The sequence below is a fragment of the Agromyces sp. NPDC029043 genome (assembly GCF_055564615.1).
Genome location: NZ_JBVHVX010000004.1, coordinates 1 through 57,325, shown reverse-complemented (window position 1 = coordinate 57,325; position 57,325 = coordinate 1). Strand labels below are relative to the sequence as shown.

Here is a 57,325-nt window from a genome sequence, read left to right as displayed (position 1 = left end):
CACTCGTGCACGGGCTCGGCGAGCGTGGCGCCGCCGAGCCACGGCCGCCCGTCGCTGAAGATGGCGTCGTCGTCGAGCGCGTCGAAGCGCTCTTCGGCCTGTCGCACGAGGTCGGCGCGGTGCGTCGGGATCGTCACGGCGCCAGACTACGCGGACCGTCGGACGAGGAGCACGGCCGCCGACTCGCCGGGGAGCACGAGCATCCCGCCCGACGGGACGACGTCGGCGAGCGCCGGTCCCGTGGTCAGCAGCACCTCGGCGTCGCCGTCGGGTTCGACCTCCCACGGCACGAGGCCGAGGTTGGCGAGCACGACGACCCGCTCGGGCGCCGCGGGATCGCCCCGCTCCATCCGGAACCGCTTGGCCGCGTCGTCGGCCCACGCCGCCGTGTGCGCGAACGCCGGATCGGTGAGCTCGGGCCGCGCGCGACGCAGGGCGAGCAGCCGGCGGTGCAGGTCGAGCAGGCGCGCGTGCGCGCCATCGGCCTCGGTCGCCTCGGCCCAGTCGAGCTTCGACCGGCGGAAGGTCTCGGGGTCCTGCGGATCGGGCACCACCGAGCGGTCCCAGCCCATGCGCGCGAACTCCTCGATGCGACCCTCGGCGGTCGCGCGGCCGAGCTCGGGCTCGGGATGCGACGTGAAGAACTGCCACGGCGTCGATGCGCCCCACTCCTCGCCCATGAACAGCATCGGCGTGAACGGGGTCGTGAGGTTCAGCACCGCGGCGACGGCGAGGCGCCGCTCGCCCAGCGCCGGCGAGATGCGGTCGCCCGCGGCGCGATTGCCGACCTGGTCGTGGTCCTGCGTGAAGGTGACGAGCCGCCACGTCGGCACCGCCGGGTCGACGGGGAACCCGTGGTCGCGGCCGCGGAACGAGGAGAAGGTGCCGTCGTGGAAGAACCCGCCCGTCGTCGTCTTCACGAGCGCGTCGAGCGACGCGAAGTCGGCGTAGTAGCCCTCGGTCTCGCCCGTGAGCGCGACGTGCATCGCGTGGTGGTGGTCGTCGCTCCACTGCGCGGTGAGACCGTAGCCGCCGGCCTCGCGCGGCATGATGAGCGTCGGGTCGTTCAGGTCGGACTCGGCGATGAGCGTGAGCGGCCGGCCGAGGTGGGCCGAGAGCGCGTCGGCGTGCTCGGCGAGCTCGCGCAGGATGTGCCGTTCCGAGCGGTCGCGCAGGGCGTGCACTGCGTCGAGCCGCAGGCCGTCGACGTGGAAGTCGCGCAGCCACGTCATCGCGTTGTCGACGATGAAGCGGCGCACCTCGGGCTCGTCGAGGTTCACCGAATCGCCCCACGTGTTGCGCTCGGCGGTGCGCAGGTACGGTCCGAACCGCGGCAGGTAGTTGCCGCTCGGCCCGAGGTGGTTGTAGACGACGTCCTGGATGACCGCGAGGCCGCGCGCGTGGCACGCATCGACGAACCGCTGGTAGGCGGCCGGGCCGCCGTACGCCTCGTGCACGGCGTACCAGAGCACGCCGTCGTATCCCCAGTTGTGCGTGCCGTTGACGGCGTTGACGGGCAGCAGCTCGACGAAGTCGACGCCGAGGCCGACGAGGTGGTCCAGGCGCTCGATCGCGGAATCGAGGGTGCCGTCGGGCGTGAACGTGCCGACGTGCAGCTCGTAGACCACGCCGCCCGCGAGCTGGCGGCCGGTCCACGTCGAGTCGGCCCAGCCGTGCGCGGCGAGGTCGAACGCCGCGCTCGCCTCGTGCACGCCGCGCGGCTGGCGCAGCGACCGCGGGTCGGGCAGGGCGCGCTCGTCGTCGTCGAGCACGAACCCGTACTCGTCGCCGGGCGCGAGCTCGACGTCGGCACGCCACCGGCCGCCGTCGACCCGCTCCATCGCGACATCCGGATGCCCCGGCCGCCGCAACGCGACGCGTTCGGGGATCGGCGCCCATACCTCGACGGTCATCGGGTCTCCTCGGGTCGGGCGGGGGCGAGCAGGGCCACGGGGTAGGTCGCGAGCAGGTCGGCGAGGCGGATGGCGCCGCCGTCGTACCGACGCCCGGTGAGCGCGTCGACGAGCGGAGTGCGGCGCACGAGCACGACGGTGTCGCCCCAGGCCTCGGGGCGCCCGGACGCCTCGGGCTCGGCGCCCGTGATGGCCGCGAGGCCGACCGGCAGGCGGGTCGCGACCGTGACGGCGCCGCCGCGGTCGAAGGCGAGCGCGTGCCGGTCGGCGCCGCCCGCGACCTCGAGCGGGGTGTACCGCGTGAACAGCTCGGGGCGATCGCGACGCAGGCGGAGCGCGCGCGAGGTGACGAGCAGCTTGGCCGCCGCGGTCGCGTCGACGGGCGGCAGCTCGCCGCGCTCGAACGCGGCGTCGACCTCGCCGAGCATCCGCCGCCGCAGGTCGAAGTCGACCGGGCGTCGGTTGTCGGGGTCGACGAGGCTCGTCTCCCACAGTTCGCTGCCCTGGTACACGTCGGGCACGCCGGGCATGGTCAGCTGCAGCAGCTTCGCCGACAGGGAGTTGGACCAGCCCGCCGGCGCGAGCCACGCGACGAACGCGTCGAGGCGCTCCCGCACGGCGGCCACGTCGTACGCGCGATCGATCACCTCGTGCATGCGACGTTCGAACGCCTCGTCGGGTGCGGTCCAGTGCGTCGAGACCGATGCCTCGCGCGCGGCCTTGTCGGCGTACGCGTGCGCCCGCTCGCGCTCGAGGGGCCACGCGCCGACGATCGCCTGCCAGAGCAGCGCGTCGAACGGTCCGTCGCCCGTGGAGCCCGCGGTCGCGCGGAGGCCCTCGAGCTCGATCGACCAGCGCTCGGGGACCTCGGCGAGCGCGTCGATGCGGGCGCGGACGTCTTCGCCGCGCTTGGTGTCGTGCGTCGAGAGGGTCGTCATGGAGTGCGGCCAGGCCGCCTGCCGTCGCAGCTGGCGGGCGTGGAACGCATCGACCCCGATCGCGAACTCCGAGGGATCGCCGCCGACCTCGGTGAGGGAGCCCAGCCGGGTGTAGCGGTAGAACGCGGTGTCCTCGACGCCCTTGGCCATGACCATGCCGCTCGTCTGCTGGAAGCGGATCGCGACCGGATGCTCCGGGTCGGCGAGCACGGGCACCAGCGCGTCGACGGCGGAAGCGAGGTCGGGCCGGTGCTCGCGCGCGAGCCGGGCGGCCTCGTCGAGGTGGTCGCGGCCGGCGGGCAGGTAGGAGCGGTACACGGGGAAGCACGCGAGCAACTCGGCGATCGCGTCGGCCGCGTCGCGGGGTCGCGGTTCGGGCAGCATCCGCTCGAGCCGCAGCACCTCGCTGCGCAGGATGCCGTCGGCGATCCCGCGCTTGGTGCCGTGGATGAGCTCGTGCCAGTCGGTCGGCCCGGCGATACCCGTCTCGGCGCGCAGCCTCGCGTCGAGCGCGTCGAGCGCGGCCTCGCCCGCCGGGTCGACGAGCACGCGGTCGACGTCGGCGAGCGCGTCGTATCCGGTCGTGCCGTCGGTGCGCCAGTGCGGCGGGAGCGCCTCCTCGCCCTCGAGGATCTTCTCGACGAGCACGTACGCGTCGCCCGTGGCATCCGCCAGCCGGTCGAGATAGTCGCCGGGCGCGGCGAGCCCGTCGGGGTGGTCGACGCGGAGCCCGTCGGCGAGGCCGTCGCGTACCCAGCGCACGATCTCGGCGTGGGTCGCGTCGAACACCTCGGGCCGCTCGACGCGGACGCCCGCGAGCTCGTTGACCGCGAAGAAGCGGCGGTAGTTCAGCTCGGCGTCGGCGCGGGTCCAGTGGACGAGCTCGTAGTGCTGGCGATCGTGCACGGCGACGACATCGGCGCCGTCGTCGGCCGTGCCCGGGGCGAGCGGGAACCGGTGCTCGAAGTAGCGCAGCTCGTCGTGCTCGACCCGCAGGTCGCCCGCGCCGGCGGCCTCCTCGATCGTGCCGCCGAGCACCGGGATCCGCACCCGGCCCCCGGCGAGCGCTGGGTCCACGTCGAAGGCGGCGGCGTGCGGCGACTCGGAGCCGAGCTGCAGCAGGCTCCACCACCAGGCGTTCTGCGCGGCGTCGGCCACGCCGACGTGGTTCGGCACGATGTCGACCAGGATGCCGCGACCGCGCGAGTGCGCGGCATCCGACACGGCCTCGAGGCCCGCCTCGCCGCCGCGTGCCTCGTCGACCCGGTCGTGCGCGACCACGTCGTAGCCGTGGTCGGATCCGGCCCGGGCGGGCAGGATCGGCGACAGGTACACCCAGTCGGCACCGAGCGCGTCGAGGTAGTCGACGACCGCGGCCGAGTCGTGCAGGTCGAACGAGGGCCGCACCTGCAGCCGGTACGTCGAGCGCGGCTCGCGGCGCGGCGCCCGGCTCACTGGCCGGCCTCGACCTTCGGCGGGGGCGCCTCCTCCTTCGCGGCGGCCACCATGGCCGACAGCGAGGCCGCCACCGAGTGGTCGACCTCCTCGGGGGTCGGGTCGTGCGCGCAGAGCACGACCATCGAGCGCTGCTCGAGCTCGATCCGTCCGCCCGGCTGCAGGGGGTCGCTATCGGCGCGCTTGCCGGCGGTGTCGATGAGCACCTCCCACTCGGGCGAGAACTCGTGCATGGGCAGGCTGAACTCCACGGCCTCGTCGTGCGCGTTGAACAGCACGATGAAGTGCCGGTCGACGATGCGCTCGCCGCGCCGGTCGCGCTCGCGGATGCCCTCGCCGTTCAGGAACACGCCGATCGCCTTGCCGAACCCCGCGTCCCAGTCCTCGGGCTCCATGGTCGACCCGTCGGGACGCAGCCACACGATGTCGGGCACGCGGTCGCCCTCGCCGCGACGCACCGGGCGGCCGTCGAAGAAGCGGCTGCGGCGGAACGTCGGATGCTCGGCGCGCAGCTTCGCGACGGCGGCCGTGAACTCGATCAGGGGCTGGTCGGCGTGCTCCCAGTCGATCCAGCTCAGCTCGTTGTCCTGCGCGTAGACGTTGTTGTTGCCCTGCTGCGTCCGGCCGAGCTCGTCACCGTGCGAGAGCATCGGCACGCCCTGCGACAGCAGCAGCGTGGTGATGAAGTTGCGCTGCTGCCTCGCGCGGATCGTGAGGATCGCCGGGTCGTCGGTCGGTCCTTCCACGCCGAGGTTGTACGAGCGGTTGTGCGATTCGCCGTCGCGGTTGCCCTCGCCGTTGGCATCGTTGTGCTTCTCGTTGTACGAGACGAGGTCGCGCAGCGTGAATCCGTCGTGGGCGGTGACGAAGTTGATGGATGCCACCGGGCGGCGCCCGGAGTGCTCGTAGAGGTCGGCCGAGCCGGTGAACCGCGAGGCGAACTCGCCGAGCGTGGCCGGCTGGCCACGCCAGAAGTCGCGGACGGTATCGCGGTACTTGCCGTTCCACTCCGTCCACTGCGGGGGGAAGTTGCCGACCTGGTAGCCGCCGGGCCCGACATCCCACGGCTCGGCGATGAGCTTGACCTGCGAGACCACCGGGTCCTGCTGCACGAGCTCGAAGAAGGTCGACAGCTTGTCGACCTCGTAGAACTCGCGCGCCAGGGTCGAGGCGAGGTCGAACCGGAACCCGTCGACGTGCATCTCGAGCACCCAGTAGCGCAGGGAGTCCATGATGAGCTGCAGCGAGTGCGGGTGGCCGACGTTCAGCGAGTTGCCCGTGCCGGTGTAGTCCATGTAGTACTGCTTGTCGTCGTCGACGAGCCGGTAGTAGGCGGCGTTGTCGATGCCGCGCATCGAGAGCGTGGGCCCGAGGTGGTTGCCCTCGGCGGTGTGGTTGTAGACCACGTCGAGGATCACCTCGATGCCGGCCGCGTGCAGCGACTTGACCATGGCCTTGAACTCCTGCACCTGCTCGCCGCGCTGCCCCATCGAGGCGTAGGCGTTGTGCGGTGCGAAGAACGCGATGGTGTTGTAGCCCCAGTAGTTCGACAGGCCCTTCTCCTGCAGGGTGCCGTCGTTGACGAACTGGTGCACCGGCATGAGTTCGATCGCGGTGACGCCGAGCTTCACGAGGTGATCGATGACGGCCGGATGCCCGACGGCCGCGTACGTGCCCCGGATCTCGTCGGGCACGCCGGGCAGCGTCTGCGTGAGCCCCTTCACGTGGGCCTCGTACACGAAGGTCGACGCGTACGGGGTGCGCAGGCGCCGGTCGCCGCTCCAGTCGAAGAACGGGTTCGTGACCACGCCGAGCATCATGCTCTTCGCGGAGTCCTCGTCGTTGCGCTTTTCGGGCTTGCCGAACTGGTAGCCGAACAGGGACTGGTTCCACTTCAGCTCGCCGTCGACCGCCTTGGCGTACGGGTCGAGCAGGAGCTTCCTCGGGTTGCAGCGCAGTCCCCGTGCAGGGTCGTTCGGGCCGTGCACGCGGTATCCGTACCGCTGGCCGGGCTGCACCTGCGGCAGGTAGGCGTGCCAGATGTACGCGTCGACGTCGATCAGCTCGACGCGCGTCTCACGGCGCCGGTTGTCGAACAGGCACAGCTCGACGCGTTCGGCGACCTCGCTGAAGAGCGCGAAGTTCGTGCCGTTGCCGTCGAACGTCGCGCCGAGCGGATAGGTCGAGCCGGGCCATGTGTGCAATTCGTCCCCCAACGGTGAGCCTCAGGCAATCGTAGGGTGCGGATGCACGACGGCGAGGCCGGTTGACAGCCACCTCCCCCGGCATGCGAACGGCCGGAGCGGGATGGCTCCGCGCTCCGGCCGTCCGGGTGTCACCGACGGAATCGCCGAAGGGATTACTCCTCGCCCTCGGCGCAGACCGAGTTGACCTCGGTCGCGGCCTCCATCACCGCCGTCTGCTGCTCGGCCATGGCCTCGGGATCCTGCTCGACGACGGTCTCCTCGGGGTCGTCCTCGGACGGGCCCTCGGTGAGTTCACCCGCGTACTCCGAGACGCTCTCGATCTCGGCCTTGAACTCCTCGACGGCGGCGGCGAGCTCCTCGTTGTCGCCCGCCTCCTCGACGGCCGCGTCGATGCGCGACTTCACGTCATCCATGTACGTCTGGATCTCGTCGGTGGACGTCGCCGAGGCGAGCGTGTTCTGGACGCCGTTCGAGATGTCGCGAATCTCGCTCGCGACCGTGGCGCAGGTGTCTTCGGCCGGCGCGGCGGTGTCGCCGCCGCCTCCTCCGGCCGCGCACCCCGACAAGGTGAGCGCACCGGCGAACACCAGTGCGGCGGGAATGGCGATACGTCGCATAACGTCAACTCCTCTGTTCTTGTGAAACAGATGGGAGCCTACTCCGGAGCGCCGACACGGGAAACGCCCCTTGACGCGCGTCGTCCCTCCGGCGTCCGAGTCGCGAGGGTCTCAGGCCGGTCCGAGCGCCTCCGGCAGCCGGCGCCAGTACTCCGCCAGCGTCGCGGCTCCGCGCTCGAGCACGTCGAGACGCACGTGCTCGTCGGCGGCGTGCCAGCGGTCGCTCGGCAGCCCGGTCCCGAAGAAGACCACCGGCGCGCCGGTCGCGCGCGCGAGCAATTCGACCGGGCCGCCGCCTCCGTTGCCCATGCGGCCGACGTGGGTGTGGTCGAAGCCCACGCGCATGGCGTCGGCCAGCGCGTCGAGCGCCGGGTGATCGGGGGTGCGGTACGGCGGTTGGGCGGTGGTCATGTCGAACTCGAGCTCGTGGCGGATGCCGGGGAGCATGCGTTCGATCCACTCGCGGAAGCGAGCGCTCGCCTCCTCGGGACGCTGGCGTCCGGCGATCCTGATGCTGAACTCGGCGGTCGCCCGGGCGGGGATCACGGCCCGGGGAAGGTCGCCCGTGTCGCCACCGCTCACGCTGATGACCTCGATGGCCGGACGTGCCCAGAGGCGTTCGGGGATGGGCGCGTCGGGGTCGCCGGCGTCGCGGTCGGTCCCGGTGGCGTCGACCCACCGGTCGGCGTCGATCGCCACGTCGTAGCGGGCGGCAGTCGCTGGATCGGCGGCGGGATCGCTCGTGGCCGCGATGCCGTCGACGGCCAGCCCTCCGCGCTCGTCGTACACGGCGGCGATGACCCGCGCGAGATCGTGGATCGGGTTGGGGGACGTGCCCGATACCGTGCCGCTGTGCACGTCGCGGTCGGGGCCGAAGACGGTGAGCGTCGCACCGACCATGCCACGAGCGCTGACGCACACGGCCGGGCGATCGGCCTCGAGCAGCATCGTGTCGCTGAAGACCACCAGGTCGGCCCGCACGTCGCGGGTGCGGTCCTCCAGCAGGTCCGCGAGGTGCGGGGAGCCGAGCTCCTCCTCGCCCTCCACGAGGAACCGGATGTTCACGGCCGGCTCGCCGCGACCGGAGAGGTGCGCCGCGAGGCCCATCAGGTGCGCGCACACCTGGCCCTTCGCGTCGGACGCCCCGCGGCCGTAGAGGCATCCGTCCCTGATGACGGGCTCGAACGGCGAGGTCTGCGTCCACTGCTCCTCCCGTTCGGCGCGGACGTCGTGATGGCTGTAGACGAGCACGGTGGGCAGCGTCTCGCTGACCTGCCACTCCGCGAACACCGCGAACGAGTCGCCCTGGGGCCACGTCTCGACGCGCGGGAAGCCGAGCCGACGGCACCGATCGGCGAGGTACTCCGCCGACCACCGCATCGCGCGGGTGCGCTCCGGATCGCCGGCCACCGACGGGATGCGCACCCAGTCGGCGAGGAGGTCCGGCATGGTCCCGGGCTCCGTCATGCGCTCGCGCTCTCCTCATCAGCGTGACCCTCGCTGCCCTCGGGACCCTCGCCTGCCGCGAAGCGCTCGTGGTAGCGCCGCCGGGCCTCCTGCAGGAGTGTCTCGTCGAGGACGGCAAGCCAGTCGACGTCGACCAGCAACGGTTCGCAGTCCGGACCCCGCGCCGTCACGTCGCCGGCGACCAACCATGCCCGGCGGTCCGGGTTCCGGCGCCCGAGGTGCTCGTACTGGCAGAGCTGCCGCGCGATCCAGTCGCCGGCCGGTCGGGTCCACCAGGATTCCGGGTTCAACGGATTGGCCGACAGCCCTGGGAGCTCGAGTCCGCTCTCGACGTCGATCGAGGTCTCCTGCCGATCATGCTCGGGACCCTCGGAGTAGCGCACGTAGAGTCGGCGCGTCCGCAGCTCGTCCTCGAGGTCGTCGATCGAACGGATGCGTCGCATGCTCTGATCGCCTCCTCCGCCGACCGGACTCGTCGATCGTCACGCTAGGGCGCGCGGTGCGCGGCGCCCAAGGGACTTGTGCCGCTGCGGAGCCGCGCGTATAACGCCGACTCCCCCGCCGCATCCGACGCTCGCTCTCTGGAAGCCCCTTGCGCCCCGAAGGGGGACTTGACGAACCAGCGGAGTATTTCCCCGAAACGCAGCCGCTTCGCCTCGGAAGGGAGGATCATGGGAGTACGGGTCCCGTCACCGGAGCGCCGCCTCGGCGCCCCGCCACTCGCCCCGGGAGGGGACGGCATCGTGGGCGTACTCATCATCGGCACCGGCACGCGGATCGAACTCGACGACATCGTCCTGCATCACGCGTTCGCGGTGATCGTCGCCAAGCTCCGGCGCAAGGAGCCGGTGCTGCTCAACTGGGGCCCGGCCGATGACGGCCACGAGTACATGCTCGTCAATCCGTCCACCGACATCGCGGCGACCTACGACCACGACGACCGCACCCCCCTCGACAAGGGCCTGCTCGAACGGCTGATGATGGCGGCCAACAGCACCGCCGGCCTCTGCCTGACCACGATCGCCGAGCAGTACTCCATGCGCCATCCGGTCGGTACGACGACCCACGCCCAGCCATCGGCGTGAATCTCACCGGGCCGCCACCAGCACCTGCGGTGCCGACTGCTTCATGCGCGTGACGAGCCACGCCAGCTGCACCGCGGTCTCGTGGTCGCAGTCCTCGACGACGCCCAGCAGCTCGGAGTCGCGAAGGGCCTGCGCGGCCTGCTTCACCATGACCCATGTGACGTCCACCAGCGTGGCGAGGAGGTAGAGGTCCTGCAGGTCGCGCAGCATCCCGAGGGGACCGGTCCGGGGGTCGCCCACGCCGTCGTGGTGGAGCCGCTCGGGCTCGTGGCCCGCACCCGCCGTGCCGTAGCGCTCGACGACGGGCGCGAGCTTCGCCCGGTGCGCGTCGCACTGCGACGCATGCGTCAGGCACAGGAAGTGGATGTCGGGCTCCGCGCCGTGGGCGTCGGCGATCCGGCGGTACGCCTCGGCGAGCGTGCGCTCGGACCTATCGAGGAGAGAAAGGTACACGGGCAGCTTCATCGTTCCCCCTTCGCCAGGGTCACCTGCACGGCGGCGGTCTTGTACACGGGCTGCTTCGAGACGGCATCCCACTCGGTGATCGTCAGCTCGTTCGCGGCGGTCGGATGCCGCTCCTCGTCGCCCGGCGACGTGTCCCAGTACCCGTAGTGGAACGGCGCGAACACCGTGCCCGGCCGGATCCGCGTGACGCGCAGCGGTGCGACGATGCGGCCGCGGCGGGAGCGCACCTCGACGATATCGCCGTCGACGAGGCCTCGCTCCGAGGCATCCGCCGCCGCCATCTCGAGCCAGACGGATGGCGCCGCCGCGTCGAGCTCGGGCGAACGCCCGGTCTTCGTCCGGGTATGGAAGTGATGGACGGCGCGACCCGTCGTGAACGCCAGCGGGTACTCGCGGTCGGGCGACTCGTGCGGGCCGGTGTACGGTGCGGACTTGAGGATGGCGCGACCGTCGGCGCCGAGGGCCGCGAAGGCGTCGGGTCCGACATCCGCCCCGGTCAGCAGGTCGTGCCCGTAGTTCTCGCACTCGTCGCGATGCGTCGGGAACCGCCCGTCGGCGTACAGCCGCGCGGTGCTCGTCGTCTCGCCCTCGCGGCGGGGCCACTGGACGCCGTGCGCGCGCCGGAGGTCGTCGTACGAGATGCCCGTGTAGTCGCACGGGCGTCCGCGCGAGCACTCCTGCCACGCGCGGTACGCGTCCTCGGGCTGCGTCCACTCGAGGAGCGGTCGCCCGTCGGTGCGGCGGAAGTCCATGCGACGGGCGTAGTCGAGGAAGATGTCGAGGTCGGGGCGTGCCTCGCCCGGAGGGTCGACCGCCCGCTCGGTGAGGTGCACCGTGCGCGTCGTGTTCGTGAACGTTCCGGTCTTCTCACCCCACGCCGCCGCGGGCAGCACGACGTCGGCGAGCGCGGCGGTCTCGGTGAGGTAGAGGTCCTGCACGACGACGAACGCCTCGGGCTTCGACAGGATGCCGCGGATGCGACCGAGTTCGGGCAGGGATACGGCGGGATTGGTCGCCGAGATCCAGAGGAAGCGGATCGAGCCCTCCTCGACCCAGCGGAAGAGCTGCATGGCGTGGGTCGGCGGCGCCCAGTGCGGGATGACCGTCGAATCGACGCCCCACAGGTCGGCGAGCTGCTGGACGTGCGCCGGGTTCTCCCAGTTCCGGAACCCCGGCAGGTCGCCGTCGGCGCCGCACTCGCGGTTGTTCTGCGCGGTGGGCTGGCCGTTCATCTGGAGGATGCCGGCGCCCGGGCGACCGATCATGCCCCGGAGCAGGTGCAGGTTGTTCACCTGGCACGACGAGGCCGTCGCCTGCGCGGACTGGTAGAACCCCTGGAGCACCGTCGAGAGCACGCGATCGGTGGTGCCGAAGATCCTCGCGGCCTCGCGGATGTCGGCGGCCTCGACCCCGCACACGTCGGCGGCTCGCTCGGGCGCCCACTCCGCGACCTGGCCGCGCAGCTCCTCGAGGCCGACGGTGTGCTCGGCCAGCCACGCGTCATCCGCCCACCCGCTCTCGAGGACCTCGCGGACCAGCGCCAGCATCAGCGCGAGGTTCGTTCCCGGCTTCACCGCGAGGTGCACCGTCGCGCGCTGCGCCACGGGCGTGCGTCGGGGGTCGACGACGACGAGCACGGGAGGCTCCGGTCCGTCGAGGCGGTCGAGCACCCGCGCCCACGCGACGGTCTGGGTGGCCGCCACGTTGTGGCCGTACAGGAACAGCGCCTCGCACTCGTCGATGTCCTCGTAGCAGCCCGGCTGGCCGTCGGCGCCGAACGACTCCTTGAGCGCGAACGCCGCGGTGGCCGTGCACAGCCGCGTGTTGCCGTCCATGTGCGGCGTGCCGATGCCCGCCTTGCCGATGATCGCGAGCGCGTAGTACTCCTCGAGCAGCAGCTGGCCGCTCGTGTAGAAGCCGTGGCTGAGCGGGCCCACCTCGTCGAGCAGCGCCCGGCTGCGCTCGACGATCAGCCCCATGGCCTCGTTCCAGCTCACGGGCACGAGCACGCCGTCGCGCCGCACGAGTGGCGTGGTGAGCCGGTCGCGGTTCGCGACGCCCTGCCAGCTCGCGTAGAGGCCCTTCGGCCCGAGTCGTCCGCGGTTGATCGGGTCGTCGGCGTGGCCGCGCACGCCCACCATCCGCCCGTCCTTCACGGCGATGTCGCACCCGCAGCCGTTGCTGCAGAGGACGCACGCCGAACGCACCCAGCGGTCGACGTCGCCCTCGGCGACCCCGTCGGCGAGCAACTGGTCGACCCGGTCGGGCCAGGCTTGGCCGCGCCCGAAGGGGGTTCGCTCTCCCCAGACATCGTCGATCCGGGAACGCCGACCAGGCGACCCGGCGGTCGTGCCGTGCTCGATCATGCGACGACTGTCGATCACGGCGGCGGCTCGGGCAACCCCCTTGCGAGCAGCGCCGTCGAGCGCCTCAGCGGGCGAGCGATGCGGTTCGTGAGCGGAGACGGCGGGATTTGAACCCGCGGTCCCCTTACGGGGACTCCACCTTAGCAGGGTGGTGCACTCGACCGGACTATGCGACGTCTCCTCGCGGACACCCGAAGGCGAACGCGACTGCCATCATAACCGGCATCCGGTCGAAAGACGATTCGAGCGAGCGGATGCGGCGCGGGCGCGCTTACTGGTCGGCCAGCGATCGACCGGCCGAGCAGCGCGTCTCGGCCGCCGTCTGGCCGCTGACGTCACTCGGGAGGGCCTGCTGCGTCGGCGCGGGGGCCTCGCTCGCGGGAGTCTCGGTCGTGGGCGCCTCCTCGGCCGGCGCCTCTTCGACCGGAGCCGCGGGCTCCGCGGGCACGGCGTTGGGGTCGGTGGCCGAGGCGAAGGTTGAGTCCTGCTGCGCGGCGGCGTCGAAGGCGACCGGCACGTCGTCCTGGAGGGCGAGGTTGACGATCTCGGCCGAGTCGGTCGGCATGACTGCGGCGTACCCGTCGACGTAGCCCGTCGGGTACTGGATGAACGCGATCTTGGCGAGGTCGGTGTCCTTGAGCGCCTTCGCGATCGAGACCATGCGAACCGGGTCCATGAGGCTGTCGGAGAGCTGCATGTTGGCGAGCGCAGCCTTGGCGATGCCGTAGAGCTTGACCGGGTCGGAGTAGGTGCCGTCGCTCTGGAGCTTGCGCGCCAGCGCGGAGAGGAAGACCTGCTGGTTCGAGATGCGACCGAGGTCGGACCCGTCGCCCACGCCGTGGCGCGTACGGAGGAACTGCAGGGCCGCGACACCCGAGAGCGAGTGCGTTCCGGCATCGAGGAAGGTGCCGGTGTACTCATCCTCGATGGGCTCGGCGACGCAGACCTCGACGCCGCCCACGGCCTCGGAGAGGCCCGCGACGCCCATGAACTGGACGATGCCCGCGAAGGGGATGGTCACGCCGGTGAGCTCCTCGACGGTCTTCACCACGCACGGCATGCCGCCGTGCGAGAGCACCGAGTTGATCTTCGCGTCGTAGAGCTCGGACAGTTCCTCGCCCGGGTTCTGCGGGTCGTCGCACGCGGGCACGTCGACGAGCATGTCGCGGGGGAAGCTGATGACCGACGCGTGCGAGTGATCCTCGGCGATATGCATGAGCATCGTGACGTCGTTGAGGACGGCGGTCTCCTCGGTGGGATCGCCGAACCCGTCGCCCTGCCCCTGGCGGCTGTCGCTGCCGACGATGAGCAGGTTGACCCCGCCCTCGATCGCGCCGACGTCGGGCACTCCGGACAGGACCTCCTCATTGCCGAGCGTGACGCTCGGCTTCGCCGTGGCGGCGAGGTCGAACCCGGCGTACGCCGCGACCGCGGTGCCCGAGACGAGCACGACCGCGACGGCCGAGGCGACGGCCTTCGTCACGGTCGACCAGATGCCATGGCGGCGCAGCCGGCCGTGGCGGGCGAGTGCAGGAGGGGCGTCGGAACGCGCGGGGGGCGTCGATCGGCTCACTCAGGCGGCTCCTCTCTCGTCGTCGGTCGCCTTCGGATGCGGAGGGCGTGGGATTCGAACCCACGAGGCATTGCTGCCCACTGGTTTTCAAGACCAGCTCCATCGGCCGCTCGGACAGCCCTCCTCGCCCGGCACGCGGGCGCTCCGCGGTGTTCCGCGGCGCGTCATCGGGCGGGCAGGCCCCGATTCTAGCCGAAGCACATCCCAGACAGACTTCCACGCGCAGGCTGAAAAGGTCCTGCTAGCGCCGGTCGCGTCGGCCGATGACGGCGGCGCGGATCCGGCCTCACCCCCCGTTCGCGGTGGCGCAGCGGACCTCCCGGGCCGTCTGCCCGGTGACGTCGCCGGGCAGCGCCTCGGCGTCCGGCGTGGGCGGGGCCGTGGCGGATGGCGCGGGCGTCGCACCGTCGGCCGGCGGCAGCGCGGCATCCGTCTGCACCGGCACCTCGCCGGTCTCGGCGGGCGGCGCGCCACCGGCGGCCGCGTTCGGGTCGACCGTGCCGAAGGAGGCGTTGCCCGTCGCCGACGGGTCGAAGCCGACCGGCACGTCACGCTGCAGTGCCGACGCGAGGACCGCGGCGGACTCGGAGGGAACCACCGCGGACATGTCGGAGGTGTACACGGTCGGGAACTGGACGAACGCGATCTTGTCGAGGTCGATGGCCTGCATCGCCCACGCGACCGAGACGAGCCGGCCCGGATCCTGCAGCGCCTGCGAGAGCGTCATGTTCGCGAGGACGGCCTTCGCGATCGAGTACAACCGGACCGGGTCGGCGAGCGTGCCGCTCGACTGGAGCTTGCGGGCGAGCGAGGCCAGGAAGGTCTGCTGGCTCGAGATGCGGCCGAGGTCGCTCCCGTCGCCCACGCCGTGCCGCGTGCGGAGGAACGCGAGGGCCTGGTAGCCCGACAGCGAGTGCGTGCCGGCCTCGAGCTGCAGGCCCGACCAGGGGTCGTCGATGGGGTCGACCAGACACACCTCGACGCCGCCGACGGCTTCGGAGAGCGCGGCGACGCCGTCGAACTCGACGATGCCGCCGACGGGGATCGTGATGCCGAGCAGCCGCTCGACCGTGGCCGCCACGCAGTTGAGGCCGCCGTCCTTGAGGATCGAGTTCATCTTCACCCCGTACTGCTCGGAGAAGCCGGGCCCGTCCGGGTTCGCCGGATCGGGGCACGCCGGGACGTCGACGAGCATGTCGCGCGGGAAGCTCACGACCTCGACGTGCGAGTGGTCCTGCGAGATGTGCACGAGCATCGTCACGTCGTTCAGCACGCCCGAGTCGATGTCGGGGTCGCCGAACGCTCCGCTCTGCGGGCGCTTGTCGCTGCCGACGAGCAGGAAGTTGAGCCCGCCCTCCATCGCGCCGATGTCGGGCACGTCCTCGAGGATCTCCTCGCTCTCGAGCTGCACGGCGGGCTTGATCTCGCGCACGACGTCGACCACGGCGAACGCGCCGATCGCGCCGGCGCTCACGGCCACGATGGCGACGCTCGCGCCCACGACCTTCGCGATCGTGCGGCCCGCGCCGTGGCGCGCGAGGCGACCGTGGCGTGCGGGCGGGAGCGCCGCCTCGGTCATCACGGGCGCGGGGATGGGGCCGGTGGACGGCGCCGGCGGCACGAGCAGCAGCGGCTCGGCGAGCGGCCCCTCGGTCGAGGCGTCCAGCGCGGGCGCGTCGTCGAGCGCGTGATCGTGCGACGCGTCATCGCCGACCGGCGGCGCGTCGTCCCTCGGCTCGGAACCCGACTCGTTCACGCCCTCCCCCGGGGCGATCCTACTCGCGGAACCCCGGATCACGCCCGAGATCGGCGAGAACCGCGTTGCCGGCGCGCCTCAGGGGAGCGAGTCGAGCACGGCCGCGAGCCCGGCCTCGTGGATCGTGCCGGTGCGCTCGGCGGCCGCGGCGATGACCTCGGCGGGCGCCTGCCCCATGGCGATGGCGCGCCCCGCGGCCTTCGCCCAGTGGAACATCTCGATGTCGTTGCGCCCGTCGCCGACGGCGATCACGCGATGCAGCGGCACGTCCATCCAACCGCGCACGCGCTCGAGCGCAGTGGCCTTGTTGACGCCGTCGGGCGCGATGTCGAGCCACGCGGTCCAGCCGATCGCGTAGCTGACATGGTGCAGGCCCATGCGCTCGACCATCGCGAAGAACTCGTCGAGGTCGTGGTCGACGGAGGTCGCGACGACACGAGTGGCCGGCTGCCCGAGGAGCTCCTCGAACTCGACCTGGCGGGCCCGCTCGAGGTTCCAGTCGGTCATGCCCTCGGTGAACAGGCGGTACCCGTCGCCGAGCTCCACGAGGAAGCGGCCCTCGGGCAGCACCTCGCGGATGCGCTCGAGCACGGCGGTGGGGTCGAACGTCTCGACGTGCGCGCGCACCCACCCCTCGGGCGATTCGGGGTCGCGGCGCATGGTGATCGCGCCGTTCGCGGTGACGACGTAGTCGGGCTGCAGTTCGAGGTGCTCGAGCACCGGCTTCGTGGTCGACCACGAGCGCCCGGTCGCGAGCGTCACGAGGTGGCCGCGGGCGACGGCGGAGGCCACGGCGTCGGCCACGCGCGGGTCGATCGTCTCGTCCTCGTGCATGATCGTGCCGTCGACGTCGAGTGCGACGAACCAGCGCTCGCTCATCGCTCGACGGGGCGGAGCACCTCGAGGCCGCCGAGGTACCCGCGCAGGGCCTCGGGCACGACGACCGAGCCGTCCTCCTGCTGGTGCGTCTCGAGGATCGCGACGATCCACCGGGTGGTGGCGAGCGTGCCGTTGAGCGTCGCGACGGGCGCGGTCTTCCCGCTCTCGGTGCGGTGGCGGATGTCGAGGCGGCGTGCCTGGAACGTCGTGCAGTTCGAGGTCGAGGTGAGCTCGCGGTACGCCTGCTGCGTCGGGACCCAGGCCTCGACGTCGAACTTGCGCGCCGCGCTGGAGCCGAGGTCGCCCGCGGCGACGTCGATCACGCGGTACGCGAGGCCGAGCGCCTGCAGCATCTCCTCCTGCCAGCCGAGGAGCCGCTCGTGCTCGACCTCGGCATCGGCCGGGTCGACGTAGGAGAACATCTCGAGCTTGTCGAACTGGTGCACGCGGATGATGCCGCGCGTGTCCTTGCCGTGGCTGCCCGCCTCGCGGCGGTAGCACGTCGACCAGCCGGCGTAGCGGATCGGGCCGGCCGACAGGTCGAGGATCTCGTCGGCGTGGTACCCGGCGAGCGCGACCTCGCTCGTACCCGTGAGGTAGAGGTCGTCGGCCGGCAGGTGGTAGACCTCCTCGGCGTGCGCACCGAGGAACCCAGTGCCCTGCATGACCTCGGGGCGCACGAGCGTGGGCGTGATGAGCGGCGTGAAGCCGTTCGCGATCGCCTTGTCGAGGCCCATGTTCATGAGGCCGAGCTGCAGGCGTGCCCCGACGCCCTTGAGGAAGTGGAAGCGCGCCCCCGACACCTTCGCGCCGCGTGGCATGTCGATGGCATCGAGCAGCTCGCCGATCTCGAGGTGGTCGCGCGGCTCGAACCCGAACGCCGGGATCTCGCCGACCTCGCGGAGGATGTCGAAGTCCTCTTCACCGCCGGTGGGCACGCCCTCGATGACGACGTTGCCGAGGCGCTGCACGGCGGCGGTGAACGCCTCCTCGGCGGTCGTGGCCTCGGCGTTGGCCTGCTTCACCTTCGCCGCGAGGTCCTGCGCCTGCGCGACGAGGGCCGCCTTCTCCTCCTTCGGCGCCGTCGCGACCTGCTTGCCGAACGCGTTCTGCTCGGCGCGGAGCGACTCGAACGCGGCGATCGCGGCGCGGCGCGCGGTGTCGGCGGCGACGGCGTCGTCGACGAGCGAGGCGGACTCGCCACGCGCCTCCTGCGAGCGCTTGACCAGGTCGGGGCTCTCGCGGAGCAGCACGGGGTCGATCACCCGTGCAAGTGTAGTCGCGGCATCCGCCCTCGCCTTCGGCCCCTCGCCCACGGCGCCGCTGTGCCGCAACCCCGGGGTGGGCCGCGCCGTCATGCCCTAGATTCGACGCATGAGTGCGGGCAGCGAAGAGCGAACGGATGCCGCGGGCGGGGCCAAGCGGGCGGCGGTGATCTTCAACCCGGTGAAGCAGGGCGTCGACGAGCTGCGCGCCGTCGTCACCGAGGTCGAATCCCAGCAGGGATTCGGCACGACGCTGTGGATCGAGACGACCGAGGAGGACCCCGGCACCGGCCAAGCCCGCAAAGCCGTCGAGGAGGGCGTCGACCTGATCATCGCCGCCGGCGGCGACGGCACCGTGCGCGCGGTCGCCGAGGGCCTGGAGGATGCGGAGATCCCCGTCGGCCTGATCCCGCTCGGCACGGGCAACCTGTTCGCGCGCAACCTCGAGATCCCCGTCAACGACATCCCGGCGGCCGTGTCGCTCGCCTTCACCGGCGAGGACCGCCCGGTCGATGTGCTGCGTGCCCGCGTGCGCCGGCCCGACGGCACGATCGAGACCGAGGTGTCGCTCGTCATGAGCGGCATCGGGTTCGACGCGGCCATGATCGCGAACACCGATCCCGACCTGAAGAAGCGCGTCGGATGGCTCGCCTACGTCGACGCCGGGATCCGCGCCATCCCGAACTCCGCCCCCTTCCGCGTCGCCCACCGCATGGACGACGGTCGCACCCACCGGTCGCGCGTCGCGAGCGTGCTCATCGCGAACCTCGGCTACCTGCCCGGCAACATCGAGCTCATCCCCGAGGCATCGATCGACGACGGCCAGCTCGACGTCGTGCGGCTGCAGCCGCGCAACTTCTGGGGCTGGCTCATGGTGTGGCGCAAGGTCGCCTGGGAGAACCGCGTGCTCCGCAAGAGCGCGCTCGGGCGGCAGCTCATCGACCTGACCGGCGGGAACAAGCGCCGCGAGGTGGTCTACTCGAGCGGGCGCACCATCGACATCGTGATCGACGGCGGCCCCGAGGAGTTCGAGATCGACGGCGAGGAGCGCGGGCAGATCACCGCCGCCCGGTTCACCATCGACCCGAAGGCGCTGGTGGTGCGGGTCGCGGAACCGCCGAAGCCGAAGCAGGCCGACGAGGCCGTCGCCGACGAGCCCAAGGAGGCCGTCGAGCAGTAGGGCGGCTCAGCGGGCCCCGGGCGAACCGCCCGCGGCGCGGGGCCGGGCCGACCCGCGCGCCCGCACGATCGCCGCGTACCGGGCCCCGATCACGATCGGCAGCCCGAGCAGCGCGGCCACGAGCAGCGTCGCGGCCGCGGGCCCGACCAGGTACGGCAGGATGAACATCAGGGCGAGCGAACGTTGGTCGCGCGACGTGTCGATCGTCACGCCCTCGATGGTCGTGGCCTCCACGTTCCACGAGATCACGCGCCAGAGGACCACGCCCGCGACCACGGCGAGCACCGCGAGCACGATCACCGATCGGTCGAGCACCGCGCGGATCACGGCGCCTCCCCGGCCTCCGTCGCCTGCGGCGACCGCAGCCGGCGCGCCCGGCGCACGCCGTCGGCGATCGTGAGCGCGACGATCCCGAGCAGTCCCGCCGAGAGCAGGCTCGGCGCGGCGAACTGGGCGAGCGACCGCACCACGATCTCGGACTCGCCGCTCGGCATGCCGAAGGGGTCCTCGACCGAGACGACCGACCACACCAGACCGGCGCCGAGGAGCGTCGCGGCGCCCGCGACGGCCCAGGCGATCCAGAAGGCGACCCTGAGGATCTGCGCCGCCTCGGCCTCAGCCTCGGTCTCGGTCCCGGGCTCGGTCCCGGGCTCGGCGCCCGCATCGGTGTCGGGGCCGAGGCCGGGCTCGGCGTCGGGGCGGGGGTCCCCGCTCGGATCCGGGACGAGCCCGAGCTCGACCGCCGCCTCCCCCTCGGGAGCGGGGTCGACCGGCACCGGTGCCGCGGCCGGCGGGTCGGCGGGCACCGCGTCCCCGGCCTCGGGCGTCGGGCGAGCCGATCCGGGCTCGGCCGGCGCCGCGACATCCGGGTCGCCCCCCGACCAGCCGCGCTGGAACCGCGCGTCATACCGTGGATCGAACTCCGGCCCCGTCGCCGAACCCGACATCTCGCTCAGTCCTCCCCGGGTTCCCCGCTCAGGATGCCGCGCAGCCAGTCACGCGCCTCGATGAAGATCTCGTCGTCGTACTTGGAGTGGTACTCGACCTCGCGCCGGTCGGCGCGCGGGTACGAGCCGAGGAAGATCACCTTGGGGCTGAACCGCCTGAGGCCGAGCAGGGCGTCGGCGACGCGTTCGTCCTCGACGTGCCCGTCGAGGTCGATGACGAACCGGTAGCGGCCCATCTCATCGCCGATCGGGCGCGACTGCAGCAGCGACATGTTCACGCCGCGCGTGGAGAACTGCTCGAGCATCGCCAGCAGCGACCCGGGCTCGTCGTCGGGCAGCTCGACGATGAGGCTCGTCTTGTCGGCGCCGGTGCGCGGCGTGATCGTCCGCGACCGGCTCACGAGCACGAACCGCGTCATCGCGCGCGGGTTGTCCCCGATCTGCTCGGCGAGCACGTCGACGTCGAGGTGGTCGACGATGCCGGGCGGGGCCACCGCGGCATCCGCCAGCCCGTTCTCGAAGAGGGATGCCGCCGCCTGCACGTTGCTCGTCGCGGGGAGGTGCGCGTGGTCGGGCAGGCTGCGCTCGAGCCAGGCCCGCGACTGCGCGTACGCGACGGGATGCGCGTTGACGACGCGCACCTCGTCGAGCCGCGTGCCGGGGCGCGCGACGAGCACGAAGTTCACGGGCACGAGGTACTCGCCCACGATGCGGAGGCCGGGCACCGTGGCGAGCGCGTCCTGCGTGGCCGAGACGCCGCCGTCGACGGAGTTCTCGATCGCGATCATCGCTGCGGTCGAGCGGCCGGCGACGACGTCGGCGAGCGCCTCCCCGACGTTGTTGACGCTGCGCCAGTGCATGCCGGCCGCCTCGGGCACCTGCTTCAGCGCGGCCTCGGTGAACGTGCCCGCCGGCCCGAGGTACGAGTAGGTCTCGTCGGGTCGTGGCGCAGCGGCATCCGTCATGCCGACCAGCCTACGGCGCTGCATTTCTCAGGAGATATTCGGCGCGTCGAGGCAGGGTGCGGCGTGGCGTCCTGAGAAACGTGGCGTCAGCGGCGAACACTCCTGAGAAAGGGATGGTGCCAGCATGAGTGCGACGACGACGGATGCCGCGGCGACCCGGCCGCCGCTGCCCACCGACGAGGAACGCCGCATCGCCCTGCGGCGCATGAAGCGGCTCGCGACGAGCCTGCTGCTCGTGGCCGCCGCGGTGTTCGCGGTCGCATTCCCGCTGCAGGACTCCGTGCCGTGGATGGGGTTCGTGCGCGCCGCGGCCGAGGGCGCGATGGTGGGGGCCATCGCCGACTGGTTCGCGGTGACGGCGCTGTTCCGCCGTCCGCTCGGACTGCCCATCCCCCACACGGCGATCATCCCGCGCCGGAAGGACGAGATCGGGGCCGCGCTCGGCGCCTTCGTCGAGGACGAGTTCCTCTCCGACGCCGTCGTGGCGGGCAAGCTCCGGTCGATGGGCGTCGCCCGGCGGCTCGGCGAGTGGCTGCGCGAACCCGCGCACGCCGAGCGCGTGACGGCCGAGGCATCCGTCGCCGGCCGCAGCGTGCTCGCCCTGCTGGCCGACGACGACGTGGCGAACGTGATCGAGCAGCTCGCCCGCAGGCACCTGCTCGAACCGGAGTGGGGACCCGCCATCGGCCGCATCGGCGCGCGACTCGTGGCCGCCGACCAGCAGCGCTCCGCGGTCGACGCGGTGCTCGAGCGCGCCGAGGCGTGGCTGATCACGCACCCCGAGGCGTTCGGCGCCATGGTGTCGAGCCGACTGCCGAAGTGGATGCCCGGCTTCGTCGGCGGCCTCGTCGACGACAAGGCCTACCGCGAGGTGCTCGCGTTCGCGCGGTCGGTCCGCGACGATCCCGACCATCCGCTGCGCCACGCGATCGACCACTGGCTCGCCGACCTCGCCGACGACCTGCAGTACGACCCCGTCATGATCGCGCGCGTCGAGCGCCTGAAGGCCGACCTCGTCGACAGCCCGCGACTGCGCGAGTTCGCCGGCGAGGTGTGGGGGTCGGTGAAGGTCTCGCTCGCCGCGTCGCTCGAGGACCCGGGCAGCGAGCTGCGCGCCGGCGTGCGGTCGGCGCTCATGGAGGTGGGCGCGCGGCTCGCGACGGACCCCGAGCTCGCCGGCAAGGTCGATGTGTGGGTGACGGATGCCGCGGCCTACGTCGTCGGCAAGTACCGCCACGAGATCGCGGGGGTCATCACCGAGACCGTCGAGCGGTGGGACCCGACCGAGACCACGGAGAAGATCGAGCTGCAGGTGGGCCGCGACCTGCAGTACATCCGAATCAACGGCACCGTCGTGGGAGCGCTGGCCGGGCTCGCGATCCACGCGATCGCGACGGCGGTGCAGTCGCTGGCGTGACATCCGGATGCCTCGGCAAGGGGTGTCGCACGGCGAGGCGGCGGGGCAGACTGGGGGCATGCACGAGCGAGCGGGCACCCCGGCGACCGAATCCGACCTGATCGACGTGGAGGCCCTGCTCAGGGCGTACTACGACCTGCATCCCGATGTCTCGATCCCCGAGCAACGCGTGGTGTTCGGCACGTCGGGCCACCGCGGGTCGAGCCTCAACACGGCGTTCAACGAGGACCACATCCTCGCGATCACGCAGGCCGTCGTCGACTACCGGAACAGCCAGGGCATCACCGGTCCGCTGTTCATCGGCGCCGACACGCACGCGCTCAGCGGTCCGGCGCAGACGACGGCGCTCGACGTGCTCGTCGCGAACGGTGTGCGCGTGCTCTCCGACGAGTACGACGACTACGTGCCGACGCCGGCGCTCAGCCACGCCATCCTGAAGTGGAACAACGACCCGGCGACGCGCGCCGAGGGCGATGCCGACGGCATCGTCATCACGCCGAGCCACAACCCGCCGCAGGACGGCGGCATCAAGTACAACCCGCCGCACGGCGGGCCGGCCGACTCCGACGCGACGAGCTGGATCGCGAAGCGCGCGAACGAGCTCATCGAGGGCGGCCTGCACGACGTCAACCAGGCCGAGCCCAGCGCGGTCGAGACCTACGACTTCCGCGGCTCCTACGTCGAGGATCTGGCGCAGATCATCGACTTCGACGCCATCAAGCGCAGCGGCATCCGCATCGGCGCCGACCCGCTCGGCGGCGCATCGGTCGGCTACTGGGGCGCCATCCGCGACCGGTACGGGATCGACCTCGAGGTCGTGAACGAGAAGGTAGACACGCGCTGGGCGTTCATGACCCTCGACTGGGACGGAAAGATCCGGATGGATCCGTCGAGCCCGAATGCGATGGCGTCGGTGCTCGCCAACCGCGACCGGTTCGACATCCTCACCGGCAACGACGCCGACGCCGACCGGCACGGCATCGTGACGCCCGACGGGGGCCTCATGAACCCCAACCACTACCTCGCGGTCGCGATCGAGTACCTGTACACGCACCGGCCCGGCTGGCCGGCCGACGCGGCGATCGGCAAGACGCTCGTGTCGAGCTCGATGATCGACCGCGTCGCCGAGTCGCTCGGCCGGAAGCTCGTCGAGGTGCCCGTCGGGTTCAAGTGGTTCGTGCCGGGCCTCATCGACGGCTCGGTGGCCTTCGGCGGCGAGGAGAGCGCCGGAGCGTCGTTCCTGCGCAAGGACGGCACGGTGTGGACCACCGACAAGGACGGCATCCTGCTGTGCCTGCTCGCGTCCGAGATCCGCGCGGTGACCGGCAAGAGCCCGTCGCAGCTGTACGCCGAGCTCGTCGAGCGGTTCGGCGACCCCGCCTACGAGCGCACGGATGCCGCGGCATCCGCCGCCCAGAAGGCGGCCCTCGGCAAGCTCGACGGCGACGCCATCTCGGCCACCGAACTGGCGGGCGAGCCGATCGTCGCGAAGCTGTCGTCGGCGCCCGGCAACGGCGCGGCGGTCGGCGGCGTGAAGGTCGCGACCGAGCACGCGTGGTTCGCGGCGCGCCCGAGCGGCACGGAAGACGTGTACAAGATCTACGCCGAGTCGTTCAAGGGGCCCGAGCACCTCGCCGAGGTGCAGGCCGAGGCGAAGCGGATCGTCGACTCGGCGCTCGCCTCGGGCTAGTCAGCTCACGCGCTCGAGGCCGAGCGTGTCGTCGAGGGCGTCGAACGCGACCTCCGGGCCCGGGCGTCCCGACTGGGCCGCCGCGAGCGCATCGAGCCGTTCGCGCGGCCCGCCGTCGAGGCGGAGCGCGTGCTGCAGGGCCCCCGCGAGTTCGTCCGCCGTGGCCGCGTTGGGGTCGAGCGCGAGGCCGAACCCGCTCCGCTCCACCGCCGCGGCGCCGGCGAACTGATCCGTGGAGAACGGCAGTACCACGAGCGGGACCCCGCACCCGAGCGCCTCGGTCACCGAGTTGTTGCCGCCGTGCGTCACGGCGACCGCCGCGGCCCGGAGCAGTCGCACCTGCGGCAGGTACGGGCGCACGAGCCAGTCGGATGGGAGGTCGCCGAGCTCACGCGGGTCGGCTGAGCCGGTCGCGACGGCCGCCCTCAGGCCGAGCGACCTGAGCGCGTCGGACACTCGCCGCAGCACGTCGGAACGCACCGAGAGGAAGCTGCCGAAGCTCACGTAGGCGAATGGGCCGGCGGTCCCCAGCCATTCGGCGACGTCGTCGGACTCGGGCTCCTCGCGGAGCGCCGAGCCGAGGAAGCGGTGCGGCGGGAGCAGCGCCCGCCGCGCGTCGTCGACGAGCTCCGCCGGCGAGTTGTAAAGCACGAGCGCCCCGTGCTCCGCGAACGCGTCCGCGGTCGGCGGAAACGAGGGATCGAGCTCGTGCGCGGCCCGGTTCCACTCCTCCGCGAAGCGGTCGGAGACCCGCTCGCACAGCGGCCGCAACGCTGCGAGCCCCGCGGGGTCGGGACGGAACGCCGCCGGCCACTCGGGCGGGTACCCGTACACCTCGTTCCCCACCGGGAGCGCACTCGGATGTCCCAGCACGACGTCGCCGTACGGAACGCCGGCCGTCTCGAGGCCGAGGCGCGCACTGAACGCGAGGTGGTCGACCAGCACCTGGTCGGGGTTCACCTCGTCGACGACCCCCTGGGTGGCCCGCGCCGTCGCGACCGGCTCCCACATCAGGTCGGTGAGCCGCTCGATCGCCTGGTAGCGCAACGTCGCGACCGCGCCCTCGCGGGTGGCGGCGAAGAAGCCGCGCAGGGAGGCGCCCTCGTCGACGGGCTGCTGGTCGGCTCGGATGACACCCGGATTGGAGCCGCGACCGAGGCGCAACTCGCGTCGCTCGAGGCCGAACGTGTCCGTGATGCCCGCGGTGGCCGGCCCCGACGCCACCACCACGCGCTCGCCGCGATCGCGCCATGCCGTCGCGAGCGTGGCCAGCGGCAGCAGGTGCGACGCGTAGTCGGGGCTGATGACGAGAAGCGTCATGACGCCGCCGTCCGGTCGCCGACGTCGAGCAGCGCCGCCTCGTCGCGCGCGACGCCGCGGTAGACGTCGGCGAGCGTGCGCGCCATCCGCTGGATCGTGAACTGCTCGCGAACCGTTGCGCGCGACCGGTCGGCCCGCTCGTCGTCCCCCTCAGCGGCGGCGGCGGACACGGCGGCCTCGAGCGCCCCGGCCAGCCGCGCGGGATCCCACGTGGCCGTGAGCAGGCCCGTGTCGCCATCCGCGACGTAAGTGGCCGGTCCCCCGCCGTCGGGCGCCACCACGAACAGTCCCACGGCCATCGCCTCGAGCAGGGCGAGGCCGAACTCCTCCTTGAGGCTCGCGCACGCGTACACGCCGCGCGGCGCGGCGAGCCCCGGCACGCCGAATCGGACGGCGGCCAGCCAGCGCGCGGTCACGTCGTTCGGCCGGTGGCCCGCCAGGATCAGGCCGGCGGCCGCCCGCCCAGCCGACGGGACGATCGCGTCGATGAGGTCGAGCTGCTCGCGTTCGTCGGCGGACGGCCGCTCGAGGTCGCCGCCGATGACGAGCAGGTTCACCCGATCGGCGAGCGGCCCGGTCGCCCACGCGTCCACGAGCGCCGCCGTGCCCTTGACCCGGTGCACGCGGCCGGCGGTCACGATGAGGGGCAGTCCGCGGCGCTCGTGCGGGAGCGCCTCGAGCACACGACGGAGCTCGGCCAGGGCCGGCGGCGGCGCGGCTCCTCGTGCGTGCGCCGACGCCTCGTCGAGCGCCGCCTCGGCCGTGACGAGGTCGACGCCCTCGGGCACGATCGTGTGCCGCTCGGCATGCGCCTCGAGGTCGATGCCGACGAGGCGGTGGAGCTCGTCCCGGAGATGCGGGCGCGGGAACAGGACGGTGTGGGCGGCGTTCGCTGCGAGCCGCTGCACCAGCCTGGCGCGGAACCAGAAGTGCTCGACGGAATCGATGTCGCCGAAGCGGTCACGGGTCAGCCGTCCGGACCGGTCGAGCGAGTCGATGACGCCGTGCGGGTCCGGCGCGAGGCTGAAGACGACGGGAATGCCCAGCTCTCGCGCCACCTCGGACGCCGCCAGGCTGCCGACCTCGGCCATCCGCAGGTGCAGCAGGTCGACGCCACCGGCGGCGCGCACCGCGCGACGGATGCCGCGACGCACCGACACCCGCCACGGCCACGCGTGCGCTGCCGGCACCGGTCCCGATGGCATCGGGATGCGCGCGTAGACGTGCCCGGACGCGGTCGATTCCGCCTCGAGGGAGAGCGCGTCGGCCACCGCGTCCGCGGCCGACCCACGGGAGAGCGTGACGACCCGGCCGACTCGCCCGGCCTGCTCCTCGGTGAGCGCGTCGCCGAGGCGCACCAGGAGGGTGGCGATCCCGCCGTTGTCGCCCGCGCCGGCGGCGCTGAGCTCGGGGTCGATGTCGGCGTGCAGGAACAGCTGGGCGACGGTGCATCCCTCGGTGCGACGCCGGATGGGACGGTCCGCCGCCGAGCGGTCGATGAGCGCGAGCCGGGCGACCTCGGCCAGCGGCCCCTCGCCACCGGCGAGCCGGTGGAGGACCTCGCTCGCCGTGTCGCCGGTCGGACGGTCGCCGAGCGCCGCCGCGGCAGCGGCGCGCACGACGTCGGGCTCCCGTGGGTCCGCGGCGAGTCGCGCCAGGGGCGCATCGGCGAGCCGGGCGTGCACGAGGCCGAGCGTCTCGACGAGGCGCGCTCGCGCCTCGGGCTCGGCGATGCCGAGCAGCGCACCCTCGATCCCGACGACGATGGGCTCGTGGACGGCATCGGCCCACTGCTCGAGCGTCCGCTGCGCGAGCATGCCCGGGAAGCCCCCGGTCGCAACCATCCCGAGCAGCCGGCCGATGCCGTCGAACCGGGGCAGGCCCGAGCCGAGCGCCCAGGCGGCGTGCTCGCGCACGAAGGGCCGCTCGTCGGAGAGCAGCCGGGAGAGCTCCCGACCGGCCTCACGGTCGAGCACGCCGCCGAGCGCGTGCACGGCGGCGATGACGACGAGCTGATCGTCGCCGCGCACGGCGTCGACGAGCACCCGATTGGTGCGGACGCCGGGCTCGCGACCGGCCTCGAACGCGAGGTCGTCCGACAGGCGCATGGCGTCGATCAGCGATGGCGCTCGGCGTACGACGTCGAGCGCGGTCTGGACTCCCATGTCGGACCCCCGGTTCCCCCTGGAGCCGCCGACGTCGGAAGGATCGGCCTCGGCTCGCGCTCAGGCTACTGGGGCGAAGGTGGGGTGTTCCTCCCGACTCGATCAGAGTTGGCTGGGAAGCGGCGCCACGACGCCTGGGGTCAGCTCAGGGAGAAATACGAGACCGTGCCGCCACCCGTGGCGAGGGCCTGGTCGACGTCCCAGTAGTCGGCGTCCTTGGTGTGTCCGCCGACCCAGACCTTGGTGCCGTGGTCGGTGTGCTCCACCCGCGTGACGATCGCGGTGTGGTCGCGGTCGCCCGAGGCGTCCCAGTCGAACTGCGCGATGTCGCCCACCTTGACCTGGTCGCGCTGCGCGTCCGAGAGTGGCGTGGCCCGCGCCGGCTGCGTCAGCAGGTAGTCGCGCAGTGCGGTCGAGCTCGACCATGAGGGCGACATCTGCCGCGTTCCGGCGTCGTAGTACCACGCGCCGTCCATCGCCCAACCGCGCGCGATGAGCGACTGGCTGGCGAAGTTCGCGCAGTCGACGCCGCTCAGCACCGGGTACTGGGCCGAGTTGTACGACGCCCAGTACGTGAGCACGTAGGCGACCTGCGCCTCGATGCCGGGGTCGGCCGTGTAGGTGATCGTGAGCGGGTCCGGCGTCACGGCCGCGCCGGCGGCCGTCGCCGGGCCCTCGGTCGAGGTCGAGGTCGCGGGGGCGGATGGCGCGGCCGGCGTCTCGATGTCGATGGGCGTGCCCGCGGCATCCGTGAGCTGGACCGCGACCTCGCCGCGGACCGCGTCGTCGACCGCGGGGACGGCGAAGGTGATCGCGTCGGGCGTCGCCGCGACGATCTGCGCGGGCGCGCCGGCGACGCTCACCTGGGCGACCGCGTCGAGGTTGCGGCCCTCGACGGTGACCTCGGTCCCGCCCGTGAAGGGGGCCTCCTCGGTGGAGAGGCCGCCGGTCACCACGGGTCGCGACGTGTCGACCTCGGACTCGAGCTCGTCGGCGGCGGCGTCGCCCGCGGCAGCCGCGTCGATCGCGGATTCCCGGGCCTGCTCGGCGGCGGTCGCGGAGGCAGCGTCGCGATCGGCGCCGGAGACGACCACGCCCGTGACGAGGGCACCGCCGACGAGCGTCGCGGCGATCCCGAGCACGAGCGAGCGGCGAAGGCCGCTCGAGGGTCGTCGATTGCCGAGCCGGTCGGCGCGGTGGCGGGGATGCGCCGGGGCAGGCGCCGCATCGCGGTCGGCGGTCGGCTCGGCACTCGCTTCGGCGAGTTCCGGCGCGCGCGGCGCCGTCGAGCGGCGACGGCCGGGCACCTCGGGAGCGACGTCGGGCAGGTCGAGTCCGGCGATCACTGCGGCGACGGACTCGGCGCGGCGACGGGTCGCAGCCGCGTCGTCGTCCACGGGGTCCGCGGCGGGCGACGCAGCCGGCAGCGCGAGATCGAACTCGCGTGCGGCGTCGGGGTGGGGTGCGCGGAAGGTCGAGCGGCGGGAATCGGGCAGGGGGACGTTCTTGGAAGTTTCAGGCACGAGGGAATCGGGGGTTTTCCGTGTCGGCATTCAGGGGGACATGACAGCCCATCACGCTCGCTTGTGAGGATCCCTCGCGAGTACTGGGAGGAACGTGAATGCCGACCGCGACTCGGTTTCAGACCGGGTCGCCGCCGCTCAGGGCTGTGCGACCGGGCGACGGCTCGCGCGCCCGACCGAGATGCCGGCGAGCAGGAGCGGCACCAGCACGAGGATCGCGACCACGTTCACGCCCGCGAACCCGGCGAACCCGAGCACCAGCCCCGAGAAGGCGGCGGAGGTCGCGGCCGCCACGTTCATCGCGGCATCCGTCGCACCCTGCAACGGCACGCGGATCGCCGCCGGCACGCTCGTGGTGAGCAGCGTCGACCCGCCGATGAGCCCGGCCGACCATCCCAGTCCGAGCAGGCCGAGGGCCACGGGGATCAGCGCCATCGAGTCGCCCGCGACGATGCCGAGTACCGTCGCCACGAGCAGGATGCCCCCGCCCATCGCGATCACCCGCGTCGAGCCGATGCGGTCGACGAGCCACCCCATGATGGGGCTCGCGCCGAACATGCCGAGGATGTGGATGCTGATGACGACGCCGACCAGCGCGATCGGCAGGCCGTGGTGCGTCATGTGCACCGGCGTCATGACCATGACGCCGACCATGACGGTGTGGGAGCACACGATCGCGAGGATCGCCAGCCTCGAGCGCGCCTCGCCGAACGCGGTGCGCAGCGCCGCCCACGACCCGACCGCGGCGTCGGAGCCGCTCGCCCCCGCGTCGGCCTCGAGATGGCCGGCGCGGGGCAGCCTGAGTGCGAACGCCGCGATCAGCCCCGAGATCGCGAACACCGTGCCCGACAGCACGAACGGGCCCACGAGCGCCGGAAGCCCCACCGCGCGGCCCAGCTCGTCGCCCGTGGACGACAGCAGGGGTCCGGCCACCGAACCGATCGTCGTCGCCCACAGCACGAGCGACATCGATCGCGCCTCGAAGCCGGGCGTGGCGACCTCGGTGGCCGCGAAGCGCGCCTGGAGGCCGGCCGCCGTCGCGACGCCGAACGCCGCGAGCCCGACGAACACGACGACGACGAAGCCGGTCGCCGCCGCCGTCACCACGAGGACGGCGCCGACGGCCGAGCAGGCGTAGCCCGTCGCGAGCGCGACGTGCCGCCCCGAGCGGACCGCGAGACGCGCCAGCGGCACGGCGGCGATCGCGGCGCCCAGCACGCTCGACGACTGCGACAGGCCGCCCAGCGCCTCGGCCCCGGTCAGCTCCGTCACGAGGATCGCGGCGAGCGCCATGCCGGTGGCCACGCCGACCCCCGCCAGCAACTGGTTGAGGATCAGCAGGCCGAGCTGCAGGCCGTTCCCGCCGCGCCGCGCGGGCGGACGCGCCATCGACTCGGGGGTCGTCGCACCGTCTGCCACTGCGGCAGCCTACGCCCGCGACGGCCGGCCCGCAGCTACTGGTAGGCCGGGGCGGGCGGGAGCCCGAAGAACTCCTCGAGGGTCGTCACACCCGTCTCGCGCATCTCCTCGGCGAGGTCGACGCCGACGTACCGGAAGTGCCACGGCTCGAACTGGTAGCCCGTCACCGCCTGCTTGTCGGCCGGGTAGCGCAGGATGAACCCGAAGCGGTGCGCGTTGTCGCGGAGCCACTGCCCCTCGGGCAGGTCGGCGAAGCACACCTCGATCGAGCACACGCCCGACTCGGCGCCGATGTCGATCGAAAGCCCGGTCTGGTGCTCGCTGAACCCCGGGCGCGCCGTGAGCTCGTCGTCGCCGACGTAGACGTTCTGCTGCGCGGTGTACGAGCGGTAGGCGCTGTTCGAGGCGAGCGAGAGCCCGGCCTCGGCCTTCGCCGCGGCGAAGAGCGCAACGACGGCGTTCGACGCCTCCTGTCGCAGGAGCGGTTCCCACGTGTGCGCGACCGGCACCGACACGAGGTCGCTCGGCTCGAAGTCCATCGGCCGCAGCGGGCGGAGCTTGTCGACGACGACCCAGATGCTCATGGGGTCGTCGATCGAGCGCGCCGCCTTGTCGAACGTGGCGACGGGCGTGGGCGTCGGCGTCGCGGCGGGCGAGGGTCGTGCGACCGTCGGCGAGGGCGTGGGCGTCGACGAGACCGAGGCGGATGCCGCGGGGCTGTCGTCGGGGGCGCCGGCGGCGACGAACAGCGTCGCGGCCGTGATCGACCCGCCGACGACGACCGCGAGCGCGATCGCACCGGCGATGAGGCGGTTCCTGCGGACGCGAGCGGAGACCGGTGCGCGAGGCGGCATCAGCCGGCCAGGCGCCAGTAGTACACCGACGCTCCGGGGTGCTCCTGCGTGATGGCGACATCGACGTCGCGGTAGTCGCTGTCGAGCGTGTGCCCGGCGAAGTAGACCTTGACGCCCGTGCTCGACCGCTCGATGCGCGTGACGACGCCGGTGTGGTCGCGGTCGCCAGAGTTGTCCCAGTCGAACTGCACGAGATCGCCGAGCTGCACCTGGTCGCGCTGGGCATCCTCGAGGGGGGTCGCCAGGTCGGGGCGGCTCGCGAGCCAGTTCCGCATCGCGGTCGAGCTGCGCCAGGACGCCGACGACGAGTACGGGTCGCCGCCGTGGTACCACTGGCTCGACTGCTCCCAGCCGCGCACCACCAGCGATTGGCTGGCGAAGTTCACGCAGCCGTTGCGCTCGAGCACGCCCCACTCCTCGTCGTTGTAGTCCGACCAGTATTGGAGCACATAGTCGACCTGTGCGGCGACTCGGGGGTCGGTGGCGACGTCGACCGTGGCGTCGGCTCCGGCGTCGGTCGCAGGCTCGTCGGCGTCGTCGGCCGGTTCCTCCTCGTCGGGCGTCGCCGGGGCGGTCTCCGCGCCGCGCTGCTGGTCGGGCGTCACCGTGCCGACCGATGCCTGCGGCGGCAGCGGCGGGATCCCGGCGCACCCGCTCGCGCCGACCGCGATGGCGGCGGCGAGTCCGGCGAGGAGGAGAGGTCGGGGCACGTGAGGAACGGTAATCGTCGCTCCTCCGAGGACGCCGGGAGCGGACCCTCCGTTTCATCCGCATCCGCCGCACGGATCCTGCGGGGCGCTCGGGAGTCGGCGCATGCCCATGCGCGATACAGACGACATTGTGAGAGCGCTCTCTTGACATCTTCGAGCCGATGTCCCTACCATCGGAAACCGCATCGTGAGAGCGCTCTCACTCCTTCTTCAGCGCGCTCGCACGAGCGCCCTGCAAACCCATCCACGCACACAAGGGAGTGACCGTGAATCTCTCACGACGCACCAAGGCGTTCGCGGCCGTCGCCGGCGCCGCATCCTTCGCCCTCATCGCCACCGGCTGCGCCGCGGGCGACCAGACCGCCGACGCCGACGGCCCGGTGGAGCTGACCATCGCCACGTTCAACGACTTCGGCTACACCGACGAGCTCCTCCAGGAGTACATGGACGAGCACCCCGAGGTCACGATCGTCCACAACCGCGCCGCCGAGTCGGGCGACGCGCGCGCCAACTTCTTCCAGAAGCTCGGCAAGGGCGGCCTGGCCGACATCGAGGCCGTCGAGATCGACTGGTTCGCCGAGGCCATGCAGTACTCCGACCTGCTCGCCGAGGCGCCCGACAGCGTCAAGGGCCGGTGGCTCGACTGGAAGGAGGCCGCCGCGACCGACGCCGACGGCCGCCTCGTCGGCTTCGGCACCGACATCGGCCCCCAGGGCATCTGCTACCGCTCCGACCTCTTCCAGGCCGCCGGCCTCCCGACCGACCGCGGCGAGGTCGCCGCGCTGTTCGATGGCGACTGGGAGCACTTCCTCGACGTCGCCGACCAGTACCGTGCAGCCACCGGCAAGCCGATGATCGACTCGGCCAACTCGGTGCTCCAGGGCATCGTGAACCAGATCGAGTACACGTACACGGAGGAGGACGGCACCGTCATCGCCACCGAGAACCCCGAGATCGAGGAGGCGTACAACCTCGTCGTCGAGCGCGCCATCCCGAACTCGGCGTACTCCGGCCAGTGGTCCGACGACTGGTTCGCCTCGATGGCCAACGGCGAGTTCGCCGCGATGCTGTGCCCGGGCTGGATGCTCGGCGTCATCTCGGGCAACGCCGCCGAGGTCACCGGCTGGGACATCGCCGACGTGTTCCCCAACGGCGGCGGCAACTGGGGCGGCTCGTACCTCACCGTGCCGGCCGACGGCGAGAACGTCGAGGCCGCACTCGAGCTCGCCGACTGGCTCACCAGCCCCGAGACGCAGATGAAGGCCTTCGCCAACGCGGGCACCTTCCCCAGCCAGGTCGACGCCCTCGAGGGCGACGAGCTCGCGAGCGCGACGAACGACTACTTCAACGCCGCGCCGACCGGTGAGATCCTCTCGAGCCGTGCCGAAGCCGTGTCGGTGGCCCCGTACAAGGACGCCGACTACTTCAAGTACCACGACGCGCTCCAGAACGCGGTCAACCGCGTCTTCGACGGCGCCGAGGACCAGCAGACCTCGTGGAACACGTGGGTCTCCGAGGTCGAGGCCTTCTAGCCCGGAAGGGTGTGGGGGGGGGGGGGGGGGGGGGCAACACCCCCCCCCCCCCCCCCCCCCCCACCCCCACCCCGCAGCATCCACCTCGCCCCTGAGACGGAGCCATCGTGACCACGACGCAAACCCGCCCCCCAGCGCCGGCGCCCCCGGCCGCGCCGATCGAGCCCGCGCAGCGCCCGGTACGGGTGATCTCGTTCCGCCGGCACCTGAGCCGCTGGGACCTGAAGGTCTCGCCGTACCTCTACATCTCGCCGTTCTTCATCATGTTCGCGGTCGTGGGCCTCTTCCCCATCGCGTACACGGCCGTGATCTCGTTCATGGAGTGGGATTTGGTCCGCAACTCCGGGGAGTTCGTCGGCTTCGACCAGTACGTCTGGATCCTCCAGAACCCGCAGTTCTGGACCGCCCTGCGCAACACCTTCAGCATCTTCCTGCTCTCGAGCGTGCCGCAGCTGGTCGCCGCGGTGTTCATCGCCGCGATGCTCGACCGCAACATCCGAGCCAGGACCTTCTGGCGCATGAGCGTGCTGGTGCCGTTCGTCATGGCGCCGGTCGCCGTCGCCCTCATCTTCAGCAACATGTTCGGCGACAACCACGGCCTCGTGAACACCGTGCTGACCGACCTCGGCCTGCCGGCCGTGCCGTGGCACAAGGACCCGTTCTGGAGCCACGTCGCGATCGCCACGATGGTGAACTTCCGCTGGACCGGCTACAACACCCTGATCCTGCTCGCCGCCATGCAGGCCATCCCCCGCGACTACTACGAGGCCGCCACCGTCGACGGAGCGGGACCCTTCCGGCAGTTCACGTCGATCACGCTCCCCTCGCTCAAGGCGACCCTCATCTTCGTGATCATCACCTCGACGATCGGCGGGCTCCAGATCTTCGACGAGCCGCGCATGTTCGACCACACCGGCGAGGGCGGACCGGCCCAGCAGTGGCTCACGATCACGCTGTTCCTCTACAACATCGGCTGGGGCGAGTGGAACTTCGGCCGCGCGGCGGCGCTGGCCTGGATCCTGTTCCTGATCATCCTCGTCATCGGCCTCATCAACCTGCTCGTCACGAGACGCCTCGTGCGCGACGAAGGGCGGCGATAGCCATGACCGCGACCATCACCACCCCCGGCACCGCAACGCCCGCGCGGACGACCCGCATCCGCGGCAACCGCGCCGGCCTCTGGGTCTACGCCGGCCTCGCCGTCGTGCTGATCGCCTCGCTCTTCCCCTTCTACTGGTCGTTCCTCATCGGGTCGGGCGACTCGACGACGATCAACGACCAGGACTTCTCGTGGTGGCCCGGCGGGAACTTCCTCGCCAACGCGGCGACCGTCGTGAACGACCCGGCCGTGAACTTCTGGCCGGCCCTGTGGAACTCCATCGTGAGCTCGGCGCTGATCGCGGCATCCGTCGTCGTCACCTCGACGCTCGCCGGGTGGGCGTTCGCCAAGCTCCGCTTCCCGGGCTCGAAGGCGCTGCTCGTGTTCGTCGTCGCGACCATGGCCGTGCCGATGCAGCTCGGCGTCGTCCCGCTGTACATCCTGTTCTCCGACCTCGGGTGGACGGGGCAGATCGGGGCGATCATCGTGCCGGCCGTCACGAGCGCCTTCGGCGTGTTCTGGATGACGCAGTACCTGCGGCAGTCGGTGCCCGACGAGCTCATCGAGGCCGCCCGCGTCGACGGCGCATCGATGATCCGCACGTTCTGGACCGTCGGCCTCGTCGCCGCCCGCCCGGCCGCCGCGATGCTCGGCCTGTTCACCTTCGTCACGGCCTGGAACAACTTCTTCTGGCCGTTCATCGTGCTCGACCGCAGCGACCCCACGCTGCCCGTCGCGCTCTCGCTCCTGCAGTCCAACCACTTCGTGGACTACTCGATCGTGCTCGCGGGCGTGCTGCTGTCGACCATTCCCCTCCTCCTGCTGTTCGTCGTCGCCGGCAAGCAGCTCGTCTCAGGAATCATGCAAGGAGCCGTCAAGGGATGACCGTCACCCACCCCGCACCCGCCGCCGCCACGACCACCGCCGCCGTCCGCCGGTTCCCCGAGGGCTTCCTCCTCGGGGCCGCCGCGGCCGCCTACCAGATCGAGGGCGCGGCCCACGAGGGCGGCCGCACCGACTCCATCTGGGACGCCTTCAGCCGCGTGCCGGGCGCAGTGATCAACGCCGACAACGGGGATGTCGCGTGCGACCACTACCACCGCTACCGCGATGACGTCGCCCTCATGCGCCGGCTCGGCCTCGACACCTACCGCTTCTCGACGTCGTGGGCGCGTGTGCGACCCGACGGCGGAGCCGTGAACCCCGAGGGCATCGACTTCTACTCGCGCCTGGTCGACGAGCTGCTCGAAGCCGGCATCCTCCCGTGGCTCACGCTCTACCACTGGGACCTCCCGCAGGCGCTCGAGGAGCAGGGCGGCTGGACGAACCGCGACACCGCGTACCGGTTCCGCGACTACGCGCTCACGATGCACGATGCGCTCGGCGACCGCGTGAAGGTCTGGACGACGCTGAACGAACCGTGGTGCTCGTCGTTCCTCTCGTACACGGCCGGGGCGCACGCGCCCGGGCGGCAGGATGTCGCGGCCGGCCTCCAGGCGGCGCACCACCTCATGCTCGGCCACGGGCTCGCCGTGCAGGCACTGCGCGAGCGCGACGCGTCGCTCGAGCTCGGCATCACGCTGAACCTCACGAACGCCACGCCCGTGGATCCGACGAGCGCCGACGACCTCGACGCCGCGCGCCGGATCGACGGCCAGTTCAACCGGGTCTTCCTCGACCCGATCTTCCGCGGTCACTACGCGGGCGACCTCCTGGCGGACGTCGGGCACCTGGGCCTCCGCGACGTGATCCGGCCCGGCGACCTCGAGGTCATCTCCACGCCGATCGACGCGCTCGGGGTGAACTACTACCACGGTGAGTACGTCAGTGCCGAGCCGCCCACGACGCCGCATGGCGGCGAGGCGCCGACCGATCGCCCGACCCGCTCGCCGTTCCCGGCCGCCGACGGCGTGCACTTCCATTCCCGTGGCCTCCCCCAGACCGTCATGGGCTGGGAGGTCGAACCCGACGGGCTGCGCGAACTGCTCGGCCGCGTGCACCGCGAGTACGCCGGGCCCGCGGGCGTGCGACTCTTCGTCACCGAGAACGGCGCCGCCTACGACGACGAGGTCTCGCCCGACGGCGCGATCCACGACGTCGAGCGCACGGAATTCCTGCTCTCGCACCTCGGTGCCGTCCTCGACGCGATCGACGAGGGCACGCCCGTGCACGGGTACTTCTACTGGTCGATCCTCGACAACTTCGAGTGGGCGTGGGGCTACGACAAGCGGTTCGGCCTCGTCCGCGTCGACTACGACACGCAGGAGCGCACCATCAAGGACAGCGGGCTGGCGTACCAGCGGATCACCCGCGACCGCACCCTGCCCGCGGCATCCGCTCGCTGAACCCGCCGAGCCGACCCGCCGCCGCCCCGGACCGCCGCCTCACCGCCCCTCCGAAATAGACTGACGAGCATGCAGGGGGCGAGCGGGACCGGGGCGCGGCCGTCGGCGCCGACGCTCGAGATGGTCGCGCGCGAGGCGAGCGTGTCGCGCGCGACGGTCAGCCGCGTCGTCAACGGCTCGCCCAAGGTGTCGCCCGAGGTCGTCCGCGCCGTGAACGCGGCGATCGCGAAGCTCAACTACGTGCCCAACCGGGCGGCGCGCTCGCTCGCCAGCCGCACCTCGGGCGCGATCGCGCTCGTCGTGCCCGAGGACACCACCATGTTCTTCGGCGACCCCTACTTCGCCGCGATCGTGCAGGGCATCACGCGCCGGCTCGACACGAGCGAGTACCTGCTGAACCTGCTGCTCTCGACGAGCGACCCCACCCGCAAGACCCTGCGATACCTGCGCTCGGGCGTCGTCGACGGCGCGCTCGTCGTCTCGCACCACGAGGGCGACCACTCGCTGCACGAGGCGGCGCACGAGATGCCGATGGTGTTCGGCGGCCGCCCGCCGAACATCGCCGACGACGACATCTACGTCGACGTCGACAACCTCGAGGGCGGGATGACGGCGACCGAGCGCCTGCTCGCGATCGGTCGCCGCCGCGTCGGCACCATCACGGGCCCGCTCGACATGCCCGCCGCCGTCGACCGGCTCGACGGATTCCGGCGCGCGGTGACGACCGCGGGTGTACCCGACGACGCCGTCGAGACCGCCGACTTCACCGTCGCGGGCGCCGTCGATGCGACCCGCCGCCTGCTCGACCGCGTGCCCGACCTCGACGGGCTGTTCGTCGCGAGCGACCTCATGGCGACCGGTGCGCTCTCGGTGCTCCGCGAGCGCGGCCGCCGCGTGCCCGAGGACATCGCGGTCGTGGGCTACGACGACAGCCCGGCGGCGACGGCGTCGGCGATCCCGCTCACGACCGTGCACCAGCCGTCCGAGCAGATGGGCTACATGATGGCCGACCTGCTGCTGCGCATCCTCGCCGGCGAAGACGTGCCGCACCGCAACATCATGCCGACGCGGCTCGTGCGCCGCGTGTCGGCGTAGCACCTGCGCGGGGTCCTACGTCGTGCGTCACCGGTCGAAGCGCACGTCCCCGGCATCCGCGAACCGTCGCCGCATCACCTCGATCGCCTCGGCGTGCTCGTCGACGAGCACGAAGCGGCGCCCGAGCGAGCGCGCGACGGCGCCTGTCGTGCCCGACCCCGCGAACGCGTCGAGCACCCAGTCGCCCGGCCGGCTCGACGCCTGCACGATGCGGCGCAGCACGCCCTCGGGCTTCTGCGTCGGATAGCCGGTCTTCTCGCGACCGGTCGGCGAGACGATCGTGTGCCACCACACGTCGGTCGGCAGCTTGCCGCGCTCGGCCTTCTCGGGCGTGACGAGGCCGGGCGCCATGTACGGCTCACGATCGACGGCCTCCGAGTCGAACCAGTACCGCTCCGGGTCCTTCACGTACACGAGGATCGTGTCGTGCTTGGTCGGCCAGCGCCGCTTCGACTTGCCCCCGTAGTCGTACGCCCAGATCAGCTCGTTGAGGAAGCACTCGCGCCCGAACAGCGCGTCGAGCAGCACCTTCGCGTAGTGCGCCTCGCGGTAGTCGAGGTGCAGGTAGAGCGTGCCGTCGTCGGCGAGCAGCCGCCACGCCTCGGCGAGCCTCGGCTCGAGGAAGCCCCAGTAGTCGTCGAAGCGATCGTCGTAGCGCATGAGGTCGCCGCGGATGCGCTCGTACCGCTTGCCGGCGAACCCCGTGATGGTTCCGGATGGCTCGGGCGCCGCGACATCCGACCCGCCCTGCCGCACGTGCGTGGTCGACTGGCGCGCCTGGCTCCGCCCCGTGTTGAACGGCGGGTCGAGGTAGACGAGCGTGAAGCGGCCGGCGGGAAGCGTCGGCAGCACGTCGAGGTTGTCGGCGTGGATGATGCGGTCGGGTTCGTCGGCGGCGGCCACCGGTCAAGTCTGCCAGCGGACGGCGCGATGACCGGCCGGCACGTCGGCGTCGGCGGGCGCCCCAGACGCCTGCACGGCCCGATCGGTCGAAGGTCCCTGCCGCCGCGGCATCCGTCGCCGTAACCTGTCGCGCGAGCAGACGGACACGGGACGGGACGGGACCATGCGGGCACTGGTGGTGTACGAGACGATCTGGGGCAACACGGGCGAGCTCGCGAACGCGATCGCCGAGGGGCTTCGCGCGGGTGCCGGCGTCGACACGGTCGAGCTCGTCGAGGCGGCCGACGCGCCGGCGGCGATCGACCCCGACGTCGACCTCGTCGTGGTCGGCGGGCCGACGCACGCCTTCTCGATGACGACCAAGTCGACGCGCGACTCGGCGCGGCAGCAGGGCGCGACGCGGATCCCGGCGGCGGGCATCCGCGAATGGCTCGAGCAGCTGGCGGCGCCGGCCTCGCCCGTCGCGGTCGCGACGTTCGACACGCGGACGGTGCATCCGCGACTGCCGGGGTCGGCCGCGAAGAAGGCGCTCAAGCAGCTCGTCGCGAAGGGGTTCCGGCCCGTCGACAAGCCGAACACGTTCGGGGTGCACGGGTACTCGGGGCCGATCGCCGACGGCGAGGTCGAGCGGGCGCGCGAGTGGGGCGCGACGCTCGTCGACGCGTAGGGGTCAGCGCTCGACGTCGAGGCGGATGCGGCCGCGGAACCGGTCGGGGTCGTCGTCGTCGGCATCGGCCGCGGCGAACGCGATGCCCTTGTCGCCGTCGCCGGGCAGCGGAGCCGGTGCGGGCAGGCGCGACTGCCGATCGAGCTCGACCTGCGCCTCGTACTTGCGCGGGGCGAACACCTCGTCGCCGATCATCATGACGGCGGCGCCCGACGGCTTGCCGCGCTTGGTCTTGTCGGACAGGTCGATCCAGCCGAGGCGGGTCGCGAGGACGCCGAGCACGATCACCGCGCCTCCGATGAGGAGGATCATCCACCAGTCCACCCGGCGATTCTAGACGGAGTGACGACCGCTCACGTTCAGGGGTTCCCCAGCCGCCGCTGCCTCCCGCGCCGCGACCGGTCAGGGGACGCGCTGCAGCCACTCCTCGGTCGCGAACTTCGACGCGACGAGCGCCTCGGCCTCGGCGAGCTCGTCGGGCGTTACCGTGCCGGGCGTCGCGCCGTACAGCTCGGCGAACGTCTGCTTCAGCCGCTCGATGATCTCGGCGCGCGCGAGGCCCGTCTGCGAGCGCAGCGGGTCGACGCGCTTGGCCGCCGACGCGATGCCCTTGTCGCTGATCTTCTCGCGGCCGATGCGCAGCACCTCGAGCATCTTGGCGTTGTCGAGGTCGTAGGCCATGGTCACGTGGTGCAGCACGCCACCCGAGCCGAGGCGCTTCTGCGCGGCGCCGCCGATCTTGCCGGCCGGGCTCGCGATGTCGTTGAGCGGCTGGTACGTCGCCTCGATGCCGAGCGAACGCAGGCCCTGCAGCACCCAGTCGTCGAGGAACGCGTACGAGTCGGCGAAGCTCATGCCCTGCACGAGCTCGGCGGGCACGTACAGCGAGTACGTGACGACGTTGCCCTTCTCCATCATCATCGCGCCGCCGCCCGAGATGCGGCGGACGACGTCGAAGCCGTAGCGCTGCGCGCCATCCGGATCGACCTCGTTCTTCACCGACTGGAACGAGCCGATCACGACGGCCGACTCCTCCCACTCCCAGAAGCGCAGCGTGGGCTTGCGGCGGCCCTCGCCGACGCGCGTCGCGAGCACCTCGTCGAGCGCGAGGTGCACGCGCGGCGGGACGGCGGGGTCGTGCACGATCTCCCACTCGTAGTCGGCCCAGGTCCTGGCATCCGTCAGCGCGCGGCGCACCGCGACCGCGATGGACTCGGGCGAGAACCCGAGCATGACGGCGTCGGGCCGCAGCCCCTTGGCGATCGCCGCGGCGATCTGCTTGGCGTCGGATGCCGCGGGCAGCCCCTCGATCGCCCGGTTGAGGTCGTCGAGCGCCTCGTCGGGTTCGAGGAAGAAGTCGCCTGCAACGCGAACGTTCCGGATCGCGCCGCCGTCGACGTCGAAGTCGACGACCACGAGCTTGCCGCCGGGGACCTTGTACTCACCGTGCATGCGCTCCAGCCTACGGATGCCGCGGCGCGGGCGGTTCCGGCGGGCGTAGGCTCGGCACACGTCCGACCGATCGAGACGGCGAACGGAGGCCGCGATGACGACGCTCTTCCTGGCGCGGCACGGCGAGACCGTGTGGCACGCCGAGCACCGCTACGCGGGCTCGTCCGACGTCGAGCTCACCGACCACGGCCTCGTGCAGGCCGACGAGCTCGGCGCGTGGGCCACCCGGGCGCGGCTCTCGGCGATCGTCGCGTCCCCGCTGCAGCGGGCACGGCTCACCGCGAAGCCGGCGGCGGATGCCACGGGCCTCGAGGCGCGCATCGACCCGCGCCTCGTCGAGATCGACTTCGGCTCCGGCGAGGGGCTCACGCCGGCCGAGCTCGACGAGCGGATGCCGGCCGAGTGGAAGGCGTTCGAACGCCATCCGGCACGCCAACCCATGCCCGCGGGCGAGTCGGGCGTCGAGGGCATCGCCCGCGCGCTACCGGCGCTGCTCGAGCTCGTCGACGAGTTCCCGCACGGGCGCGTGCTCGTCGTGACGCACGCGACGCTCATGCGGCTCGTGCTGTGCGACCTGCTGGGCATCGACCCCGACCGGTACCGCGAGCTGTTCCCCGTGGTCGAGAACTGCGCGCTCACCGACCTCAGGTTCGAGGAGCTCGACGGGCAGCGGCGTGCGCGCCTGCTCGGCTTCAACCTGTCGCCGCGCACCTGACTCCCCGCCCCTCCCTCTACTCTTCTCAGGCCCGGAACGCCGTTCCGGGGCCGTTCTCAGGACGACACGCCGGACCTGCGCGCGACCCGCCGGATAACGCCTGAGAAAGGCAAGGTCAGTCGGCGGCGAAGCGCTCGTCGAGCCAGCGGATGAGGTCGGCCCGCACCTCGTCCTGGTTCGTCTCGTTGAAGAGCTCGTGGCGGGCGCCGTCGTACACGAGGAGCGTCGCATCGAGCAGGTGCGCGCGCCGCAGGTAGTCGTTGAGGAGCGCGCGCGTGCTGCGCTCACCCCCGACGGGGTCGTCGGAACCCACCATGATGAGCAGGGGCAGCTCGCTCGGGATCCGCTTGGAGGGCCGGGTCATCAGCGTGAACGACTGGGGCCAGCCGAAGAGCTGCTGCAGTGTGCGCTGCGTCGTGTACGGGTCGTCGATGAAGTCCCGCGCGACTGCGGGATCGCGGCTCAACCACTCCATGGCCGTGCCGTCGGGCCGCGCGAAGCGCCGGTTGAGATCGCCGATGTTGGTGTAGCCGAGCTGGAGGTAGGCGGTGCCCGTCAGAACGACCCCGTCGTACGACCTGGGGTGCCGGTTCACCAGGTGCTGCGCGATGAACGACCCCCACGAGTGCCCGAGGACCACGAGAGGGACCGACTCCTCCTCGCCGCGGATGATCGACGTGAACTGCTCGACGCCCTCGATGGCCGCCTTCATCCCGCCGACGCCCGGGCGCCCCATCCGCTCGGGATCGCCGCCGTGCTGCTCGAAGCCGGTCTCGCCGTGTCCGCGGTGGTCGTCGGCCCAGACCGAGTACCCGGCCTCGTTGAGCGACGCGACCAGGGCGCCGTAGCGCCGGCGGTGGTCGCCGATGCCGTGGACGAGCTGCACGACCGCCGTGGGATCCGGGACGCGCCAGTGCTCGTAGTGGATGCGCACCCCATACGAATCGGTGAACGTCGGCATGCGTTCATCCTGTCATCGAGGGAGGGCGGGCGGATGTCGCGGCGCGGGCCGCGCGCTCACGCCTCGCGCGTGACCTCGACGGAGACGAACAGTTCGGACGAGCCGGGTCCCGCGTACACGCCGCGCAGCGGCGGCACGTCGCCGTAGTCGCGGCCGCGGCCGACCAGCACGTGCAGCTCGCCGGCCTCGGCGAGGTTGGTGGGGTCGTAGCCGCGCCACGAGCCGGCGAACCATTCGACCCACGCGTGCGACTCCCCCGCGACCGTGACGCCGACGGGCGCCTCACGGTCGGGGTGCAGGTACCCCGACACGTAGCGCGCGGGGATGCCGACCGACCGCAGCGCGCCGATCGCGAGGTGCGCCATGTCCTGGCAGACCCCCTTGCGCTCGGTCCACGCCTCGCGCGCGGTCGAGTTCACCGCGGTGACGCCCGTGACGTACTCGACGGCCTCGCCCATGGCGCGCGAGATCTCGAGCGCGGTCTCGCCGACGGGCAGGCCCTGCGCCGCGATCTCCGCGGCGAGCGCGGCGACCTCGGCGGGCGGCTCCGTGGCATCCGTCTGCGTCGTCAGCTCGACGAACGGCACGCTCGAGGCGCGGATGGCGGCGAGCTCGTCCCACGTGGGCTCGGGCCCGCGCCCGGGGAGCGGCCGCACCTCGACGACGCTCGTGGCCGTGACCGAGAGCTCGCGGTGCGGGGTGAGCACCTCGAACGTCGACACGCGCGTGCCCCAGTAGTCGACGTAGGTGTGCTGCGTCGCACCGGGCCGGATGTCGAGCGACGCGTGCAGCACGAACTGCTCGCCGGCCGAGGACGGCAGCATGCGCGCCTCGTTGTACGACGCGGTCGCGGGCTCGGCGTAGTCGAACCCGGTGCGGTGCACGATGCGCAGGCGGCTCACGAGACCTCCCCGATCCAGACGGGCACGACGCTCGCCGGGAAGTAGCGGTGGCGGATGGCGTCGCTCGCGTCGGAGACGACCTCCTGCACGTGCTCCATGTGCGCGGCCAGGTCGAGCAGGATGTCGCCGATCGGCCGGTACTCGAGCTCCGAGCGGATCTGGCCGAGCAGCCGCTGGGCCTGGTCGGTCACGCCGACGCGGCCGGCGCGCGGGTCGATCTCGCGCAGCGATTCCTCGGCGCGGATGACGCTCGAGATGATCGAGCGCGGGAACAGCCGGTCGAGCAGCAGGAACTCGGCCGCCGACTGCGTGGACGGCACGCCGCGGTAGCTGCGCAGGTACGCCTCGTACCCGCCGCAGCTGCGGAGGATCGTGGTCCAGCTCGGACCGCTCGCCTCCGTGAGCGAGCGCGTGGCGAGCAGGCGCGCGGTCATGTCGGCGCGTTCGATGGAGCGGCCGAGGTTGAAGAAGTGCCACGCCTCGTCACGGCTCGTCGCGGAGTCGACCACGCCGAGCGCGAGTGCGGCGCGGTCGCGCACCCAGCGGAAGAACTCGTGCGTCTTGTCGGATGCCACGTGCCGGGGCATCCGTGCGTTCGTCTGGTTCAGCGCCTCCCACAGCTCGGTCGACACGATCTCGCGGGCGCGGCGGGCGTTCTCGCGCGCCGCCGTGATCGAGTGGGCGATCGAGGCCGGATGGCGCGGGTCGACGGCGAGCTGGGCGATCACGTGGTCGCGGCCGAGCGCGACGTCGTCGTCGGCCTCGCTGCCCATCACGGAGAGCAGGGCGCGGCACGCGGTGTCCTCGTCGATCCACGGGTCCTCGAGGAGGAGCTGCAGGTGCACGTCGAGGATGCGCGCGGTGCCGTCGCTGCGCTCGATGTAGCGGCCGATCCAGAAGAGCGACTCGGCGATGCGGCTCAGCACGATCCCATCTCCTCACGCTCCGACGGCCGAGTGCGCTGCTGCTGCTGTTGCTGTTGCTGTTGCTGTTGCTGTTGTTGTTGCTGCTGCCGGACGGGGGCGTCCTCGTCCTGGGGCGACGACTCGGGGCGGTGGCTGCGATGCGGGGCGGCCTGCTCGACCTCGACGACGGGCGTCGACGCCGTGACCGGAGCGGTGGCCTGGTCGGCGACCACCCCGCCGACGCCGTTGCCGTTGCGGGCGGGCACGAGGCCGGTGATGGGGCCCGTGACGGTCGCGTCATCCAGCACCCAGGTGTCCTTCGAACCGCCGCCTTGGCTCGAATTCACGACGAGCTGCCCCTCGGGCAGGGCGACGCGCGTGAGGCCGCCGGGCAGCACCCACACGTCGTTCCCGTCGTTCACCGCGAACGGCCTGAGGTCGGCGTGGCGGGGACGCATCCCGTCGTCGACGAGCGTCGGAATGGTCGAAAGCTGCACGACCGGTTGCGCGATCCAGCCACGGGGGTCGTTCAGCAGCCGGCCGCGCAGCTCGGCGAGGGTCGACTTCGAGGCATCCGGCCCGACGACCAGGCCCTTGCCGCCCGACCCGTCGACGGGCTTCACGACGAGCTCGTCGAGGCGGTCGAGCACCTCGGCGAGCGCCTCGGGCTCCTCGAGCCGCCAGGTGTCGACGTTCGGCAGGATGGGTTCCTCGCCGAGGTAATAGCGGATGAGGTCGGGCACGTACGTGTAGACGAGCTTGTCGTCGGCCACGCCGTTGCCGACCGCGTTCGCGATCGTGACGTGTCCGAGCCGGGCGGCGAGCATGAGGCCCGGCGCACCGAGCACCGAATCGGGGCGGAACTGCTGCGGATCGAGGAACTCGTCGTCGACGCGGCGGTAGATGACGTCGACGCGCGTCGGGCCGGCGGTCGTGCGCATCCAGACGCGGCCGCCCGAGCAGAACAGGTCGCGGCCCTCGACGAGCTCGACGCCCATGAGCCGGGCGAGCAGCGTGTGCTCGTAGTAGGCGGAGTTGAACACGCCGGGCGTGAGCACCACGACGGTGGGATCGTCGACGCCCTCGGGCGCGCTCGCGCGCAGCGCCTGGAGCAGTCGGTTGGGGTAGTCGCCGACGGGTCGCACACGCATCGACGTGAACAGCTCGGGCAGGGTCTGCGCCATGACGCGCCGGTTCGAGATCACGTAGGAGACCCCGCTCGGCACGCGCACGTTGTCCTCGAGCACGCGCCATGCGCCGACCTCGTCGCGGATGACGTCGATGCCGGCGACGTGGATGCGCACGCCGTTGGCGCTCAGGATCCCGGCCGCCTGGCGGTGGAAGTGGTTCGACGAGCTGATGAGCGCGGCCGGGATGACGCCGTCGCGGATCGCGTGCTGCGGGCCGTAGATGTCGCCGAGGAACCGCTCGAGCGCGCGCACGCGCTGTGCGACGCCCGCCTCCACCACGTTCCACTCCGCGGAGGAGATGACGCGCGGCACGGCATCGAGCGGGAACGGCCGTTCCTCGCCTGCGAAGTCGAACGTGACGCCCTGCGCGAGGTACGAGCTCGCGAGCGCGTCGGTCCGGCCGCGCAGCTCCTCCTGCGTCATGCGCGCGAGCGCGGGATACAGCTCGCGGTACGGCTCGCGCACCGCCCGCGCTCCGGCGGGGAACATCTCGTCCCACGCCGGCGTGCGGGCGCGTCGTCGCGGCCGTGTCGCCACGTATCCGTCGAAGAGGCTGCCCATGACCAGAGCGTTCCAGCCGGGCGTTACCGCGGTGTTTCCGACACGCGGCGAGCGGGTATCGCGGACTTTACTTAGCATGGCTAATGAGTTATGCTAAGTACCTCATGGGGACGATCGCCGAGCAGAGCTCCGCACTGCGCATGGCCACGTTGCGACTCGCCCGCCGACTCCGCGCCGAGCGGGTCGACCCGAGCCTCTCCGACGGCCAGTTCGCCGTGCTGGCCTGGCTCAACAAGCAGGGCCCGCTGACGCTCACACAGCTCGCCGAGCGCGAACGCGTGTCGGCGCCATCCATGAACCGCACGGTCAACTGCCTGGAGGAGACCGGCTACCTCGTGCGCGAGGCCGACGAGGCCGACCGCCGCCGCACCAACATCCGCCTCACCGACTCCGGCCGCGACATCGTCGCGACCACCCTCAAGAAGCGCGACGCGTGGCTGACCACGCGCCTCCGAGACCTGTCGAAGGAGGACCGCGCCACCCTCGCCCGAGCCGCCGAACTGATGGGAGACCTCGCCACCCTGTGAAAGCCATGTTCCGCTCCCTGTCGTCGATCGACTACCGCATCTGGTTCGTCGGCGCCCTCATCTCCAACATCGGCGCCTGGATGCAGGCCACGGCCCAGAGCTGGGTCGTGCTCACCGAGCTGACCGACAACGACGCGCTCGCGGTCGGCATCACCATGGCGCTGCAGTTCGCGCCGCAGCTGCTGCTCGTACCCGTGACCGGCCTGATCGCCGACCGCTTCGAGCGCCGCAAGGTGCTCATGTTCACGCAGTCGGCCATGATGCTGCTGGGCTTCGCGCTCGGCGCGCTGCTCATCCTCGGCCACGCCGAGCTGTGGCACCTCTACGTCTTCGCCGGCCTGCTCGGCATCGCCAACGCGATCGACGTGCCCGCACGCCAGACGTTCGTCGCCGACCTCGTGTCGTCGTCGAACATGTCGAACGCGGTCGCGCTCAACTCGGCGTCGTTCAACGCGGCGCGCATGATCGGTCCGGCGCTCGCGGGCGTGCTCATCGTGCTCGTCGGCACGGGTTGGGTGTTCGTGATCAACGCGGTCACGTTCATCGCCGTGCTGATAGCCCTCGCGAAGCTCAGGGGCTCGAAGCTGCGCCGGATGCCACGGGCTCCCCGTGAGCGCGGCGCCTTCGTCGCGGGCTTCCGCTACGTGGCCGGTCGCCCCGACCTGGTCGTCGTGTTCGTGATGGTGTTCCTCATCGGCGCGTTCGGCATGAACTTCCCGATCTTCTCGTCGACCATGGCGGTCGAGTTCGGGCGCGGCGCGGGCGAGTACGGCCTGCTCTCGTCGATCCTCGCGATCGGCTCGCTCACGGGCGCGCTGCTCGCCGCGAAGCGCGACCGCGCCCGCATCCGGGTGATCATCGCGGCCGTCGCGTTCTTCGGAGTCGCCGCCACGGTCGCGGCCGTGATGCCGACGTACTGGCTGTTCGCGGCATCCACCGTCTTCATCGGCTTCACGATCGTGACGATGCTCACGACAGCGAACGGCTACGTGCAGACCACGACCGACCCGCTCCTGCGCGGCCGCGTGATGGCGCTGTACATGGCGATCCTGTCGGGTGGAACGCCCATCGGCGCGCCCATCGTGGGCGCGGTCGCCAATGCGTGGGGTCCGCGCTGGGCGCTCGGGGTGGCCGCGGCCGCGGCCGGCGTGGCCGCGCTCGTCGGCCTCGCGTGGCTGGTCGTCGCGCGCGGGCTGCGCGTGGTGCGCCATCCGGTCGACGGGCGGATGCCGCGCTTCGGCCTCGCGTACGCCGAGGCGCCGACCGCGGCCATCGCGGTGCCGGTCACGCGCCCGGTCGACGTCATCGAGCGGACCGCGCCGGTCGACGTGATCGATCGGATGGCGCCGACTGACGTCGCCCGGCGCACCGGACCGCTCCCCCTCGCGAAGGACCGCCCGGCCGGGGCGCCACGCACGACGCCGTGCCCGCCCGCGCCCGCGACATCCGGCACCTGATCCCATCTCAACACCCGGCTCGAGTTGTCATGTCCTCCGGGAACCGCACACCGACACCCAGTCGGAAATGGCAACTCGATCAGGAGCGCGGACGGGCTCCTGACAGGACGACCACCCGAGATGCCGGTTGCACGGGGTGCGGGCGGCGCGGAGCCGGTGGAAGTGGCATCTCGGGCGCGAGGCCGCGAAGGTTCGGCTCTCGGTCTCGCAGACGGCGCGCGGCGACGAGGGTGCTGCCTGAACTCCGACGAGCACGCGGCCTGGGCGGCTTGCGCATCCGGTCGCCTCGGAACACCCCTTGACCCGCACGCCCGGCTGTGCCAAGAGTGGTCGGGTGTGCGGCGGACGCCAACCCGGTTCCCGCCGGCATCCCGGACGAAACCCACGCCCGGTTCTGCAACGTCGCAGGGAGGGAAATGTGAAGCACATCAGCAAGGCGACCATCGGGGTGGTGGCGGCCACGGCCGCCATCGCCATGGTCGGCACCAGCGCGAACGCCGCGGTGCCCACGGATACGAGCGCGCTGCGCGAGGCCGTGACATCCGAGGCGATCATGGATCATCTCAACGAACTCCAGCTGATCGCGGACGAGCCCGAGAACGGCGGTACGCGAGCCAGCGGCACGCCCGGCTACGACGACTCGATCGAGTACCTCCGGAACCTGCTCGTCGATGCGGGCTACGAGGTCACCGTGCAGGAGTTCACCTTCAACAAGTTCACCGAGCTGTCCGAGCCCGTGTTCGAGCAGCTCTCTCCGGACGCGACCGTGTACGAGCCCAACGTCGACTTCTACACCGCCGAGTACTCCGGCAGTGGTGACATCGAAGGCGCCGAGCTCCAGGCCGTCGACCTCGTGCTCCCCCCGGGTCCGACCGCGAGCTCCTCGAGCAGCGGCTGCGAGGCGAGCGACTTCGTCGGGTTCGAAGCGGGCAACATCGCGCTCATCCAGCGCGGCACGTGCGACTTCGCGGTGAAGGCCGCGAACGCGTACGACGCGGGCGCAGCGGGCGTCATCATCTTCAACGAGGGCCAGGAGGGTCGCACCGAGACCCTCGCCGCGACCCTCGGCGACCAGTTCAACGACCCGATCCCGGTGATCGGCACCTCGTTCGAGATCGGCAACGACCTCGCGGCGCAGCTCAGCTCGGGCGAGACGGTGGTGATCCGGCTCGTGACCGACACGCTGATCGAACGCGACGTGGCCACGTCGAACCTCATCGCCGAGACGCCGACCGGTCGTGACGACCGGGTCGTCATGGCGGGTGCGCACCTCGACTCCGTGTCGGAGGGTCCCGGCATCGAGGACAACGGAACCGGTTCCGCCGCCCTGCTCGAGATCGCGCTGCAGATGGCCGCGCTCGACATCGAGCCGCGCAACACCGTGCGATTCGCGTGGTGGGGTGCCGAGGAGGCCGGACTGGTCGGATCGCAGTACTACGTCGACTCGCTGACGAAGAAGCAGCGGCAGGACATCCAGCTGTACCTCAACTTCGACATGATCGGCTCGCCGAACTACGCCCGCTTCGTCTACGACGGCAGCGGCGGGGCGTTCGGCACCAAGGGCCCGACCGGCAGCGCGAACATCCAGCGGGTCTTCGAGGACTACTTCGCCTCGCAGGGCCTCGAGTCCGAGCCGACGGAGTTCGACGGTCGTTCCGACTACGACGCGTTCATCAGCTCGGGCATCCCGGCCGGCGGCCTGTTCACCGGCGCCGAGGATGCCAAGACGGCCGACCAGGTCGCCGATTACGGCGGCCTCGCGACCTATGACGGTGAGCCCGTGTCGTACGACCCGTGCTACCACCAGGCCTGCGACAGCATGGACCCGATCGGCGATGGCGCGGACGCAGGCCTCTACGAGGCGCTGAACGCGGAGTACGACGGCGCGCTCGAGTACAACGACGTGATCACCAACGTGAACACGCTCGCGCTCGAGGAGATGTCGGATGCCGCCGCGCACGCGATCCTCACGTTCGCGATGTCGACGGCCTCGGTGAGCGGCACGGCGAAGGCCTCGCCGAACGCCGCCGTGCACGCCGGCGAGCGACTGGGCTCGCACTTCCGGCGCTGACGCGCTGACGCCCTGACCCCGAACCCGATCGGCCTCCCGCGCACCGCGTGCGGGAGGCCGATCGGCGTCTCCCTACAGCAGGGCCAGGTCGACGACGGGGAGAACCCTGACGCCGTGGCCCTGGCCGAGCAGATCATCGAGTCGCCGACCGAGGAGATCGCCACCATGCAGGGGCTCCTCGACTCGCTCTGACCTGATCGGTCCAGTTGCGTTCCCACTGCTGCGAATCGAGGGACGATGATGACCAACCGAACCGGCACGGCGCGCGTGACGCCCGCGCTCGTGATCGAGCAGATCCGCCGGCAGCACTTCGCGGTGCTGTCCACCGTCGGGAAGGATGGCGCCCCGCACTCGGCAGGGGTGAACTACGGTTCCACGCGCGACGGCGATCCCTTCGCGCTGTACGTCATGACCCGCCGTCACCTGCTGAAGGCCCGCAACATCGCGTCCGATCCGCGGGTGTCGCTGGTGATCCCGATCCCCCGACCCGCGCTCACCTTCCTTCCGCCTGCGACCATCCAGCTGCACGGACGCGCCCAGCTGCTGAACTGGGACGATGCCGCCGGAACCCGCGTGTTCGAGGACTTCTGGATGGGACGCCGGATCCTTCGGGGCTATGCGCGCGCCCGGGAACGCGGCGAGACGCGGGTGTGCTTCGTGCGGATCATCCCCGATCCGAAGGTGCACACGTACATGGTCGGCTACCGGATCTGGGAGGTGCGCCGGAACATGGAGGTCGGCTCGGGCGATGTCCACCTGGACCGTGCAGGTGGGGCCCGCTTCTCGTAGCCGAGGCAGCAGCGACGGTGGACGGCGGCGCTGGAACCCAGCGTGCCCGCGTCGGCTGGCGTTCTCGACGACGCCTCGAGCGCTACGCGGGCGCTCGCGTCGACTCGCGCACGACGAGCTCGGGCTGGAACTGCACCTGGTCGGGCGCGAACTCGGCGCCGTCGCGCGCTTCGCGGAGGAGCAGGTCGACGGCCGTGTAGCCGATCAGCCAGGCCGGCTGCCGGATGGACGAGAGCGGCACCACCGCGGCCTGCGCGAAGTCGATGTCGTCGTAGCCGATGAGCGCGATTTCGTCGGGCACGCGCGTGTCGCCCAGCATCACGAGCGCCTGGAGCACGCCCATCGCGAGGAGGTCGTTGGCCGCGAACACCGCATCGGGGCGGTCTTCCGGCGCGCGTTCGCGGATGCGCTCGCCCGCGGCCCGCCCCTCGAGCACCGTGGTCGACTCGGTCGGGATCACCTCGAGCGTGATCCCGGGCCGCTCGGCGGCGGCGCGCCGCGCTCCCTCGAGGCGGTCGGCGACCTGGCGGATGCTCGTCGGCCCGCCCACGAACGCGATCCGCCGGCGACCGGACTCGACGAGGTGGCGCACCGCCTGCGCCCCGCCCACGACGTCGTCGACGGCGACCGAGGAGAAGCTCCGGTCCTCGGCCTCGCGATCGACGAGCACCACCGGAACGCCGCGCTTCCGGAGCCGCGCGAGACGCGGCAGGTCGTCGGCCAGCGGCGAGATGAGCACGCCGTGCACGCGCTGCTCCTCGAACAGGTCGAGGTAGGCGCGTTCGCGGTCGGCGTTCTCGTCGCTGTTGCCGAGCAGGATCGTCATGCCGTCCTCCGCGGCGCGGTCCTCGGCGCCGCGCGCGACATCCGTGAAGAACGGGTTGCGCACGTCGAGCACGACCAGGCCGATCGATCGGCTGCGACCGGCGCGCAACTGGCGCGCGGCGTCGTTGCGCACGAAGCCGAGCTCGTCGATGGCGGCGAGCACGCGCGCGACCGTGTCGGGCGCGACCTTCTCGGGACGGTTCAGCACGTTCGAGACGGTGCCGACCGAGACGGATGCCGCGGCCGCGACGTCGCGCACGCTCACTGCCATGCCCGTCCTCCTGTCATCACCGGGCCGCGCCCGGTCCTTCCATGATCGCAGTCCCCGCCGCGCCCGAAGCGGAGCCGCACCGCCGGATCAGCGGTACTCGGGCGGCGGCTCGCCGGACAGCCAGGCGAGCTCATTGTCCCGGATGAACGTCGAGAGCGTGGCGTCGGGGTCGGTCTCGGGACCGAGCCACGACTCGAGCGACCCGAGCAGCCGCGCGCCCGATGCGGCGCCGGGCGCGGCGAGGAGCTGCCGCCAGCGGTCGAGGAATCCGTCGGGCAGCTCCAGGCGCTCGAGGGTGGCCGCGACGTACTTGGGCCCGCGCAGGAGCGTCCGCCGTTCCGCCAGCGCCGCGCGCGCCGCGGCGAGCGCGAGGTGGGTCGACGCGTGCGCCCTCAGGAACGGGTCATCACGGGACTCGGCCTGCGGGAGGAAGTAGCCGCCGTGGATGCGCGCCTGTGCGAGCTGCGAACGGACCGCGGCATCCCACGCCGCGTCGGGGCGTCGCACGATGGCGTCGAGCGTGCCGCGAAGCCCGTCGATGCGGGCGTACGCGATGCGCGCGCCCTCGAACGACGCGCGCATCGGATCATCGCCCGATGCGGCGGCGGTCGCGAGCACGGTCGGGCTCGCGAGCTTCACGTCCACGTAGCCGCCGGCGTAGTGCGCGGCGTGCGGCTCGACCCACGAGATCCGGTTGCGGGCGAGGGCCGCGTCGAACGCGTCGTCGTCCACGACGAGGTAGACGTCGACGTCGGAGTCGGGCCGTTCGGAGCCGCAGGCGACCGAGCCGACGGCGATCACGGCGAGGGTCCGAGCATCGCGGCGCACGGAGTCGACGTAGTCGCGGAGGGTGCGTTCGTGGTGCTCCATGCGTCGCGCTCCCCTCGGTCCATCAGCTCGCGGTGGTCGCGGCGCGCTCGGGGCCATCCGACTCGGCGAGCGCCCACACGACGAGCGCCGGTCCGTGGTCGACGCGGTCGCCCCGCACGAGCGCGGTGCCCGCCGGAACCTCGACCTCGACGCGGCGTGCGCCCGTGTCGGCGCCGGCCCGCACCACGATGTCGCCGGTCGGCGCGGGCACGACCACCGCGGCCCAGTCCAACCCGCCCAGCCGCGGCGACACCTCGAACCGCGCCCAGCCGTCGGCGAGCGGGCGCAGACCGAGTACCGCCTCGGGCAGGAGGGCGGCGGGCCCGGCCGACCACGCGTGGCAGAGGCTGCGACCGAACGGGCGGCCGTACATCTCGAGCGGCGACCCGTCCGTCGCCGCCTCCTCCCAGAAGGTGCCGGGGCCCGCGTCGAGCATCGGGCCCCAGAGGTCGCGCACCTCCGCGAGAGCGGCATCGGCTTCGCCCGCGGCGAGCAGCGCCCGCAGCCGGAACGCCGTCATGAACGGCGTGCCGGCGGTGCGGCCGCGGATCGCCTCCACGACGCCGGCCGGGACGCCGTCGTCGTGGAGCCCGGCCAGCACCGCGAGGAAGTTCGCGTACGGCGCTTCCGACGCGCCCTCGTCGGCGTCGAGGTAGTCGGCCCACCGGCCCGCCCGCGCGAGCCACCCGCGCGCGCGAACCGTCGCCTCGACGCTGTCGGCGAGCCGGCCCCACCGGGTCGCGCCCGCGTGGCCGGCCCGCGCGAGCACGCGCTCGGCGCTGCGCAGGGCCCACGCCCACAGCATCTGCAGGGCGACCGGGTCGCGCCCATCCTCGAGCGCGAGCCCCCAGTCGAGGAACACCGAGCCCGGCCCGGAGTCCGCGAACCCGCCTCGCTGCGCCTCGGGTCGGAAGATCCCGCGGTCGTCGGCGTGGCGCGCGAGGTCGGCGACGAACGCGTCGATCCGTTCCGCCTCGCGCACCGCGTGCGCGACGTCGCCGAAGTACCGCACGTACTGGTCGGTGTTCACGACCCACCACAGCGAGTAGTCGGCGATGCCGTTGACGTAGCCGTGGTCGGGCCGCCCGAGCGCGACGAGACCGTCGGCGACCGCCTGCGCGTCGCCCAGCGCGAACGCGTTCGCGAGCGTGCTGAGCGCCTGGTCACCGGCCCACGGCATCCGGTCGCGCTTGATGCCGTCGATCATGAGCCCCTGGTCGCAGAGCCGCAGGGTGTACTGGGCCGTCGCCCAGATGCGCGTCAGCCGGTCGTCGGAGCAGGCGAACGCGCCGGGCCGATCGAGGGGTGCGACCTCGGCGAGCACGGGGATCGCGGCGGGCGCGTCATCCGTCGCCACCGCCAGGTACCTGAAGCCGAGCGGATGTCGCGTGGTCCAGCCGCGGCCCGGCGACTGCCGCACGACGTCGTGCCGGGTCTCGCGCTCGGACTCGGGTGCGAGCGCTTCGGCACGGCTCTCGCCGCTGCCCACCACCGGCTCGAGATCTACGGCGAGGACCGGGCGGCCGAGCACCGGCGCGCCGACGTCGTACAGGCCGTCGGCCGCGCGGACGGCCGCGACCTGGACGGTGCCCGGCGGCTCGAGGTGGGGCGCGTGCACCCCGCCGGGCCGCGTGGCGATGGCCTCGAAGACGCCGTCGACGCTCGCCGCCCATTCCCCGAGCGGCGCGCCGACGGGCACGCCGACCGCCGCGACGCCGCCGGGCTCGGCCATCACGTCGAATTCGACGGTCGTACCCGGGCCCGCCAGGCGCACCTCGACGCCGTCGCCGACGACGCGCACCGCGTCGGCCGTCGGCTCCGCGACATCCGCTCGCCCCGACACGCGCACGTGCACCGCGCCGGCGCCCGTCGCGACCGCCCGGAACCGCACCCGCGCGACCGGCCGGCCGTGGTTGCGCGGGTAGTGCACGTGCCGGTTCGCGGCGAAGCCGTCGTCGACCAGGCGCACGAGCAGCCCCAGCGGGTACTGGTCGCGTCCGTAGGCCCAGTCGTGATCGGCGGCGCGCGGCACCACGACGGCGTCGTCGAACGGCTGCGGCGAGCGCGCGCGCACCCACCGCCGCAGCTCATCGGCCGAGCGCGGCGGCGCCTCCCCCACGGTCAGCCCTTCACGGCGCCGGACGTCATGCCCGCGACGATCTGGCGCTGGAAGAAGATGTACATGATGAGCGGCGGGATGGTGATGAGCAGCACGTTCGCGAAGAGCAGGTTGAACGAGCTCACCGACTGCGAGATGTAGTTGAACGTGGTCAGCTGGACCGTCGCGTTCTCGTCGCCCGGTGCGAAGTAGAGCGCGAACGTGAAGTCGTTGAAGACCGAGACGGCCTGCACGACGATAACGGTCACGATCACCGACTTCAGCAGCGGGAAGATCACGCGGAAGAAGAGCTTGATCGGGCCGGCACCGTCGATGATCGCGGCCTCGTCGAGCTCGCGCGGGATCGTCGCGACGAACGCCCGGAAGAGCAGGATGCAGAACGAGAGTCCGAACGCCACATGCACCGCGATGAGGCCCGGGATGGACTTGAACAGCTCGAGCCCCTGCAGCACCCAGATCGTCGGGACCACGGCGGGCGGGATGATGAGCCCGGCCAGCACGAGGCCGTTGACGAGCGGGTTCCAGCGCGACTTCCGGCGCTGCAGCACGTAGCCGACCATCGCGCCGAGCACGACCATGATCGTGACGGCGGCGACGGTGAGGATCGTGCTGTTGATGAACGCGCGGACGAGGACGAAGTCGCGGTTCTGCAGCACGGTGGCGATGTTCTCGAAGAACACCCATTCGGTCGGCCACGTGAACTCGAGGAAGGCGGACTCGGCCTGCGTCTTGCCCGCCGTGAACACGATGAACAGGAAGGGGACGATGAAGATCACGAGGGCGACGAGGATCGCGGCGACGCCGCCGCCGACTCGCCAGAGCCGATTGGTCATCGGTCGTCCTCCTTCCGGTTGAGCCACCACGAGAGCGGGAAGATGATGGCGGCGACCACGACGAAGAGCACGACGTTGCCCGCGGTCGAGAGGCCGAAGAAGCCCGCCTGGTACTGCTTGTAGATGACCGACGCGAGCACGTCGCTCGTGAAGCCCGGTCCGCCGCCGGTCATCGCCCAGATCAGGTCGAACGAGCGGAGGCCGCCGATGAGCGAGAGCAGCACGACCGTGACGGTCGCCGGCCGGAGCAGCGGCAGCGTGATGTGGCGGAAGTTGTTCCACGCCCCGGCGCCGTCGACCTTCGCGGCCTCGTAGTACTCCTGCGGGATGGCGACCATGCCGGCGATGTAGATGAGCGTGGCGAGGCCGACGCCCTTCCAGATGTCGACGAGCGCGACCGAGATCAGGGCGAGCGACGGATCGGTGAGCCACGCGGGACCCTCGATGCCGATCAGGGCGAGCGACTCGTTGATCGGCCCGTCGAACGGATCCATGAGGACCTTGAACAGGATGCCGACGCCGATCGTGCTCACGAGCACCGGGAAGAAGATGGTCGCCCGGAGGAACCCGCGTGCGATGATCTGCGAGCTCAGGAAGACGCCGAGCAGCAGGCCGAGCACCACCTTCGCACCAGACGTCAGGAACGCGTAGATGAAGGTGTTGACGAAGCCGGTGACGAGCTGCGGCTCCTGGAAGAAGCGCACGAAGTTGTCGAAGCCGATGAACTCGACGTCGAACAGCGTCCAGCGCGTGAGCGAGAAGTAGAACGACGCGACCGTCGGGATGAGGAACAGCACGACGTAGAACACGCCGGCGGGGATGAAGAACCACGTGGGGTACGGGCTCTTCATGGGCTTGCGCTTCCGCGGTGCCGACGGCGTCGTCGCCCCCGAGCCCTCGGTCGCGGTGCGGCCTGGGGCCGTCGCGGTGGTCATGGTGTATCTCCCGGATATGGCCGCGGGGGGGGGGGGGGGGGGGGGGGGGGGGGGGGGGGGGGTGGGGGGGGGGGGGGGGGGGGGGGAGTGGGCTCAGCACTGCTGGGTTGTTTTCTTTTCTCTGC

General features: G+C 71.9%; 49 protein-coding genes and 2 tRNA genes (1 of these 51 cut by a window edge). 15 read left to right on the top strand and 36 right to left on the bottom strand.

Annotated elements, in window-relative coordinates:
- From ACZ4TW_RS07075 to ACZ4TW_RS07045, 7 genes are all read right to left on the bottom strand, one after another.
- Nucleotides 1-137 carry the 5' portion of a hypothetical protein gene (locus tag ACZ4TW_RS07075; RefSeq protein ID WP_465541523.1) on the bottom strand. 61 nt of this gene lie to the left of the window's left edge, so only the first 137 of its 198 coding nucleotides appear in the window; its start codon is at nt 135-137; the stop codon falls past the left edge of the window.
- Nucleotides 138-146: 9 nt separating this feature from the next.
- Nucleotides 147-1,913, bottom strand: a complete 1,767-nt coding sequence (treZ, locus tag ACZ4TW_RS07070) for a malto-oligosyltrehalose trehalohydrolase (protein WP_465541521.1) — start codon at nt 1,911-1,913, stop codon at nt 147-149.
- Nucleotides 1,910-4,306, bottom strand: coding sequence for a malto-oligosyltrehalose synthase (gene treY / locus ACZ4TW_RS07065; protein ID WP_465541519.1), 2,397 nt, complete (start codon nt 4,304-4,306; stop codon nt 1,910-1,912). The genes treZ and treY overlap by 4 nt, the downstream gene beginning before the upstream one ends.
- On the bottom strand, nt 4,303-6,510 hold the full coding sequence (glgX, locus tag ACZ4TW_RS07060) for a glycogen debranching protein GlgX (RefSeq protein ID WP_465541860.1): 2,208 nt from the start codon (nt 6,508-6,510) through the stop codon (nt 4,303-4,305). Before glgX ends, treY begins: the two co-directional genes overlap by 4 nt.
- 155 nt (nt 6,511-6,665) lie before the next feature.
- A complete protein-coding gene (locus ACZ4TW_RS07055) occupies nt 6,666-7,130 on the bottom strand; it encodes a hypothetical protein (RefSeq protein WP_465541517.1) in 465 nt (154 codons plus the stop codon).
- 111 nt (nt 7,131-7,241) lie between these two features.
- Nucleotides 7,242-8,597, bottom strand: a complete 1,356-nt coding sequence (locus ACZ4TW_RS07050; RefSeq protein WP_465541516.1) for a M20/M25/M40 family metallo-hydrolase — start codon at nt 8,595-8,597, stop codon at nt 7,242-7,244.
- Nucleotides 8,594-9,040, bottom strand: a complete 447-nt coding sequence (locus ACZ4TW_RS07045; RefSeq protein ID WP_465541514.1) for a DUF6098 family protein — start codon at nt 9,038-9,040, stop codon at nt 8,594-8,596. Before ACZ4TW_RS07045 ends, ACZ4TW_RS07050 begins: the two co-directional genes overlap by 4 nt.
- Before the next feature lie 300 nt (nt 9,041-9,340).
- Between ACZ4TW_RS07045 and ACZ4TW_RS07040 the strand changes: the two genes are divergently transcribed.
- Complete coding sequence (locus ACZ4TW_RS07040; protein WP_465541513.1) at nt 9,341-9,682, top strand: DUF7882 family protein; 342 nt, start codon at nt 9,341-9,343, stop codon at nt 9,680-9,682.
- Between the two features lie 3 nt (nt 9,683-9,685).
- On the opposite strand, the gene ACZ4TW_RS07035 is transcribed toward ACZ4TW_RS07040, so the two are convergent.
- From ACZ4TW_RS07035 to serS, 8 genes are all read right to left on the bottom strand, one after another.
- A complete protein-coding gene (locus ACZ4TW_RS07035) occupies nt 9,686-10,147 on the bottom strand; it encodes a hypothetical protein (RefSeq protein WP_465541512.1) in 462 nt (153 codons plus the stop codon).
- Nucleotides 10,144-12,513 carry a molybdopterin oxidoreductase family protein gene (locus ACZ4TW_RS07030; RefSeq protein WP_465541511.1) on the bottom strand — a complete coding sequence of 790 codons (2,370 nt, stop codon included), beginning with the start codon at nt 12,511-12,513 and terminating at the stop codon, nt 10,144-10,146. The genes ACZ4TW_RS07035 and ACZ4TW_RS07030 overlap by 4 nt, the downstream gene beginning before the upstream one ends.
- Nucleotides 12,514-12,605: 92 nt before the next feature.
- Nucleotides 12,606-12,694, bottom strand: a tRNA-Ser gene (locus ACZ4TW_RS07025).
- Between the two features lie 90 nt (nt 12,695-12,784).
- Nucleotides 12,785-14,086, bottom strand: coding sequence for an LCP family protein (locus ACZ4TW_RS07020; protein ID WP_465541509.1), 1,302 nt, complete (start codon nt 14,084-14,086; stop codon nt 12,785-12,787).
- Between the two features lie 39 nt (nt 14,087-14,125).
- Nucleotides 14,126-14,210 (bottom strand) — tRNA-Ser (locus ACZ4TW_RS07015).
- Nucleotides 14,211-14,372: 162 nt separating this feature from the next.
- Nucleotides 14,373-15,842 carry an LCP family protein gene (locus tag ACZ4TW_RS07010; protein ID WP_465541507.1) on the bottom strand — a complete coding sequence of 490 codons (1,470 nt, stop codon included), beginning with the start codon at nt 15,840-15,842 and terminating at the stop codon, nt 14,373-14,375.
- A gap of 78 nt (nt 15,843-15,920) precedes the next feature.
- Nucleotides 15,921-16,721, bottom strand: a complete 801-nt coding sequence (locus tag ACZ4TW_RS07005) for an HAD family hydrolase (RefSeq protein WP_465541505.1) — start codon at nt 16,719-16,721, stop codon at nt 15,921-15,923.
- Nucleotides 16,718-17,986 (bottom strand): serine--tRNA ligase, encoded by a 1,269-nt coding sequence (gene serS / locus ACZ4TW_RS07000; protein WP_465541858.1) that lies wholly within the window; start codon nt 17,984-17,986, stop codon nt 16,718-16,720. Before serS ends, ACZ4TW_RS07005 begins: the two co-directional genes overlap by 4 nt.
- Before the next feature lie 109 nt (nt 17,987-18,095).
- Here serS and ACZ4TW_RS06995 point away from each other — a divergent pair, with 109 nt between their 5' ends.
- A complete protein-coding gene (locus ACZ4TW_RS06995; protein WP_465541503.1) occupies nt 18,096-19,166 on the top strand; it encodes a diacylglycerol/lipid kinase family protein in 1,071 nt (356 codons plus the stop codon).
- A 6-nt stretch (nt 19,167-19,172) separates the two neighbouring features.
- Here the strand turns inward: ACZ4TW_RS06995 and ACZ4TW_RS06990 are convergent, their stop codons facing one another.
- Genes ACZ4TW_RS06990 through pheA form a run of 3 tightly spaced genes read right to left on the bottom strand, consistent with a single transcriptional unit; the run spans nt 19,173 to nt 21,078 of the window.
- Nucleotides 19,173-19,493: a hypothetical protein gene (locus ACZ4TW_RS06990; protein WP_465541501.1), complete on the bottom strand. Its 321-nt coding sequence runs from the start codon at nt 19,491-19,493 to the stop codon at nt 19,173-19,175.
- Nucleotides 19,490-20,113 carry a hypothetical protein gene (locus tag ACZ4TW_RS06985; RefSeq protein WP_465541499.1) on the bottom strand — a complete coding sequence of 208 codons (624 nt, stop codon included), beginning with the start codon at nt 20,111-20,113 and terminating at the stop codon, nt 19,490-19,492. Before ACZ4TW_RS06985 ends, ACZ4TW_RS06990 begins: the two co-directional genes overlap by 4 nt.
- A 5-nt stretch (nt 20,114-20,118) precedes the next feature.
- The gene (gene pheA / locus ACZ4TW_RS06980; protein ID WP_465541497.1) at nt 20,119-21,078 is read right to left on the bottom strand and encodes a prephenate dehydratase; all 960 of its coding nucleotides are present in this window, start codon (nt 21,076-21,078) and stop codon (nt 20,119-20,121) included.
- Nucleotides 21,079-21,202: 124 nt separating this feature from the next.
- Here pheA and ACZ4TW_RS06975 point away from each other — a divergent pair, with 124 nt between their 5' ends.
- Nucleotides 21,203-22,495: a DUF445 domain-containing protein gene (locus ACZ4TW_RS06975; RefSeq protein ID WP_465541495.1), complete on the top strand. Its 1,293-nt coding sequence runs from the start codon at nt 21,203-21,205 to the stop codon at nt 22,493-22,495.
- A 58-nt stretch (nt 22,496-22,553) separates the two neighbouring features.
- Entirely contained in the window at nt 22,554-24,185 is a 1,632-nt protein-coding gene (pgm, locus tag ACZ4TW_RS06970) for a phosphoglucomutase (alpha-D-glucose-1,6-bisphosphate-dependent) (RefSeq protein WP_465541493.1), read from the top strand.
- Here pgm and ACZ4TW_RS06965 read toward each other — a convergent pair whose 3' ends face one another.
- From ACZ4TW_RS06965 to ACZ4TW_RS06940, 6 genes are all read right to left on the bottom strand, one after another.
- Nucleotides 24,186-25,505, bottom strand: coding sequence for a nucleotide disphospho-sugar-binding domain-containing protein (locus tag ACZ4TW_RS06965; RefSeq protein ID WP_465541491.1), 1,320 nt, complete (start codon nt 25,503-25,505; stop codon nt 24,186-24,188).
- Nucleotides 25,502-27,670 (bottom strand): glycosyltransferase, encoded by a 2,169-nt coding sequence (locus ACZ4TW_RS06960; protein ID WP_465541490.1) that lies wholly within the window; start codon nt 27,668-27,670, stop codon nt 25,502-25,504. Before ACZ4TW_RS06960 ends, ACZ4TW_RS06965 begins: the two co-directional genes overlap by 4 nt.
- Before the next feature lie 140 nt (nt 27,671-27,810).
- Nucleotides 27,811-29,193 carry an amidase domain-containing protein gene (locus ACZ4TW_RS06955; RefSeq protein ID WP_465541488.1) on the bottom strand — a complete coding sequence of 461 codons (1,383 nt, stop codon included), beginning with the start codon at nt 29,191-29,193 and terminating at the stop codon, nt 27,811-27,813.
- Between the two features lie 138 nt (nt 29,194-29,331).
- Nucleotides 29,332-30,612 (bottom strand): MFS transporter, encoded by a 1,281-nt coding sequence (locus tag ACZ4TW_RS06950; RefSeq protein WP_465541487.1) that lies wholly within the window; start codon nt 30,610-30,612, stop codon nt 29,332-29,334.
- Nucleotides 30,613-30,647: 35 nt separating this feature from the next.
- Complete coding sequence (locus tag ACZ4TW_RS06945) at nt 30,648-31,466, bottom strand: M15 family metallopeptidase (RefSeq protein WP_465541485.1); 819 nt, start codon at nt 31,464-31,466, stop codon at nt 30,648-30,650.
- A complete protein-coding gene (locus tag ACZ4TW_RS06940; RefSeq protein ID WP_465541483.1) occupies nt 31,466-32,176 on the bottom strand; it encodes an amidase domain-containing protein in 711 nt (236 codons plus the stop codon). Before ACZ4TW_RS06940 ends, ACZ4TW_RS06945 begins: the two co-directional genes overlap by 1 nt.
- A 260-nt stretch (nt 32,177-32,436) precedes the next feature.
- Between ACZ4TW_RS06940 and ACZ4TW_RS06935 the strand changes: the two genes are divergently transcribed.
- The 5 genes from ACZ4TW_RS06935 to ACZ4TW_RS06915 all read left to right on the top strand — a co-directional run bounded on the left by ACZ4TW_RS06935 (nt 32,437) and on the right by ACZ4TW_RS06915 (nt 38,247).
- Nucleotides 32,437-33,708 (top strand): ABC transporter substrate-binding protein, encoded by a 1,272-nt coding sequence (locus tag ACZ4TW_RS06935; RefSeq protein WP_465541482.1) that lies wholly within the window; start codon nt 32,437-32,439, stop codon nt 33,706-33,708.
- Between the two features lie 107 nt (nt 33,709-33,815).
- Nucleotides 33,816-34,808: a carbohydrate ABC transporter permease gene (locus tag ACZ4TW_RS06930; protein ID WP_465541480.1), complete on the top strand. Its 993-nt coding sequence runs from the start codon at nt 33,816-33,818 to the stop codon at nt 34,806-34,808.
- A 2-nt stretch (nt 34,809-34,810) separates the two neighbouring features.
- Nucleotides 34,811-35,692: a carbohydrate ABC transporter permease gene (locus ACZ4TW_RS06925; protein WP_465541478.1), complete on the top strand. Its 882-nt coding sequence runs from the start codon at nt 34,811-34,813 to the stop codon at nt 35,690-35,692.
- Nucleotides 35,689-37,152, top strand: coding sequence for a GH1 family beta-glucosidase (locus ACZ4TW_RS06920; protein WP_465541476.1), 1,464 nt, complete (start codon nt 35,689-35,691; stop codon nt 37,150-37,152). Before ACZ4TW_RS06925 ends, ACZ4TW_RS06920 begins: the two co-directional genes overlap by 4 nt.
- Before the next feature lie 69 nt (nt 37,153-37,221).
- Complete coding sequence (locus ACZ4TW_RS06915; protein ID WP_465541474.1) at nt 37,222-38,247, top strand: LacI family DNA-binding transcriptional regulator; 1,026 nt, start codon at nt 37,222-37,224, stop codon at nt 38,245-38,247.
- A 27-nt stretch (nt 38,248-38,274) separates the two neighbouring features.
- On the opposite strand, the gene ACZ4TW_RS06910 is transcribed toward ACZ4TW_RS06915, so the two are convergent.
- Nucleotides 38,275-39,150: a DNA-methyltransferase gene (locus ACZ4TW_RS06910; RefSeq protein ID WP_465541472.1), complete on the bottom strand. Its 876-nt coding sequence runs from the start codon at nt 39,148-39,150 to the stop codon at nt 38,275-38,277.
- Nucleotides 39,151-39,313: 163 nt separating this feature from the next.
- Here ACZ4TW_RS06910 and ACZ4TW_RS06905 point away from each other — a divergent pair, with 163 nt between their 5' ends.
- Nucleotides 39,314-39,817 (top strand): flavodoxin family protein, encoded by a 504-nt coding sequence (locus ACZ4TW_RS06905; RefSeq protein ID WP_465541470.1) that lies wholly within the window; start codon nt 39,314-39,316, stop codon nt 39,815-39,817.
- A gap of 3 nt (nt 39,818-39,820) precedes the next feature.
- Here ACZ4TW_RS06905 and ACZ4TW_RS06900 read toward each other — a convergent pair whose 3' ends face one another.
- Both ACZ4TW_RS06900 and ACZ4TW_RS06895 read right to left on the bottom strand, forming a co-directional pair.
- Complete coding sequence (locus ACZ4TW_RS06900; protein ID WP_465541469.1) at nt 39,821-40,141, bottom strand: hypothetical protein; 321 nt, start codon at nt 40,139-40,141, stop codon at nt 39,821-39,823.
- 78 nt (nt 40,142-40,219) lie between these two features.
- Nucleotides 40,220-41,269, bottom strand: a complete 1,050-nt coding sequence (locus tag ACZ4TW_RS06895) for a lipoyl protein ligase domain-containing protein (RefSeq protein ID WP_465541467.1) — start codon at nt 41,267-41,269, stop codon at nt 40,220-40,222.
- Between the two features lie 94 nt (nt 41,270-41,363).
- Between ACZ4TW_RS06895 and ACZ4TW_RS06890 the strand changes: the two genes are divergently transcribed.
- Nucleotides 41,364-41,984 carry a histidine phosphatase family protein gene (locus tag ACZ4TW_RS06890; protein WP_465541465.1) on the top strand — a complete coding sequence of 207 codons (621 nt, stop codon included), beginning with the start codon at nt 41,364-41,366 and terminating at the stop codon, nt 41,982-41,984.
- A 115-nt stretch (nt 41,985-42,099) separates the two neighbouring features.
- Here the strand turns inward: ACZ4TW_RS06890 and ACZ4TW_RS06885 are convergent, their stop codons facing one another.
- The 4 genes from ACZ4TW_RS06885 to ACZ4TW_RS06870 are packed head-to-tail and all read right to left on the bottom strand — an operon-like array spanning nt 42,100 to nt 46,503.
- Nucleotides 42,100-42,945: an alpha/beta fold hydrolase gene (locus tag ACZ4TW_RS06885; protein WP_465541463.1), complete on the bottom strand. Its 846-nt coding sequence runs from the start codon at nt 42,943-42,945 to the stop codon at nt 42,100-42,102.
- Between the two features lie 56 nt (nt 42,946-43,001).
- Entirely contained in the window at nt 43,002-43,847 is an 846-nt protein-coding gene (locus tag ACZ4TW_RS06880; RefSeq protein ID WP_465541461.1) for a transglutaminase family protein, read from the bottom strand.
- Nucleotides 43,844-44,773, bottom strand: coding sequence for an alpha-E domain-containing protein (locus ACZ4TW_RS06875; protein WP_465541459.1), 930 nt, complete (start codon nt 44,771-44,773; stop codon nt 43,844-43,846). The genes ACZ4TW_RS06880 and ACZ4TW_RS06875 overlap by 4 nt, the downstream gene beginning before the upstream one ends.
- Nucleotides 44,767-46,503, bottom strand: a complete 1,737-nt coding sequence (locus ACZ4TW_RS06870; protein WP_465541457.1) for a circularly permuted type 2 ATP-grasp protein — start codon at nt 46,501-46,503, stop codon at nt 44,767-44,769. The genes ACZ4TW_RS06875 and ACZ4TW_RS06870 overlap by 7 nt, the downstream gene beginning before the upstream one ends.
- 83 nt (nt 46,504-46,586) lie before the next feature.
- On the opposite strand from ACZ4TW_RS06870, the gene ACZ4TW_RS06865 reads away from it, so the two are divergent.
- The 4 genes from ACZ4TW_RS06865 to ACZ4TW_RS06850 all read left to right on the top strand — a co-directional run bounded on the left by ACZ4TW_RS06865 (nt 46,587) and on the right by ACZ4TW_RS06850 (nt 51,347).
- A complete protein-coding gene (locus ACZ4TW_RS06865) occupies nt 46,587-47,030 on the top strand; it encodes a MarR family winged helix-turn-helix transcriptional regulator (protein WP_465541455.1) in 444 nt (147 codons plus the stop codon).
- 5 nt (nt 47,031-47,035) lie between these two features.
- Entirely contained in the window at nt 47,036-48,487 is a 1,452-nt protein-coding gene (locus tag ACZ4TW_RS06860; RefSeq protein WP_465541454.1) for an MFS transporter, read from the top strand.
- A 418-nt stretch (nt 48,488-48,905) separates the two neighbouring features.
- Nucleotides 48,906-50,558, top strand: coding sequence for a M20/M25/M40 family metallo-hydrolase (locus tag ACZ4TW_RS06855; RefSeq protein ID WP_465541452.1), 1,653 nt, complete (start codon nt 48,906-48,908; stop codon nt 50,556-50,558).
- Between the two features lie 240 nt (nt 50,559-50,798).
- Nucleotides 50,799-51,347, top strand: coding sequence for a pyridoxamine 5'-phosphate oxidase family protein (locus ACZ4TW_RS06850; RefSeq protein ID WP_465541450.1), 549 nt, complete (start codon nt 50,799-50,801; stop codon nt 51,345-51,347).
- Between the two features lie 82 nt (nt 51,348-51,429).
- Here ACZ4TW_RS06850 and ACZ4TW_RS06845 read toward each other — a convergent pair whose 3' ends face one another.
- The 5 genes from ACZ4TW_RS06845 to ACZ4TW_RS06825 form a co-directional block, all read right to left on the bottom strand.
- Nucleotides 51,430-52,443, bottom strand: a complete 1,014-nt coding sequence (locus tag ACZ4TW_RS06845; RefSeq protein ID WP_465541448.1) for a LacI family DNA-binding transcriptional regulator — start codon at nt 52,441-52,443, stop codon at nt 51,430-51,432.
- Nucleotides 52,444-52,530: 87 nt separating this feature from the next.
- Nucleotides 52,531-53,313 (bottom strand): nucleotidyltransferase domain-containing protein, encoded by a 783-nt coding sequence (locus ACZ4TW_RS06840; RefSeq protein WP_465541446.1) that lies wholly within the window; start codon nt 53,311-53,313, stop codon nt 52,531-52,533.
- Nucleotides 53,314-53,335: 22 nt separating this feature from the next.
- Complete coding sequence (locus tag ACZ4TW_RS06835; protein ID WP_465541444.1) at nt 53,336-55,432, bottom strand: alpha-L-rhamnosidase-related protein; 2,097 nt, start codon at nt 55,430-55,432, stop codon at nt 53,336-53,338.
- 2 nt (nt 55,433-55,434) lie between these two features.
- Nucleotides 55,435-56,265, bottom strand: coding sequence for a carbohydrate ABC transporter permease (locus ACZ4TW_RS06830; RefSeq protein ID WP_465541443.1), 831 nt, complete (start codon nt 56,263-56,265; stop codon nt 55,435-55,437).
- Nucleotides 56,262-57,200, bottom strand: a complete 939-nt coding sequence (locus ACZ4TW_RS06825; protein ID WP_465541442.1) for a carbohydrate ABC transporter permease — start codon at nt 57,198-57,200, stop codon at nt 56,262-56,264. The genes ACZ4TW_RS06830 and ACZ4TW_RS06825 overlap by 4 nt, the downstream gene beginning before the upstream one ends.
- Nucleotides 57,201-57,325 lie beyond the last annotated feature (125 nt).

Bases quoted from the DNA above. Each gene is read 5' to 3' on its own strand.
- ACZ4TW_RS06850 (WP_465541450.1), top strand. From the start codon at position 50,799: ATGACCAACCGAACCGGCACGGCGCGCGTGACGCCCGCGCTCGTGATC.
- ACZ4TW_RS07055 (WP_465541517.1), bottom strand. From the start codon at position 7,130: ATGCGACGTATCGCCATTCCCGCCGCACTGGTGTTCGCCGGTGCGCTC.
- ACZ4TW_RS06960 (WP_465541490.1), bottom strand. From the start codon at position 27,670: ATGGGAGTCCAGACCGCGCTCGACGTCGTACGCCGAGCGCCATCGCTG.
- ACZ4TW_RS07045 (WP_465541514.1), bottom strand. From the start codon at position 9,040: ATGCGACGCATCCGTTCGATCGACGACCTCGAGGACGAGCTGCGGACG.
- ACZ4TW_RS06915 (WP_465541474.1), top strand. From the start codon at position 37,222: ATGCAGGGGGCGAGCGGGACCGGGGCGCGGCCGTCGGCGCCGACGCTC.
- ACZ4TW_RS06925 (WP_465541478.1), top strand. From the start codon at position 34,811: ATGACCGCGACCATCACCACCCCCGGCACCGCAACGCCCGCGCGGACG.
- ACZ4TW_RS06890 (WP_465541465.1), top strand. From the start codon at position 41,364: ATGACGACGCTCTTCCTGGCGCGGCACGGCGAGACCGTGTGGCACGCC.
- ACZ4TW_RS06920 (WP_465541476.1), top strand. From the start codon at position 35,689: ATGACCGTCACCCACCCCGCACCCGCCGCCGCCACGACCACCGCCGCC.
- ACZ4TW_RS06870 (WP_465541457.1), bottom strand. From the start codon at position 46,503: ATGGGCAGCCTCTTCGACGGATACGTGGCGACACGGCCGCGACGACGC.
- pgm (WP_465541493.1), top strand. From the start codon at position 22,554: ATGCACGAGCGAGCGGGCACCCCGGCGACCGAATCCGACCTGATCGAC.
- ACZ4TW_RS06885 (WP_465541463.1), bottom strand. From the start codon at position 42,945: ATGCCGACGTTCACCGATTCGTATGGGGTGCGCATCCACTACGAGCAC.
- ACZ4TW_RS06905 (WP_465541470.1), top strand. From the start codon at position 39,314: ATGCGGGCACTGGTGGTGTACGAGACGATCTGGGGCAACACGGGCGAG.
- ACZ4TW_RS06845 (WP_465541448.1), bottom strand. From the start codon at position 52,443: ATGGCAGTGAGCGTGCGCGACGTCGCGGCCGCGGCATCCGTCTCGGTC.
- ACZ4TW_RS06840 (WP_465541446.1), bottom strand. From the start codon at position 53,313: ATGGAGCACCACGAACGCACCCTCCGCGACTACGTCGACTCCGTGCGC.
- ACZ4TW_RS06945 (WP_465541485.1), bottom strand. From the start codon at position 31,466: ATGCCGCCTCGCGCACCGGTCTCCGCTCGCGTCCGCAGGAACCGCCTC.
- ACZ4TW_RS06825 (WP_465541442.1), bottom strand. From the start codon at position 57,200: ATGACCACCGCGACGGCCCCAGGCCGCACCGCGACCGAGGGCTCGGGG.
- treZ (WP_465541521.1), bottom strand. From the start codon at position 1,913: ATGACCGTCGAGGTATGGGCGCCGATCCCCGAACGCGTCGCGTTGCGG.
- ACZ4TW_RS06965 (WP_465541491.1), bottom strand. From the start codon at position 25,505: ATGACGCTTCTCGTCATCAGCCCCGACTACGCGTCGCACCTGCTGCCG.
- ACZ4TW_RS06865 (WP_465541455.1), top strand. From the start codon at position 46,587: ATGAGTTATGCTAAGTACCTCATGGGGACGATCGCCGAGCAGAGCTCC.
- ACZ4TW_RS06860 (WP_465541454.1), top strand. From the start codon at position 47,036: ATGTTCCGCTCCCTGTCGTCGATCGACTACCGCATCTGGTTCGTCGGC.
- ACZ4TW_RS06895 (WP_465541467.1), bottom strand. From the start codon at position 41,269: ATGCACGGTGAGTACAAGGTCCCCGGCGGCAAGCTCGTGGTCGTCGAC.
- ACZ4TW_RS06830 (WP_465541443.1), bottom strand. From the start codon at position 56,265: ATGACCAATCGGCTCTGGCGAGTCGGCGGCGGCGTCGCCGCGATCCTC.
- ACZ4TW_RS07005 (WP_465541505.1), bottom strand. From the start codon at position 16,721: ATGAGCGAGCGCTGGTTCGTCGCACTCGACGTCGACGGCACGATCATG.
- ACZ4TW_RS06995 (WP_465541503.1), top strand. From the start codon at position 18,096: ATGAGTGCGGGCAGCGAAGAGCGAACGGATGCCGCGGGCGGGGCCAAG.
- ACZ4TW_RS07030 (WP_465541511.1), bottom strand. From the start codon at position 12,513: ATGATCGAGCACGGCACGACCGCCGGGTCGCCTGGTCGGCGTTCCCGG.
- ACZ4TW_RS07050 (WP_465541516.1), bottom strand. From the start codon at position 8,597: ATGACGGAGCCCGGGACCATGCCGGACCTCCTCGCCGACTGGGTGCGC.
- ACZ4TW_RS06975 (WP_465541495.1), top strand. From the start codon at position 21,203: ATGAGTGCGACGACGACGGATGCCGCGGCGACCCGGCCGCCGCTGCCC.
- pheA (WP_465541497.1), bottom strand. From the start codon at position 21,078: ATGACGGATGCCGCTGCGCCACGACCCGACGAGACCTACTCGTACCTC.
- ACZ4TW_RS07035 (WP_465541512.1), bottom strand. From the start codon at position 10,147: ATGAAGCTGCCCGTGTACCTTTCTCTCCTCGATAGGTCCGAGCGCACG.
- ACZ4TW_RS06985 (WP_465541499.1), bottom strand. From the start codon at position 20,113: ATGTCGGGTTCGGCGACGGGGCCGGAGTTCGATCCACGGTATGACGCG.